50 protein-coding genes, 1 tRNA gene and 1 riboswitch (1 of these 52 only partly in view) are annotated in these 52,088 nt (G+C 63.2%); of the genes, 21 read left to right on the top strand and 30 right to left on the bottom strand.

Annotated features, from left to right (window positions below; genetic code table 11):
* On the top strand, positions 1–1,032 hold the 3' portion of the coding sequence (locus A3OO_RS0112200; RefSeq protein ID WP_018408130.1) for a peptidoglycan DD-metalloendopeptidase family protein. 984 nt of this gene lie to the left of the window's left edge; the window shows 1,032 of its 2,016 coding nt (coding positions 985–2,016); its start codon lies beyond the left edge, outside the window; the stop codon is at positions 1,030–1,032.
* Positions 1,033–1,083: 51 nt separating this feature from the next.
* Here the strand turns inward: A3OO_RS0112200 and A3OO_RS0112195 are convergent, their stop codons facing one another.
* From A3OO_RS0112195 to A3OO_RS0112150, 9 genes are all read right to left on the bottom strand, one after another.
* A complete protein-coding gene (locus A3OO_RS0112195; RefSeq protein WP_018408129.1) occupies positions 1,084–1,350 on the bottom strand; it encodes a phosphopantetheine-binding protein in 267 nt (88 codons plus the stop codon).
* Between the two features lie 123 nt (positions 1,351–1,473).
* Positions 1,474–2,397 carry a tRNA glutamyl-Q(34) synthetase GluQRS gene (gene gluQRS, locus A3OO_RS0112190; protein WP_018408128.1) on the bottom strand — a complete coding sequence of 308 codons (924 nt, stop codon included), beginning with the start codon at positions 2,395–2,397 and terminating at the stop codon, positions 1,474–1,476.
* 79 nt (positions 2,398–2,476) lie between these two features.
* Entirely contained in the window at positions 2,477–3,106 is a 630-nt protein-coding gene (gene cmk, locus A3OO_RS0112185; protein WP_018408127.1) for a (d)CMP kinase, read from the bottom strand.
* Positions 3,103–4,449, bottom strand: a complete 1,347-nt coding sequence (gene aroA / locus A3OO_RS0112180) for a 3-phosphoshikimate 1-carboxyvinyltransferase (protein WP_018408126.1) — start codon at positions 4,447–4,449, stop codon at positions 3,103–3,105. Before aroA ends, cmk begins: the two co-directional genes overlap by 4 nt.
* 278 nt (positions 4,450–4,727) lie before the next feature.
* Positions 4,728–5,327, bottom strand: coding sequence for a hypothetical protein (locus tag A3OO_RS0112175; protein WP_018408125.1), 600 nt, complete (start codon positions 5,325–5,327; stop codon positions 4,728–4,730).
* A gap of 85 nt (positions 5,328–5,412) precedes the next feature.
* Positions 5,413–5,487: transfer RNA gene (locus tag A3OO_RS0112170), tRNA-Gly, on the bottom strand.
* A 786-nt stretch (positions 5,488–6,273) separates the two neighbouring features.
* Positions 6,274–7,272: a c-type cytochrome gene (locus A3OO_RS0112160; protein WP_018408123.1), complete on the bottom strand. Its 999-nt coding sequence runs from the start codon at positions 7,270–7,272 to the stop codon at positions 6,274–6,276.
* A 38-nt stretch (positions 7,273–7,310) separates the two neighbouring features.
* Entirely contained in the window at positions 7,311–8,312 is a 1,002-nt protein-coding gene (locus tag A3OO_RS0112155) for a DUF1214 domain-containing protein (RefSeq protein WP_018408122.1), read from the bottom strand.
* 34 nt (positions 8,313–8,346) lie between these two features.
* Positions 8,347–9,477, bottom strand: a complete 1,131-nt coding sequence (locus A3OO_RS0112150; RefSeq protein ID WP_018408121.1) for a 2'-deoxycytidine 5'-triphosphate deaminase — start codon at positions 9,475–9,477, stop codon at positions 8,347–8,349.
* A 269-nt stretch (positions 9,478–9,746) separates the two neighbouring features.
* On the opposite strand from A3OO_RS0112150, the gene A3OO_RS0112145 reads away from it, so the two are divergent.
* Positions 9,747–11,264 (top strand): vanadium-dependent haloperoxidase, encoded by a 1,518-nt coding sequence (locus A3OO_RS0112145; RefSeq protein ID WP_018408120.1) that lies wholly within the window; start codon positions 9,747–9,749, stop codon positions 11,262–11,264.
* A gap of 103 nt (positions 11,265–11,367) precedes the next feature.
* Positions 11,368–11,446, top strand: a riboswitch (SAM riboswitch).
* Between the two features lie 77 nt (positions 11,447–11,523).
* Entirely contained in the window at positions 11,524–12,729 is a 1,206-nt protein-coding gene (locus tag A3OO_RS0112140) for an O-succinylhomoserine sulfhydrylase (protein ID WP_018408119.1), read from the top strand.
* 9 nt (positions 12,730–12,738) lie between these two features.
* Here the strand turns inward: A3OO_RS0112140 and A3OO_RS24580 are convergent, their stop codons facing one another.
* The 6 genes from A3OO_RS24580 to A3OO_RS0112110 form a co-directional block, all read right to left on the bottom strand.
* Positions 12,739–12,870: a hypothetical protein gene (locus A3OO_RS24580; RefSeq protein ID WP_280642595.1), complete on the bottom strand. Its 132-nt coding sequence runs from the start codon at positions 12,868–12,870 to the stop codon at positions 12,739–12,741.
* A 114-nt stretch (positions 12,871–12,984) separates the two neighbouring features.
* The gene (locus A3OO_RS0112130; protein WP_018408117.1) at positions 12,985–13,392 is read right to left on the bottom strand and encodes a hypothetical protein; all 408 of its coding nucleotides are present in this window, start codon (positions 13,390–13,392) and stop codon (positions 12,985–12,987) included.
* A gap of 4 nt (positions 13,393–13,396) precedes the next feature.
* Positions 13,397–13,627, bottom strand: a complete 231-nt coding sequence (locus A3OO_RS0112125) for a hypothetical protein (protein ID WP_051080411.1) — start codon at positions 13,625–13,627, stop codon at positions 13,397–13,399.
* Between the two features lie 115 nt (positions 13,628–13,742).
* Positions 13,743–14,183: a DUF2946 family protein gene (locus A3OO_RS0112120; protein ID WP_018408115.1), complete on the bottom strand. Its 441-nt coding sequence runs from the start codon at positions 14,181–14,183 to the stop codon at positions 13,743–13,745.
* Between the two features lie 79 nt (positions 14,184–14,262).
* Positions 14,263–16,848: a TonB-dependent receptor gene (locus A3OO_RS0112115; protein WP_198008801.1), complete on the bottom strand. Its 2,586-nt coding sequence runs from the start codon at positions 16,846–16,848 to the stop codon at positions 14,263–14,265.
* Positions 16,849–16,996: 148 nt separating this feature from the next.
* Complete coding sequence (locus A3OO_RS0112110; RefSeq protein ID WP_156824810.1) at positions 16,997–17,362, bottom strand: hypothetical protein; 366 nt, start codon at positions 17,360–17,362, stop codon at positions 16,997–16,999.
* Between the two features lie 190 nt (positions 17,363–17,552).
* Between A3OO_RS0112110 and apaG the strand changes: the two genes are divergently transcribed.
* Together apaG and argE are read left to right on the top strand one after the other, a co-directional pair.
* Positions 17,553–17,945 (top strand): Co2+/Mg2+ efflux protein ApaG, encoded by a 393-nt coding sequence (apaG, locus tag A3OO_RS0112105; RefSeq protein ID WP_018408112.1) that lies wholly within the window; start codon positions 17,553–17,555, stop codon positions 17,943–17,945.
* A 9-nt stretch (positions 17,946–17,954) separates the two neighbouring features.
* Complete coding sequence (gene argE, locus A3OO_RS0112100) at positions 17,955–19,112, top strand: acetylornithine deacetylase (RefSeq protein WP_018408111.1); 1,158 nt, start codon at positions 17,955–17,957, stop codon at positions 19,110–19,112.
* 10 nt (positions 19,113–19,122) lie between these two features.
* Here the strand turns inward: argE and A3OO_RS22655 are convergent, their stop codons facing one another.
* Entirely contained in the window at positions 19,123–19,644 is a 522-nt protein-coding gene (locus tag A3OO_RS22655; RefSeq protein ID WP_198008799.1) for a hypothetical protein, read from the bottom strand.
* A gap of 228 nt (positions 19,645–19,872) precedes the next feature.
* Positions 19,873–20,103 carry a hypothetical protein gene (locus A3OO_RS0112085; protein ID WP_018408108.1) on the bottom strand — a complete coding sequence of 77 codons (231 nt, stop codon included), beginning with the start codon at positions 20,101–20,103 and terminating at the stop codon, positions 19,873–19,875.
* A 231-nt stretch (positions 20,104–20,334) separates the two neighbouring features.
* Between A3OO_RS0112085 and yajC the strand changes: the two genes are divergently transcribed.
* From yajC to A3OO_RS0112050, 7 genes are read left to right on the top strand one after another with little or no spacing between them, the layout of a single operon-like run.
* On the top strand, positions 20,335–20,961 hold the full coding sequence (gene yajC, locus A3OO_RS0112080; protein ID WP_026222929.1) for a preprotein translocase subunit YajC: 627 nt from the start codon (positions 20,335–20,337) through the stop codon (positions 20,959–20,961).
* Between the two features lie 36 nt (positions 20,962–20,997).
* Positions 20,998–22,590 (top strand): protein translocase subunit SecD, encoded by a 1,593-nt coding sequence (gene secD, locus A3OO_RS0112075; protein ID WP_018408105.1) that lies wholly within the window; start codon positions 20,998–21,000, stop codon positions 22,588–22,590.
* Positions 22,591–22,603: 13 nt separating this feature from the next.
* Positions 22,604–23,662 carry a protein translocase subunit SecF gene (secF, locus tag A3OO_RS0112070; RefSeq protein ID WP_018408104.1) on the top strand — a complete coding sequence of 353 codons (1,059 nt, stop codon included), beginning with the start codon at positions 22,604–22,606 and terminating at the stop codon, positions 23,660–23,662.
* Positions 23,659–24,036: an Mth938-like domain-containing protein gene (locus A3OO_RS0112065; protein WP_018408103.1), complete on the top strand. Its 378-nt coding sequence runs from the start codon at positions 23,659–23,661 to the stop codon at positions 24,034–24,036. The genes secF and A3OO_RS0112065 overlap by 4 nt, the downstream gene beginning before the upstream one ends.
* Positions 24,037–24,040: 4 nt before the next feature.
* Complete coding sequence (locus A3OO_RS0112060; protein ID WP_018408102.1) at positions 24,041–24,880, top strand: phytoene/squalene synthase family protein; 840 nt, start codon at positions 24,041–24,043, stop codon at positions 24,878–24,880.
* Positions 24,881–24,916: 36 nt separating this feature from the next.
* The gene (locus A3OO_RS0112055; protein ID WP_018408101.1) at positions 24,917–26,251 is read left to right on the top strand and encodes an ActS/PrrB/RegB family redox-sensitive histidine kinase; all 1,335 of its coding nucleotides are present in this window, start codon (positions 24,917–24,919) and stop codon (positions 26,249–26,251) included.
* Between the two features lie 59 nt (positions 26,252–26,310).
* Positions 26,311–26,904, top strand: coding sequence for an ActR/PrrA/RegA family redox response regulator transcription factor (locus tag A3OO_RS0112050; RefSeq protein ID WP_018408100.1), 594 nt, complete (start codon positions 26,311–26,313; stop codon positions 26,902–26,904).
* Positions 26,905–26,909: 5 nt separating this feature from the next.
* On the opposite strand, the gene A3OO_RS0112045 is transcribed toward A3OO_RS0112050, so the two are convergent.
* Positions 26,910–27,383 (bottom strand): MmcB family DNA repair protein, encoded by a 474-nt coding sequence (locus tag A3OO_RS0112045; protein WP_018408099.1) that lies wholly within the window; start codon positions 27,381–27,383, stop codon positions 26,910–26,912.
* 105 nt (positions 27,384–27,488) lie between these two features.
* Between A3OO_RS0112045 and A3OO_RS0112040 the strand changes: the two genes are divergently transcribed.
* Positions 27,489–28,574, top strand: a complete 1,086-nt coding sequence (locus tag A3OO_RS0112040) for a polyamine ABC transporter substrate-binding protein (RefSeq protein WP_026222927.1) — start codon at positions 27,489–27,491, stop codon at positions 28,572–28,574.
* Positions 28,575–28,637: 63 nt separating this feature from the next.
* Here A3OO_RS0112040 and dnaA read toward each other — a convergent pair whose 3' ends face one another.
* The 6 genes from dnaA to coaBC form a co-directional block, all read right to left on the bottom strand.
* Positions 28,638–30,140 carry a chromosomal replication initiator protein DnaA gene (gene dnaA / locus A3OO_RS0112035; protein ID WP_026222926.1) on the bottom strand — a complete coding sequence of 501 codons (1,503 nt, stop codon included), beginning with the start codon at positions 30,138–30,140 and terminating at the stop codon, positions 28,638–28,640.
* 938 nt (positions 30,141–31,078) lie between these two features.
* Positions 31,079–31,351: a 30S ribosomal protein S20 gene (gene rpsT / locus A3OO_RS0112025; protein ID WP_026222925.1), complete on the bottom strand. Its 273-nt coding sequence runs from the start codon at positions 31,349–31,351 to the stop codon at positions 31,079–31,081.
* Between the two features lie 117 nt (positions 31,352–31,468).
* Positions 31,469–32,242 carry an enoyl-CoA hydratase gene (locus A3OO_RS0112020; RefSeq protein WP_026222924.1) on the bottom strand — a complete coding sequence of 258 codons (774 nt, stop codon included), beginning with the start codon at positions 32,240–32,242 and terminating at the stop codon, positions 31,469–31,471.
* A 43-nt stretch (positions 32,243–32,285) separates the two neighbouring features.
* A complete protein-coding gene (locus A3OO_RS0112015) occupies positions 32,286–32,732 on the bottom strand; it encodes an RrF2 family transcriptional regulator (RefSeq protein ID WP_018408093.1) in 447 nt (148 codons plus the stop codon).
* Complete coding sequence (dut, locus tag A3OO_RS0112010) at positions 32,732–33,193, bottom strand: dUTP diphosphatase (protein WP_018408092.1); 462 nt, start codon at positions 33,191–33,193, stop codon at positions 32,732–32,734. Before dut ends, A3OO_RS0112015 begins: the two co-directional genes overlap by 1 nt.
* Positions 33,190–34,455: a bifunctional phosphopantothenoylcysteine decarboxylase/phosphopantothenate--cysteine ligase CoaBC gene (gene coaBC / locus A3OO_RS0112005; protein ID WP_026222923.1), complete on the bottom strand. Its 1,266-nt coding sequence runs from the start codon at positions 34,453–34,455 to the stop codon at positions 33,190–33,192. The genes dut and coaBC overlap by 4 nt, the downstream gene beginning before the upstream one ends.
* A 370-nt stretch (positions 34,456–34,825) precedes the next feature.
* Here coaBC and A3OO_RS21605 point away from each other — a divergent pair, with 370 nt between their 5' ends.
* On the top strand, positions 34,826–35,380 hold the full coding sequence (locus tag A3OO_RS21605; RefSeq protein ID WP_018408090.1) for a DUF3124 domain-containing protein: 555 nt from the start codon (positions 34,826–34,828) through the stop codon (positions 35,378–35,380).
* Between the two features lie 43 nt (positions 35,381–35,423).
* The gene (gene recF, locus A3OO_RS0111995; protein WP_018408089.1) at positions 35,424–36,563 is read left to right on the top strand and encodes a DNA replication/repair protein RecF; all 1,140 of its coding nucleotides are present in this window, start codon (positions 35,424–35,426) and stop codon (positions 36,561–36,563) included.
* A gap of 430 nt (positions 36,564–36,993) precedes the next feature.
* Here the strand turns inward: recF and A3OO_RS0111985 are convergent, their stop codons facing one another.
* Positions 36,994–38,163 carry a zinc-dependent alcohol dehydrogenase gene (locus A3OO_RS0111985; protein WP_018408087.1) on the bottom strand — a complete coding sequence of 390 codons (1,170 nt, stop codon included), beginning with the start codon at positions 38,161–38,163 and terminating at the stop codon, positions 36,994–36,996.
* A 255-nt stretch (positions 38,164–38,418) separates the two neighbouring features.
* Here A3OO_RS0111985 and gyrB point away from each other — a divergent pair, with 255 nt between their 5' ends.
* The 4 genes from gyrB to A3OO_RS0111965 all read left to right on the top strand — a co-directional run bounded on the left by gyrB (position 38,419) and on the right by A3OO_RS0111965 (position 43,094).
* Positions 38,419–40,866: a DNA topoisomerase (ATP-hydrolyzing) subunit B gene (gyrB, locus tag A3OO_RS0111980; protein ID WP_018408086.1), complete on the top strand. Its 2,448-nt coding sequence runs from the start codon at positions 38,419–38,421 to the stop codon at positions 40,864–40,866.
* A 305-nt stretch (positions 40,867–41,171) separates the two neighbouring features.
* The gene (locus tag A3OO_RS0111975; RefSeq protein WP_018408085.1) at positions 41,172–42,428 is read left to right on the top strand and encodes a serine hydroxymethyltransferase; all 1,257 of its coding nucleotides are present in this window, start codon (positions 41,172–41,174) and stop codon (positions 42,426–42,428) included.
* 5 nt (positions 42,429–42,433) lie between these two features.
* Positions 42,434–42,754, top strand: a complete 321-nt coding sequence (locus tag A3OO_RS0111970; protein ID WP_245257152.1) for a (2Fe-2S) ferredoxin domain-containing protein — start codon at positions 42,434–42,436, stop codon at positions 42,752–42,754.
* Between the two features lie 79 nt (positions 42,755–42,833).
* Positions 42,834–43,094 (top strand): hypothetical protein, encoded by a 261-nt coding sequence (locus tag A3OO_RS0111965; RefSeq protein ID WP_018408083.1) that lies wholly within the window; start codon positions 42,834–42,836, stop codon positions 43,092–43,094.
* Positions 43,095–43,131: 37 nt separating this feature from the next.
* On the opposite strand, the gene A3OO_RS0111960 is transcribed toward A3OO_RS0111965, so the two are convergent.
* On the bottom strand, positions 43,132–46,413 hold the full coding sequence (locus A3OO_RS0111960) for an efflux RND transporter permease subunit (protein ID WP_018408082.1): 3,282 nt from the start codon (positions 46,411–46,413) through the stop codon (positions 43,132–43,134).
* A gap of 20 nt (positions 46,414–46,433) precedes the next feature.
* Entirely contained in the window at positions 46,434–47,630 is a 1,197-nt protein-coding gene (locus A3OO_RS0111955) for an efflux RND transporter periplasmic adaptor subunit (RefSeq protein ID WP_040573854.1), read from the bottom strand.
* A gap of 179 nt (positions 47,631–47,809) precedes the next feature.
* On the opposite strand from A3OO_RS0111955, the gene A3OO_RS0111950 reads away from it, so the two are divergent.
* Complete coding sequence (locus A3OO_RS0111950; RefSeq protein WP_018408080.1) at positions 47,810–48,145, top strand: GYD domain-containing protein; 336 nt, start codon at positions 47,810–47,812, stop codon at positions 48,143–48,145.
* A gap of 28 nt (positions 48,146–48,173) precedes the next feature.
* Here A3OO_RS0111950 and glsA read toward each other — a convergent pair whose 3' ends face one another.
* Entirely contained in the window at positions 48,174–49,985 is a 1,812-nt protein-coding gene (gene glsA, locus A3OO_RS0111945) for a glutaminase A (RefSeq protein WP_018408079.1), read from the bottom strand.
* A gap of 357 nt (positions 49,986–50,342) precedes the next feature.
* Between glsA and bufA2 the strand changes: the two genes are divergently transcribed.
* Positions 50,343–50,609: a BufA2 family periplasmic bufferin-type metallophore gene (bufA2, locus tag A3OO_RS24790; RefSeq protein WP_026222921.1), complete on the top strand. Its 267-nt coding sequence runs from the start codon at positions 50,343–50,345 to the stop codon at positions 50,607–50,609.
* 79 nt (positions 50,610–50,688) lie between these two features.
* Here the strand turns inward: bufA2 and A3OO_RS0111935 are convergent, their stop codons facing one another.
* Both A3OO_RS0111935 and A3OO_RS0111930 read right to left on the bottom strand, forming a co-directional pair.
* Positions 50,689–51,372: an NrsF family protein gene (locus A3OO_RS0111935; RefSeq protein ID WP_018408077.1), complete on the bottom strand. Its 684-nt coding sequence runs from the start codon at positions 51,370–51,372 to the stop codon at positions 50,689–50,691.
* 3 nt (positions 51,373–51,375) lie between these two features.
* Positions 51,376–51,951: a sigma-70 family RNA polymerase sigma factor gene (locus tag A3OO_RS0111930; protein ID WP_026222920.1), complete on the bottom strand. Its 576-nt coding sequence runs from the start codon at positions 51,949–51,951 to the stop codon at positions 51,376–51,378.
* Between the last annotated feature and the right edge of the window lie 137 nt (positions 51,952–52,088).

The following is a 52,088-nucleotide window of genomic DNA, read 5'->3' as shown; positions in this document are numbered from 1 at the left end:
CGCGAAGGCCAGCGCGTCAAGCTGCTCTTCGCCGACTTCGACGGCTCGGGCAAGAACATGCAGCTCGCGCGCATGTCGGTTTACAACGATGAAACCATCGAATCGGTCGTCGCCGCGACGGACCGGGGCGCATTTATGCAGACGCCGACGGCGCCCACGTCTCTCGCTAACAATGGCCGGTCGAAGTCGCACAATGAGGGCGAGGAAGATGAAGGCGCCATGCGCCTTTACGATTCCCTTTACGAAACCGCTCTCAAGCAGCAGATCCCGCGGCCGATCATCAATGAACTCGTGCGGGTTTTCGCAAATGACGCCGATCTGCAGCGCGGCGTCTCGGGCGGCGATACGTTCGACATCTTCTACGACGAAGCGGAGGACGGCGCGAGCGCGGGTCGCGACGCGCTGCTCTATGCGTCGCTGACGACTCGTAACGAAACATATCGCTACTATCGCTTCTTCACGCCCGACGACGGGCTGCTCGACTACTACGACGAGAACGGCCGATCGAGCCGCAAATTCCTTGTGCGCAAGCCGATCGCCATCGGCGAGACGCGCTCAGGCTTCGGCATGCGGCGCCATCCGATTCTCGGCTATTACAAGATGCATACGGGCGTCGATTGGGCGGCGCCGATCGGCACGCCGATTCTCGCCGCCGGCAATGGCACGATCATCAAGGCGCAGTGGGATTCGGGCTATGGTCGGCGCGTCGAGATCCAGCACGCCAACGGCTACATCACCACCTACAACCACATGTCAGGCTTTGCGCGCAGCGTGAAGGAAGGCATGCGGGTCAAGCAGGGCCAGGTGATCGGCTTCCTGGGCTCGACCGGATTGTCGACGGGACCGCACCTTCACTATGAGGTGATGGTCAATGGCCATTTCGTCGATCCGATGCGCGTCAAGCTGGCGCGCACACGCGAGATCGAGGGCCGGCTTCTCGCAGAATTCAGGAAAGAGCGCGATCGCATTGATTCGCTGATGGCGAAGGCGCCGAACAACAGCGCCAAAGTGGCGACTCGTCAGGCCCGGTAAGCGACGATCTTTTGTTGTCGCTACGACGCAGCGGGCCCGAATCGACGTCTCTTAGGCCGCCTGGAGCCATTCGTAGGCGGGAGCGAACTGGGCGGCGCGAATGACGCGGACAATATTCTCCATCGTCGCCATCGTCTGGCGATTGAGCGAGTCGCGGGGGAATTCGATGCGAAAGTCGCGCTCGATCGCGAGCAGCAGGCGGATCGCCGTATAGGGCGTCATGCCCAATTCATAGAGATTGGCGCGCGGCGTCAGATGGCGCGCCGGAACGCAGATCTGGGCTTCCTGGTCGATCAGGCTTTGGATGGTCTCGAACATTTCGCTCTCCCTTGCCGCTTCGCAATTCGATGATCCAATGCTATCGGGAGCCCGAGAAAATGTTCGTGCGCCGACACACATGGAGAACCGCAGGGGAATCGCCCGCAAAGTAGGCTCTACGCTCTACAACCCTATTCGCCGGCGCACGTCGGCCGGCGTCCAGCCCTCCGCCCGCAGCGCGCGCAGCGCCGTCGAGGCGACGCTCTTTCCAAGCTTCTCGCCCTTCTCGTCCAGAACGAGCCCGTGGTGCCGATAATTCGGCGCCGGCAGGTCGAGAAGGCGCTGCAGCAGTCGATGCAGGCTCGTCGCCTCAAACAGATCCTTGCCACGCACCACGTCGGTCACGCCCTGCAGCGCGTCGTCGACGACGACGGCGATATGATAGCTCGCTGGCGTATCCTTGCGCGCGAGGACGACGTCGCCCCACGCCGCTGGATCGGCGGCGATCATGGTGCCCTGCGGGTCGTCGTCTATGCCTCCGCGCAAGGAAGGCGAATCCGCGCCGAATTCCCGCCACGCGAGCCCCTGCCCTGAAGGTCCCTGCCCCGCGAGCGTCGACGCCCTGCGCATGTCGAGCCGCAGCGCGACGCCGCCTTTTGCGAGAACCTCGCGCGCCGTACGGCGCGGTTTAACGCGACATGTCCCCGGATAGAGCGGCGAGCCGTCCGGGTCGCGCGGCCAGCCCGGCTTGCCAGCCGCAATCCGCGCGATGTCGGAACGCTTGCAATCGCAGGCGTAAATGAGCCCCATCGCATCCAGGCGCTCGAGCGCGCGGGCGTAGTCTTCGAAATGCTCGGACTGGCGGCGGACCGGCCGCTCCCAATCGAGCCCGAGCCAGGCGAGATCTTCATAGATCGCCGCCTCGAATTCAGCGCGGGCGCGGCCTGTATCGATGTCCTCGATGCGCAACAGCAAGCGCCCGCCGCATTGGCGCGCCAGATCGAAATTCAGAAGCGCCGAATAGGCGTGGCCAAGATGCAAATAGCCGTTCGGCGACGGCGCAAAGCGGAAGACGCGCTGGCTATCCGCTGTCACTCCCGACGTCATTGCGAGGAGCGCAGCGACGAAGCAATCCAGCCGCCCACCAATGCCTGGATTGCTTCGCTTCGCTGGCAATGACGAAACTTCAACGTCGCGCCTTTTCCACGATTCCCCGCGCGGCTGCGAACGCCTCATCGATGTCGAAGTCGGTCGTGTCGAGCGTCACCGCGTCGGCCGCCGCCTTCAACGGCGCGGCGCTGCGGGCGCTGTCTCGCGCGTCGCGCTTCCTGACGTCTTCGAGAATGGCGGCGTAGTCCGCGTCTTCGCCGGCGCGCGCAAGCTCCAGAGCGCGGCGGGTGGCGCGAGTCTCCGGCGCGGCGGTGACGAAAATCTTCACCTTCGCGTCGGGGCAGATCACCGTGCCGATATCGCGGCCATCGAGCACGGCGCCTTCCGGCCGCGCCGCGAAGCCGCGCTGCATGTCGACGAGCGCCGCGCGCACCGCCGGCATGGCGGCGACGACGGACGCCGCCTCGCCCATGTCGCGGGCGCGCAGCCGCTTTTCGTCGAAGTCGGTAAGCGACAGGCTGCGCGCCGCGGCGACCGCCGATTCGACGTCGTCGAGCCGCAGCCCCTCCTCCAGTAGCGCGCAGGCCGTGGCGCGGTAGAGCAAGCCCGTATCGAGATGCGGCAAGCCGTAATGCGCCGCAAGACGTCGCGCCAGCGTGCCCTTCCCCGACGCCGCAGGGCCGTCGATCGCGATGACGAAGCTCACGAGAAGCGCGCTCCGAGTCGCTCCATGAGCGGGCGAAACGCCGGAAAGCTCGTCGCGATCATCGTCTCGTCGTCGACCGTGACTTTCTTCTCGGCCGCGAGCCCCATGACCAGAAAGCTCATGGCGATGCGATGATCGAGATGCGTCTCGACCATGCCGCCGCCGGCGACCCTGCCGCCACGCACGATCAAGTCGTCCTCGACGATCTCGCAGTCGACGCCATTGGCTTTGAGGCCGGCGGCGACCGCCTCCAGACGATCCGATTCCTTGACCCGCAGTTCGGAGAGCCCGCGCATCCGCGTTTCGCCGTTGGCAAAAGACGCCGCGACGGCGAGGATCGGATATTCGTCGATCATCGATGGCGCCCGTTCCGCCGGCACATCGACGCCCTTAAGATGCGAGAAGCGCGCGCGCATGTCGGCGACCTCTTCGCCGCCCTCCTCGCGCCTGTTCTCCAACCCGATATCGGCGCCCATTTCCTGCAGCGTCGTCAACAGACCGCTGCGCAGCGGATTGGTCATCACCCCTTCGATGACAATATCGGAGCCCTCGACGATCAGCGCGGCGACGAGCGGAAAAGCGGCGGATGACGGATCGGCGGGAACCCGCACCTCGCGCGCGATCATTTCCGGGCGCCCTTCGATCGTTATCTTGCGGCCGTGCGGGCCGTAAGGCTCGCTCACGACCTTCGCGCCGAAATGCGCGAGCATTTTTTCGGTGTGATCGCGCGACGCCTCGGCCTCGATCACCGTCGTTTGGCCGGGGGAATTTAGCCCGCAGAGCAGCACCGCGGATTTGATCTGCGCCGAAGCGACGGGCGTCTTGTATTCGACCGGCAAGGGCTCGCTCGATCCTTGCAGCACCAGCGGCAGGCGGCCGCCTTCCGCCTGCTCCAGAACCTGAGCGCCCTGCAGCGCCAGGGGATCGAGAATGCGCTTCATCGGGCGTTTCCGCAGCGAGGCGTCGCCGTCGAAGCGCGCGAGGATCGGATGGCCGGCGACGACGCCCATCATCAGCCGCGAGCCGGTGCCGGCGTTGCCGAAATCGAGGGTCTCGGTGGGCTGCAGCAGAGAGCCGAGCCCGGCGCCCCAGACGCTCCAGCCCCCATCGGGGTGACGGACGATCTTCGCGCCAAGCTGGCGGCAGGCCTGCGCCGTGCGCAGCACGTCCTCGCCTTCGAGAAGCCCTTCGATCTTCGTCTCGCCGATGGCGAGCAGGCCGAAGATCAGCGCGCGATGCGACACCGATTTGTCGCCCGGCGGGCGCACGCGGCCCGACAGCGGCCCGGATTTATGGGCGCTGAGCGGCGCGGCGGGAGCGTGGGCATGGGCGGCGTGCGGCATAGTCGCTTTCGGTCGAGCGCGATTCAATCGCCATCCGCTTCGCACTTTTGGCGACGATGCTCAACCACCGGGGCTAGCAGCTGCTCGCTGAGTCTTTTCGCTTCTGGACCCAGATTGGTGCGATTTATTGGAACCGTATCTGCGAGCAAACCTGGGTTAAATGGGTGTCGCTGACTGCCACATGGCATCGTAAGCAGCAACTTTAAGCGCTGAGGTCTTCGCATCACTGCGAACAATCGATGCCGGTGAACGCGATGCGAAAGCGTTTAGGGATTGTGTCAAACCCAGGTAGTCTGTCCATCGACCGCGATAAGGCGATCGTGAAGTGAACGGGCAGAAGCGAGACGCGCTTGCACCGGACGTTCCCTCCCATATTGAGAAATCCACCTTTTCACCGCTGGCCTGAAACTGGGCTTATGATCTCTCTCGTCTGCCAGTAATCGTAGCTCTATGCCAACTAATACCGCGAAGTCGGTCAACGCCTTCTCATCCATATACGGATCAACTATGAGAATGTCGCTTGTTGCTCTGTTTAGGACCGAGCCAACCGCCGCCATTGCATCGAAGGCGTTTCCTGCAGGTATAAAAGCGCCCCGCGCGGCAGCCGGAGCGCGAAGTTCGGCAACTGCTAGAATCCGAAAAAGTATCGCTTGAATTTTTTGTGCTGCACCGCGGCGGTCCAACCCGGAGGCAAGGAAATCCACCTGCATCTTAAGATTAATGGCCTCCGACCCCCGGTCAAACTCATTGACTAGAGCGTAGGCCCGTCCAAGCCATCTGTGTGTTTCCGGTTGTATGTCCCCATTGGCAGCAAGGTCTGGAATCGTTGCAACTAAATGTCCAAGTTGGAAATAGACGGATTCAGGCTCAAGCGGCATTGAAGGTTAATACACGGAATGCGCACCACACTCCAGTGAGCGCTACGGACAAATAGGGCACACAAAATATTACATTGCTGGAAATTGGAGCGGGCGATGGGAATCGAACCCACGACATTCAGCTTGGGAAGCTGACGTTCTACCTCTGAACTACGCCCGCGCGCTCCTTGTGTAACGCGGCTGGCGGCGCGTTACAACGGACCAGCGTGTGAGGCGAGCGGAGGCCTGCCTCATCTTGAGGAGCGCCGATAGGCGTATCGAAGGAAGAGAACGCCCTTCCTTGACGGAACAAATTTGTCAGCGCTAGTATGACTAACTAGATAATTGATCATATTCAGCAGCAGTAGGCGGAGCCTTTTATTCAAGGAGCCTCGAATGTGGAGTAGGGAGACTTGGCTGTTCGTCATCCTCAGTTGGATTGCCCTAGTCATTGGCGGAATCATCGTGGCGGTAATCGAAAGTCGGCATCGAAATCGGAAATAGGCTCCGTGATCCGACAGCAGCTTTCAAACCCTTATTGCTGAGAGCAGGCAGTGCGCGGCGGAGGTGGAGCCCCTTGTCCAAGTAAGGTCGAGCGCTCCGGCGAGGATCCCGGCAACGTCGAGGGCGTTCTGGTGTCGATGAGTTTTGAGTGCCCCAGTCACGACGCGGTCTACGACGCGAACAAACTTATCGCCACCCACAGCTCTCGTGCGTGGCAGGTTGTCACGATAAGCCGCGGCGACGCACATGGCCAAGCCATGATCCAAGCCATGATCAATGCTGAAAGCCCGCCGGTGCGCCTTGCCGAATTCCGTTGATGCTGCCTGGGCCACACGCAACAGCGCGCTTACTCCCAGAATTTTGCGAGATTGATGGCTCCATGAAGTCGGCGCCTTTTGCGGAGGACCCCATCGGTCCTCCGACGCGCAGATGCCACGCGTTACCCGAACTCGTGTGTTCGCGGCTACTTCACATTCGGGTTCTTCACCTCGCCCATCTGCTTCTCGATCTCCTTCAATTTCGCGCGGATCGGGCCGTAAGGCCCGTATTTGTGCTGCGCCTCGGAGAAGCCGTCGGCATAGGGGCCGTAGGGCGCGTCGATCGGCTTTTGCAGAAGGTCGGGAAAGTCCTTTTCGACCCCGGGGCGATTCGGCCTCGGTTTCGAGATCATCAACGCCGCGACGTCCCAGGCCTCCTCCGGGGAAAGCCGCGGATGCAGATAATCGACGCCGTCCGGCATGTTGGAATGGATGAAGTTCGCCGCGGTGATCAGCCACGCCATGCCGGCGCCGTCGTTGAAACTGTCCGAGCCCCAGAGCGGCGGAAAGGCGTAGCCGGCGCCCAGCCCCGGCAGGCTGTTCTGCACGCCGGCGCCGTCGACGTTGTGGCAGCCGATGCAGCGCGCCTGATAGATGTCGCGCCCGCGCGCGGGATCCGCGGCGCGATCGAGTTCCGGCATCGTCCCCGCGCCGAGACCGGAGAGCTTCTCGCCCTTGCGCACGCCGGACGAGAGAAACTGAATATAGGCGACGATGGCGCGCATCGGCGCGGATGAAACGGGCAAAGGGCGCCCGTTCATGCTGCGCGTCATGCAGGAGTTGATGCGCTCCTGCAGCGTGATCTGCGCGCCAACGCGCGCGCTATAAGCGGGGAAATCCTCGGAGAGGCCAAAAATCGGCAGACCGAATTTCTTCACGCCGGCGTCGAGATGGCAGTTGCCGCAGGCGAGATTGTTCCCAGCGTAACGCTGCGCGGGGTCGGGCATGTCCGGACCGATATGGGAATAGGTCGCGGTGATGAGATCGCGCCCGTGGCGGATCAGCCGGCTATGCGCGTCGTAAGGCAGCGCGTCGACTTGCGGAACGGACCAAAATTTCGCGCTCGATGCGCCAAGCTCTTCAGCGGCGACGGACGTCGCGAGCAAGAGCGCGAAGAGCGCGGCTAAAAGAAATGCCTTACGCATGAATTCGCTCCGCTTTGACGTCCAAGTTCAGAAACCCGCTATTTGCTGACCGCCGCCTCGGGAAACTTCCACTTGCCGCTCAGCGCTTCCGCGCGCGGCCTGTAGAGGCGGACGGTGTAATTCCACCCCGGCATGATGCGCAGATAATTCGGCGCGTTGGGATCGCCGCCGAAATGAATCGTGACTTTCCCATCCTTGTCCTTGCGTGCGGTGATATCGTTCACCGAGATCGCATTTTCCGGCGCCTCGTAAAATCCTTTGGCGTTGTAGACGGTGACCGACCAGAAGCCCTCGACCGGCACGTCTCCGACGGTCAGCGTATACGGCGTCTTGCCATCATTCTCTTTCGGGGTGACGTTCAAATAGAGCGCATCCTGCTCGCGATTGCCGCCCCAGCCGGCCGCCGTCATGATGAGATGGCGCACCGGATCGACCTCCTTCTCGTCGCCGAAGCCGCGGCGGCTGTCGCCGACGAAGGGCGTGAGCGCCAGCAGCGCGTCATGCAGCTTCTCGCGTTGGGCCTGATCCCAATCCGGCAGTTGGAGTTTGCCGGGGTTGGCCTGGATGACCTTGATCTCGTCCTGCGCCTTGTGGCCGGCGACCATGTCGGCCGGATCATTGGGATCCATGAAGGTGCGAACGATGACGACGGCGTATCGCGTGCCGATCTTGTCGCGGGTGAGTTTGTAGCGGCCCGGCTTGTAGGCGACGAGCTTGATGTAATGATCCTCGTTGATGACGACGAGCGATTGATAGCGCTTGCCCACGTCAGGCAGAACGATCGTCACCGGCGAGGTCAGGTCGAATACGCCGCTGCTATAGGGCGTGTCGCGATTGAGGCGAATGACGGCTTGCTTGTCGACCGGCATCGGTCCGCGTTCGCTGCAGAGCTTCGCGAAGCAGCCGGCGTCCGCCCTCGACTGCATGTAATAGTCGGTTTCCGCCCGCTTGAAATTATCGACCGTAACGCGCTCCGCGGCGAGCGCGGGCGCGCATGCCAGTACGAGCGCGGCGAAGAGCGACGCCATCGAAATCTGCATCTCAGACACCTGCCTAAATTTCGCGGCTCTACGGTCAGTCCGCCATGAAATGTTTCGAGAGCTTGAGCCCCTGCCCCTGGTAGTTCGATACCCCGCTTTGGCCGTAAAGCGCCTTTGGGGTTTCGGCCATGCGTTCATAGACGAGGCGGCCGATGAACTGGCCGTCTTCGAGGATGAAGGGCACTTCGCGCGAGCGCACTTCGAGGACGGCGCGGGCGCCCGGTTGGCCGTCGGGCCCGGCGCCGAAGCCGGGATCAAAGAAGCCCGCGTAATGCACCCGGAACTCGCCGATCGCCGCGTCCATCGGCGCCATTTCGGCGGCAAGATCGGGCGGAATGGCGAGGCGTTCTTGCGAGGCGAGGATATAGAAATCGCCAGGATCGAGGATGAGCCGGCCGTCGCGCGACGGCAAACGGTCCCAATAGTCGTCGATGCGGTAGGAGCCGATCCGATCGACGTCGATGACGTCGGTGTGCTTCTGCGCGCGATAGCCGATGATTCCCCCGAACGCATCCGCGTCGAGCGCGACGCGCAGCACGACGCCATCCCGCAAATTGAGCGGCCCGTCGACGAGCGGCGATGTGCGATGCAGTTCGGCGAGCGCCGCGTCGCCGAGCGTCCCGCCCTGCGATTCGCTCTGCGCATGCACGCGAAAACGCAGTTGGTTCAATCGCGTGCCGGTGCGAACGCGCACCGAAAAGCTGCGCGGCGACACTTCGGCATAGAGCGGACCGTGATATCCGGGGGCGACCTCATCGAAGCGGTCGCCGCGATCCGTGATCAGCCGCGTGAAAATATCGAGTCGCCCGGTCGAGCTTTTCGGATTAGCGGCGCCGAGGACAGCGGCTCCTAGCGCCAAGCTTTCCAAAAGCGGCACGACATAGAAGCAACCGCGCTCCAGCACGGCGCCGTCGCCTTCAAGCGACATCTCGTCATATTTGAGCGCGGAGAGAAGCTCGTCGACGCTGCGCCGCTTTCCCGGCAGAAAACTGGCGCGCACCCGATAGGCCTTCGGGCCAAGCCGCAGATCGAGACTGGCCGGCTGAATCTGCCCATGCGCCAAGGGCGCGGCGAGGCGGATCTGACCGGCGTCGGCCATCGCCTGAATCTGCCGGCTGGAAAGCACGCCGCCGCACTTCGCGGCCAGGGCGTTCACCGGCTCCATGCGTGCAAGCGCTGCCCGCCCGGTGCAATTATATCCCTCATTCGCATGACGCGGCCGAACTCCTATTCGCTTAGGCTGCTCACACTTCTAAAGCAGGGCGAGAAATTTTTGCAGCGCCTATGTGCTTTCGAAAGGAGATTCCCGCAGCAAGGGATTGAAACGTGTGCCTCTGGAGCAACGTTGGCCTGCGACCCCCGCGCGTTCCTAACATTTAATGCTGCCTGCATCGTTATCGCGTTAAGCGATATGAATATTTTTTGGAGGTTATTATGCACGATTACGTAATGATGTGGAACTCCATCGCATTGGAGCTCAATCGCCGGGACCACACCGGCAAGATGAACGCCAAAAACAATAAGGGGCCCACGCTGAGTTCGCGGGCCCTCGCCATCTTCCATCTTGCAATGCACGATGCGTTTTTCGGACGACAAAACGTGCAGTCCGTATTCAGTGGGATCGATGGGCTGAAGACGCCGACCAAGACCTATCTACCGGCCGCGCTCATTGCATCCCTCACTCCCCCCGCTGGTGGCGCCTCGACGGAGGGAGCGGCCGTCTCGGGCGCCGCCTCAACCGCGCTGTTGGATCTCTATCCGGATTTCAAAAGCATCGTTTATGAGGCGCTGAACGGTTTCGACTTCAATCCGGCGATGAGCGGAAATCCGGCTTTCGAATTCGGCGTCAAGGTCGCGAAAGCGATCCTCGCTGACCGCGAGAACGATGGCGCTCGCGACCTCGGCGCCGTTCCAGAGATGGAGCGGTTCTGGCGCCATCGTGAGGATCCCTCTGATCCCGGACAAGGCTTGCTTGGCGCGGTCTACGGAACGACGAAGCTGTTTTCGGCCTCGGACATCCCCACCATCGCCGACCATCCAGTCCCCCGCTCCACAGCCTATGACGCGGCGCATGATCTCGTGCGCGATAAAGGCGTGAAAGTCGGCGGCTCGCGCACGCCATACGAAACGCTGCTTGGCTATTATTGGGCCTATGACGGGGCGTCGCAGATCGGGACGCCGCCGCGGCAATACAACCAGGTTGTCCGCCAGATCATTGCGCAAAACGTCAATGGTCCCGCGCGGCCGGCCGCCTCCGCGCGCTTGCTGACGCTTGTCAATGTAGCGATGGCGGACGCGGGCATCGCCGCCTGGTATCACAAATATGTCTATCAGCTGTGGCGGCCCATTCTCGGCATTCGCGAATATGACAACAGCTTCTGGCAGGGTAAGAACTATGAAGCGAATTCCTTCGGGCTGCATAAGAGATGCGACCCCTGGTGGACGCCGCTTGGTTCGCCACGCACAAATGAGCCAGGGCGTCGTAGCTTCACGCCCCCCTTCCCGGCTTATCCTTCGGGACATGCGACCTTCGGCGCCGCCGCCTTCGAGATCACGCGCCGCTTCTTTGGCGTCGCGTCCAACGCTCCCGACAATCTCGCCTTCAATCTCGTTTCCGACGAACTCGACGGACGCGCTGTCGCCGAGGACGGCTCCTTCCGCGAGCTGCATCGGCGGCACTATCCATCGTTGCTGCAGGCGATGTTCGACAATGCCGTCAGCCGGCTATTTCTCGGCGTTCATTGGCGCTTCGACGGCCTTGGCGATAATGTCGGAGATGCGGCGGGCATCCTGACAGACGCAAGCCATGTCGGCGGGGTGCCTCTCGGACGCAAGCTTGCAAACGACATTTATGATGGTGGCCTGGCAAAGAGCGCCGCGCCGCGTAAGCCGGGAATCACGCCCAAAAAGCTGCCTGGCGTGAACCTGCCTCCCGGCACGCCAAACGCCTGAGGCGGAGCCTATATCGAAGGCCTGCTGAGTCAGCCTGCCCGGGCTGACCGGCGGGCCTTTCCGTGATCGACCTCCGATTGACAGCCACCCCTCTTTCCCGCTTATTCAACGACGTGGTTATTTGAGCCGGCCGGCTTGCCGCCACGAAAAACAACGCGCTAAAAGGCCGGGTCTCCCTAAGGAAGCCCCGCTTTTTGCGTAGCAGCGCCGTTCGGCGCGCATCAAGTGAATGGCGCGCCTTAGCGCCTAGGGAGAATCAATGTCCGCCGACGCCCCGCCCCGCAGGCCGCTCAAACCCGCGACGCAACTCGTGCATGGCGGGACGCAGCGCTCTTCCTTCGGAGAATTGTCAGAGGCGCTCTACCTCACGCAGAGCTTCGCCTATCCGACGATGGAGGCGGCCGAGGCGCGCTTCAAAGGCGACGAGCCGGGCTTCATCTATTCGCGCTTTTCGAACCCCACCGTGGCGATGTTCGAGCAGCGCATGTGCCTTCTGGAGGGTACGGAAGCGGCCCGCGCCACGGCGAGCGGCATGGCGGCGGTGACCGCGAGCCTGCTCGCCCAGCTCAAAGCGGGCGACCACGTGGTTTCGGCGCGCGCGCTTTTCGGCTCCTGCCTCTATGTCGTCGAGGACCTGCTGCCGCGACTGGGAATTGCGTCGACGCTCGTCGACGGCGCCGACATCGAACAATGGAAAGCCGCCGTCCGTCCTGAGACGAAGCTCTTCTTCCTGGAAAGCCCGACCAATCCCGGGCTGGAGGTCTATGACCTCAAGGCGATCGCCGATATTGCGCATGAGGCCGGCGCGAAGCTCGTGGTCGACAATGTCTTCGCGACGCCGCTCTTGCAAAAGCCCTTCGATTTCGGCGCCGACGTCGTCGTCTATTCCGCGACCAAGCACATCGATGGGCAAGGCCGATGTCTTGGCGGGGTGATTTTGGCCTCGCAGGCGCTGATCGAAGAGAGCGTCCACAATTTCCTGCGGCAGACCGGACCGGCGATGTCGCCGTTCAACGCCTGGGTGATGCTGAAGGGCCTCGAGACCTTGCCGCTGCGCGTCGCGCAGCAGACCGCGAGCGCGGCCAAAATCGCCGACTTCCTGGCCGACGAGAAGGCCGTCAGCCGCGTGCTTTATCCGTTCCGCGCCGATCACCCGCAGGCAGATCTGGCGCGACGTCAGATGTCGGGCGGCGGCACGCTGGTGAGCTTTAGTATGGCGGGCGGCAAGGCTGCGGCGTTCCGACTCGCCAATGCGCTGGAAGTGGTCAAGATTTCGAACAATCTCGGCGACGCTAAGAGCCTCATCACCCACCCTGCGACGACGACCCATCAGCGGTTGACGCCGGAAGCGCGCGCGTCTCTCGGCATCGGCGACGGGCTGCTGCGCCTGTCGGTCGGGCTTGAGGACGCCGACGATCTCGTCGACGATCTCGCCCGCGGGCTGTGGGCCGCCGCGCGCGCCTGAGCTTTACGGCTATGCGCCGGGCCGCCTCTTGCGGCGGGCGGTGATTTTCGCCTCCTGTATCGCGCATTCGGCGATGAAATAGGACGCGGCGAGTATGGCGCAAAGCGTCTCAAGCACGACGCCCATCATCAGTTCGTTCATCAGCATGCCCTTTGGAAAGCAATCGCGGCGGAATGGTGAAAGTCGAAGCGGCGGCCCGCGGCGGCGGCGGGAGAAGAGAGTTTACGCCGACGCAGGCCGTTTCGCGACGCAGCGCTAGGCCTCCGGCGGCGCGCGCGGGCGGTGAGCTGGGCTGGGACGGGGCGTCGGCGCGACGCAGTCCGCCACCGTCCGCGCGAGCATGAAGCTCGGGACGGGCGTCGCGCCGATCGGGCCGGGCCGCGCCGGAAGAGGCGCAAGACCGCTGCAAAACGCCTGACAGAGGATACAGGCGGAGCGATCGTCTTTGGGGCCCAGCCGCCCCGCAAGCGCGCCGGGTTGGGAGGCCCCCGGCGCGAAACAGATAAAGAGTTGAGCGAAGAGACGCCCCCCGACGCCCGACTCGGCGACGCCGCGCGCGAGCGGCGCGACGGCAAAGAGCGACGCCGCCGAGAACAGCAGAGTCGCACCAAGCCGCGCACGCGCGTGACGCAGCGAAGCGAGCCTGAGCGCCGACGGGGACATCGGTTCAGATCGCGTCGGTCAAGGGCCGCGAGAATCTCGCGCGGCGTTCGAGGTCGATGAGGCGAATGACGCGCTGGTCATTACCGCGCCACAGAGGCGTCGCCGGCACGATGGCGGCGAGCGCCGCCATGCCCGGCGCATGACCCGGCTGCGCGCGCTCTCGTTCATTCAAAGATTCGAGGGTCGCGCCGGCGACGAGGCTTTCCCTCGCGCTCGGCTTACGTTTACGAAACATGGGCTTAACTCCCGTCCCGCCGCTTGACGCGGCATTGTCCTTAAGCTGCGCCAATGCCGTGCGCGGACCCGGAATCCGGGCGAGAGCGCAAAGCGGCGCGGCAGCGTGCGAAGGATCAGGAGTTGGCGGGAGGCGCTCGCGCCTGTCGGGAATAATCCTGCAGGCGGGTCGGCAGGGCGCAGTCCGCCACCGTCCAATTAAGCGCTGTCCATTGGACGGGCGCCTTGCCGAGATGAATGACGCGCGCGGCTAGCGGCGCAACGCCATCGCAATGGTTTTGACAAAACAGACAGACGTCCCGATGGCCCTTTGCGTGGCCCGGAGCCTGCGATCGGTCGCTCGAGGCGACGTCGGTAAAGCAAAATTCGCTGACGGCGTCGCCGGCGCCCAGCCGTGACGCGACCTGCGCCGCCGCAGGCGCGAAGGCCTGAACGGTCAGCGCGAGCGCGAACAGCAGAACTGTCAGCCAGTTACGACGCATAAAGCCTTGAACCCTGGAATCGGCGCGCATGCGGATCACATGCGCGCGCTGATGTAAGCAAAAAGCGAAGGCCACGACAAGTTAATCTTGGGGCGACCGCCTCGCCGCGGCAAAGCGTCTCAGCAGACGATCGCACTCTTGGAACGCCCTGGTGTCACCTGACCGCCGCCGTGCCTCCGGAACCACCCCGGTCGATCGTTACGCCCGATCCGTCCGGGCCGCCGAAGTCATAGTTGAGCGCGATAAAGAAGGTGCGCTGGGGATAGGGGTTCGGATTCACATAGGCTTTCCAACGGCCGATGTTGTTCACGCCCACGGACAGCCACCAATTCGGCTCGACCCGGTATCTCGCCTTCATATCGAAAACGAGGATTTCACTGTCCACATTGCCGTAATTATTGTGGTTGAAGTCGGTGTTCGCAAAGGTGACGAACGCCGGGGACGAGTAGCGCGCGCCAAGGGCGAACGACATGTCGGGATTGGGGCTGTAGCTCGCGACGCCGCGGAAACGAATTCTGGGGACGCGGGGGAACTGGTTGCCGGCAAAGAGAATGCTGTCGAGATTGCGGCTCGAGAGATTGCTCTGAATTTTTGCGTCGGTGAAGGTCAGGCCGCCCTCGAAGTCCAGTCCCGGAACGAGAATGTCCTTCATATGCGCCGCCGCCTCGATGCCGCGAAAGCGAACCTTATCGAGATTGGCGTTTTGCGAGATCTGCGTGCCGAAAATGGAGAGCGTGGTCTGGCTGGCGATGGCGTTCCAGCGATCGTCAAGAAACAGGCTGATGCGCGGGTTGAAGAGCCCGATCGCGCCGCCGAACGCGTCGATCTTCCGATACTCGCCGGTCAGATCGTAACAGGTGCATATTTCAGGCTGCAAATTTGGATTGTTGATGAGCACCGAACTTGGGCTCGACAGGGATTGGAACAATTCGTTGACTGTCGGAAAGCGATAGGCGCGCGCGATCGAGCCGCGCAAAGAGAGTTCCGGCGTGAAAAAATATTCGAGCGCCGCCTTCGGCGAGAAAGCGCCCTTATAGGAATCCGGGAAATAGGTGATGTTCGCGGCTCTAAGCGGCAGGCCGACGATTGCCTGGCCCGTCGGGTTCGACGCGTTGCCAAACCCGCCGGTCGCGTTCATCCCGCCAAAGGCGCGCCACCACTCGCCGCGTGCGCCGGCGGTGAATTTCCAATCCGGGAGCGGCCTCCAGACTTCCTGAACGTACGCGCCTTTCGTTTCGGTTTTACCGTAGTTAATCGCCTGAAGTCCCAGATAATAATTGTTGGGCCAAGAGACCGTGCTGGTCTGCGTCGTGGCCAGCGAATAAAGGTCGCCGTGTGCGCCGAAGGATAGTTCGTGCTTGCCGAGGATGTCGTAAGGCGGCCGCCAGATAAAGCGCGCATCGCCGGTGCGCCAGAACGTTCCGCCATTATTGGTGTTCAGCCCGCGCGGATCTACATTATAGGCAGTTCCGGCATTATTGACGCGGGGTCCGTAGGATTGCGCATTGTTGGTGAAATCGCGAAGGAAATTGAACGACGTCGCCGACAAATCGAAATCGAAGACGCCGCCCGTGTCCTGTCTGAGTTCTAACGCCTGCATCAGGTGGCTTGCGGCGCCGTGCCCGGGATTGACGCCGCCGGGCGTGACAGAATACGGGCCAAGCTGCACGCGGCCGCTTTGGGTGTTGTAAATCGGCAAGCCGTTCCTGTCGCTAATGAAGCTTTCCACGGTGGTGTTGTTGTTCAGCGTCCAGAAGCCAACCTGATATTTGGCGCGCAGAAGCGGCAAGATGTCATAAGAAACTTTGACCTTCGCCAAATCCGTTTGGACGTAATCGGCGCCTGCGGCTGCTGTAATGATGCGTGGACGACCCTGTTGGTCGAAGTCCTGAAAGCCCCCAGAGAACGCCGAACCTGTGCCCGGCGTCAAAAAGACGCCGGGGAATGTTTGCGCCTGTCCTTGATTGTCCAGGTGTTCATAGCCGACCCAGTAACGGAAGTCGTTGATGCGATCGCCGACTAGGATATTTGTCACGCCGCCGAGATTGAGTTCTTTCCTGCCATAGAGGCTGAACGGCTGCACCGCCACGGTGCCCATCGCGTGGACCTCAAATTCATCCGGCATCCGCGTCGTCATCGTCAGCACGCCGCCGATCGAATTGCCCGGATAAAGCGCCGAGAACGGCCCGTACATCACATCGACGCGCGAAATTTCCGCGGGCGAGACCATGCCCCAGCGCGGCGCGAAGTTGAAGCTGTTGCCGAGCAGATTCGAGAGCAGCACATTGTCGGCATAGACAAGCACCAACGCGCTCTGAATGGTGCCCGTGGTGCGTGTCGAGACAATTGCGTTGCGATCGCCAATATAGCGCTCGCGTATGAGAATTGACGGCATGTATCGGAACGCGTCGGAAGAGGTCATAATATTTGTGGTTTTTTGAATCTCTTTGCGCGTCCTGCTCTCGACGACCGCCGGAATGTTTGCCGGCAAGGTGCGGCTGAAAGGCGCTGGCGTTGGCTCCGCGTAACGATCCGCCAAAGCGGGCCCCGGCACAGGCGCCGCGGTGGTGACGCGTCCCTGCCCGCCGACGGGTCTGCCGACAGGACCCGGCCGCACGGGGCCGCGGGCCCCGCCGACGCTGATGGTGGGAAGCGCCTGCTGCGCATCGGCGGCGGAAGCGGCGACGAGGCTGATGACGGCGAGAGAGGCTCCTCCAAGGAGGCGAGAGCGACGGATCATGACGGTGTTCCTTGGGCGCCGACGACAGTCGGCATAACGCGAGAGCGGCCGCAGCGTTGAACGCAAGCGCATGCGGACCAGTGACGTGGAGGCTGTTTCGAGCAGCGGCGAGAACCCGGACGGCGCGGTCTTGCGCGCGCCAGCGGTCTCAGGCGCGTGAGAAGGGCGGCGCCCGTGCGCTATGCGCGCGCGACGATCGCTCAAAGAGCGATCGCACCACGTATGTGGGCGCCTCGATGAGCGCATATTCGCCCAGCGCGACGACATAGTCGGAAGTCAGCGAAACCCAGGCCGGCGGCGGTTCGCCGCACAAGAGGCACGATTGACAGTTGTGCCGATGGCCAAGCCGATCGTGAGGCGCCGACTGTTCGCCTGCGCGCACCTGCTGGCAATGAGCAGCAATCGTCTCTTCGGGAGAGATCGAAGCGGCGCGCGCCAGTCCGGCTCCGCCGGCGACGGTCTGGACGACCATGGCCAGGATAAGCAGCAGCGTGCGAAGCGTCGTGAGCCGCATTTTGATTCCGGTCAAAACTGACAACCCACTATTTACAATTCACTGCATCGCGGATAGTCGCGGCGCGACGAAATGAGTGCGAAAAGCCGTTGGTGTGGCCATTGGGCCACAGTCTGTGATCGTTCGCGCGCCGATCATTGCCCAATCAAAAACGTTTCACTTTGCTGGCGCCCGTTCTAATCTTGCCTCCATGTACATCTCCATCACCAGAGACATTCAGGTCACAGCGCTTCCCGACTTTCTGCCGGATCGCTCAGACCCCGACCAGGATCGCTACTTCTGGTCCTATACGATCGAGATCGCCAATCTCGGCCGCGTTCGGGTTCAGCTTTTGTCGCGTCACTGGGTCGTCATCGACGCCAACGGGCGCCGCGAGGAAGTGCGCGGACCGGGCGTGGTCGGCGAACAGCCTGTGCTGGAGCCTGGGGAGACGTTTCGTTACGCCTCAGGCTGTCCGCTTGGCACGCCGTCAGGGATGATGCAGGGCAGCTATCGGATGATCACCGACGCCGGCGAAACCTTCGACGTCGAGGTGCCCGCGTTCTCGCTCGACAGTCCGCTGTCGCGTCCGACGCTGAATTAGGCCGGCGAGATGGACCGGCTGGAAGACGCGATCGACATGCTCTCCCGATTGGTCGCTTTCGACACGGTGAGCTCCAAATCCAATCTGCCGCTGATCGATTTCGTCGAAGCTTACCTGCGCGAACAGGACGTGCGCTTCGTGCGCGCGCCGAACGCCTCCGGCGACAAGGCCGCCCTCTTCGTCACGATCGGCCCCGATGCTGACGGCGGCGTGCTGCTGTCCGGCCACACAGATGTCGTGCCGGTCGCCGGGCAAGTCTGGAGCGCTGACCCGTTCACGCTGCGGCGCGACGCGACGCGACTCTATGGGCGCGGCGCGGTGGACATGAAGGGGTTCGACGCCGCTTGCCTCGCGATGATCCCGGAATTCAAGGCGGCGCAGCTGTCTCGCCCGATCCACATCCTCTTGAGTTATGACGAGGAGACCACCTGTCTCGGTCCTCTCGACGTCATCGCGCGCTTCGGGGCGGACCTGCCGCTCCCCTCAGCCGTGATTGTCGGCGAACCGACGTCGATGGAGGTCGCCGACGCGCATAAGAGCGTCGCCACTTATGTGACGCGCGTGCGGGGCTTCGAGATCCATTCGGCGAATCTGCATCGCGGCGTCAGCGCCGTGCATGTCGCCTGCAAACTCGTGTGCGAGCTGGAGCGCCTCGGCGAGGAGTTGCGCGCGGTCGGCGATCCGAGCGGGCGCTTCGATCCGCCCTTCTCGACCATTCACGTCGGAGTCATTCAGGGCGGGACAGCGCGCAACATCGTCGCCAAGGACTGTGAGTTCCAATGGGAGTTTCGAGCGTTGCCCGGCGCGCCGCCGAATTTCGCTTACGACCGGCTGGAGAACTATTGCGAGGAGCTGAGGCGGACGATTTTCGTTGGCTTTCCCGACGCCGGCGTCGAGACCACGATTGAGAATCAGGTGCCGGGGCTCGCGCCGCAGCCGGGCTCCGAGGCGGAGACGCTGGCGCTGCGGCTCGCCAGGCGCAATGGGACGATCGCCGTCCCTTATGCCACCGAAGCCGGTCAGTTTCAGCGCGCGGGCGTGGCCGCCGTCGTCTGCGGCCCTGGCCGCATCGACCAGGCGCACCAGCCCGACGAATTTATCGACATCGCCGAGCTGGCCGCCTGTCTTGAGTTTCTGCGCGGCCTAGCGCAGCAACTTCGCGCGTAAGGATCCTGCGTTAGCCGCAGACCCACATCCAAGTCTGGCGGTAGGGATGCCAGCGCCAGCAATTGCCCACTCCGTAGTCCCACCAGCGTCCACGCCACCAACGTCCGCCGCCATGGCGACCGCCCCATCCGCCGCCGCCCCAGCCGCCATGATGACCGCCGCCGCCCCAGCCGCCGTGGGGACCATGGCCGCCGCCGCCCCATCCACCGCCGCCTTGGCCACCGCCGCCCCATTTGCCGCCGCCGCCCTTGCCGCCGCCGCCCCAGCCGCCGCCGCCTTGGCCACCGCCGCCGCCACCGCCCTGGCCGCCGCCGCCACCGCCCTGGCCGCCGCCGCCCATATCGCCTCCTTGGCCGCCTCCACCTTGGCCGCCGCCCCAGCCGCCTCCACCTTTACCGCCGCCGCCACCCCCACCTTGGCCGCCGCCGCCTTGGCCGCCACCCCAGCCGCCGCCAGCAGCGCTGGCCGCGATAGGCATCGCCAGCGCGCCGATGAGCGCCGCGACCACAGAAATGTTCTTGAAAGCTGACATTGCTCCACCTTCCATTGAATGGCTCAGAGCGATCCGCGGATCGGCGAAAAGCTTGGGCTGAGGCATGACCCCACAGGTCTATGTGGCGTCGCTTCTACAATTTGCGAGCGGCCTCGCGAACGCGCATCGCTTGGCGACAGCCGTTCTCGCGGCCCTCAAGGGTCGCGCAGCGAAAGGCCTCTTCGGCCGCCGCCGAAGAGAGGTTAGATCGCCTGCTGTGTTCGAAGATCAGCACGCCCAATGCCACTGGCCGTACCACCAGCGCCAGCAGCCGCCGCCGTGACCGCCCCAGCCGCCATGCCAACCGGCGCCGTGCCAGCCGCCGTGCCAGCCGCCGCCATGCCAGCCATGCCAGCCATGGCCAACATGGCCGCCGTGCCAGTGGCCGCCTGCGGCGGCGGGGGAAGAGGCAAAAAGCGCTCCCGCCAAAAGCGCGGCGTAGGAAAGTTTCTTCAACATGATTTTCTCCTAACAACAAAGACGCCTAAGGCGCCTTGCACGGACTATGCTGTCCAGCGGCGAAGGACGGTGCGTGGCCGCACATTCGATTGCTCGCGCTTATGCGTGCGCATCGCGTGAAGTCGGCCGCGCGCCATTGCTTTCGTGAAGTGAGCGGCTATAGTCCGCGCCCATTCCGGCGCTTGGAAAATAATCCGCGCCGGGCCCCGAGCCCTTAAAGAGATTTTCGCGATGAAGCTGATCCCGGACGCTTTGGCCCAAGCCCAGACGCCCTCACCGCCTGCCGCCGAGTCTCCTGTGAGCCCGCCGGCCCAGCCGACCGCGCCTTCTACGCCGGCGTCGCCAACCCCGCCACATCCGCCAACCGCCACCCAGACGGGTCAAGCCGTCGAGACGCCGCCCGAAGCGCACCAGCCTCCGACCATGCCGGAGATGCTTGGACAGCTTATTCCCATCTTCGTGGTCATGGGCATCGTCTACATCTTGGTGATCCGCCCGCGCTCCCGACGCGAGAAGGAGCAGCTTGCGCAGCTGCGCAACGTCAGACGCGGCGACACGCTCGTCACCACGAGCGGATTCGTCGCCAAGGTGACGAAATCGATCGACGACGCTGAAATCGAGGTCGAGATCGCGCCCAACGTGCGGGTGCGCATGCTGCGCACCGCCGTCGCCGAAGTGCGCGCCAAGGGCGAACCCGTAAGGGATGAGACGCCTCCGCCGGCGGCCAAGACCGGCGGCGCCAAAAGCGGCGGAAAGTCGGCGAAGTCTGCCGAAACCAAGTCGAGCGACGTTAAGACCGGCAACGGCAAGGCGGGCGACAGCAAGCCCGGAGACGCCGGATCCGGCTCGCAGAGCTGACGCGGCTCCTTTCGATCACTAGCCGATAGCAGGACAATGCTGCGATTCTCGACCTGGAAATTTCTCGCCATTGTGGCGATGACTGTCGCTGCGGTGCTTGTCGTCGCGCCGAGCATGTTGTCGCCGTCCCATTATGAAGAGCTTAAGTCGCGCCTGCCCTCCTGGCTTACGCCTCCGACCATCGTGCTCGGCCTTGATCTGCAGGGCGGCTCGCATGTGACGCTCGAAGTCGATCAGGCGGATCTCATCAGCACGCAGGTGAAAAATCTGCGCGACGACGTGCGCCGAATCCTGCGCGAAGAGAAGGTCGCCATCTCCGGCGGCATCGGAACGACCACGCGCGGCGTACAGGTGCGCGTCGCCGACCCTGCGGATCGAGAGAAAGTCCTTCCAAAATTGCGGCTGCTGCGCAACAGCTTCAGCGGAGCTCTCTTGGGCGGGCCTTCGCCGCTCGACGTCGAGGCGTCGCCGGACGGCCTCATCCGCGTGACCGTCACCGACGCGGGCATCACCGACAAGTCGCGCAAGGCCGTCGAGCAATCGATCGAAGTCATTCGGCGGCGCGTCGACGCCCTCGGCACGCGTGAGCCGAGCATTCAGCGTCAGGGCGACGACCGCGTGCTGGTGCAGGTGCCGGGCCTTCAGGACCCCGAGACTCTCAAGGAGATCCTGGGCAAAACCGCGAAGCTCGAATTCCGCCTCGTCGCCGATCCCGGCCAGAATCCGTCGGAAATCGAGGAACTCGATCAGGTCGATCAGGAAGGCAAGCTCGGCGTCGAAAAGCAGGTGATGGTCAAGGGCGAGGATCTCACGGACGCGCAGCCCGGATTCGACCAGCAAAGAAGCGGCGAGCCCGTCGTCAATTTCCGCTTCAACATCCGCGGGGCGCAGGCTTTCGGCGAAGTGACGTCCAAGAACGTGGGGCGCCTCTTCGCGATAATCCTCGACAACAAGATCATTTCCGCGCCGCGGATCTTGACGCCAATCACGGGCGGCTCCGGCCAGATTTCCGGACGCTTCACCGTCGAACAGGCGAACAACCTTGCGATCCTGCTGCGCGCCGGCGCGCTGCCGGCGAAGCTCAACATCGTCGAAGAGCGCACCGTCGGTCCGGGCCTCGGCCAGGACTCAATCGACGCCGGCAAACGCGCCGCCTATGTCGGCGCCGGCCTCGTCGTCGTCTACATGCTCGTCACCTACGGCATCTTTGGCGTCTTCGCCAATCTCGCGCTTTTCGTGCACATCGCCTTCATTTTCGCCGGACTCGTGCTGCTCGGCTCGACGCTGACGCTGCCAGGCATCGCCGGAATCGTGTTGACGATCGGCATGGCTGTCGACTCGAACGTGCTGATCTACGAGCGCATACGCGAGGAAAATCACGCCGGGCGCTCCATCCTCGCCTCGCTCGATGCGGGCTTCACCCGCGCCTTCGCGACCATCGTCGACTCCAACGTCACCATGTTCGTTGCGGCGGCGATCCTTTATTTTCTTGGCTCGGGACCGGTGCGCGGCTTCGCCGTGTCGCTTGCGCTCGGCATTCTGACGACCATCGTCACCGCGGTGACCATGACGCGCATGATGATCGCCGTCTGGTATCATTACGCGCGGCCGACAAAACTGCCGATCTGAAGGGTCGACATTTATGAAACTTCTGCGCCTCGCTCCGGAGAACACCAAGTTTCCGTTCATGCGGTTCCGCCGCGTGAGCTATCCATTCTCGGCTTTGCTGTCGCTGATCGCGGTCGCCCTCTTTGTCTTCAAGGGCATGAATTTCGGCATCGACTTCGCCGGCGGCACGGTGATCGAACTGCGGGCCAAATCCGGCGCCGCGGAAGTCGGCACGCTGCGCACGCTCGGCGAAGGCCTCCAGCTGGGCGACATCGAGGTGCAGGCGTTCGGCAATCCGGCGGACGCCACATTGCGCTTCGGTCTGCAGCCCGGCGGCGACGTCGCCCAGCAGGCGGCGGTGGAGCGCGTTCGCGGCGCCGTCGGCGGATACTATGATTTGCGCCGCGTCGAGGTCGTCGGCCCGCGCGTCTCAAACGAATTGGTGCAGTCCGGCACGCTCGGCGTCGTGCTGTCGATCATCGCGGTGCTGACCTATCTTTGGTTCCGCTTCGAATGGCAATTCGCGATCGGCGCGGTGATCGCCACGATGCACGATCTGCTGCTCACCGTCGGCTTTTTCTCGATCACGCAGCTCGAATTCAACACCACATCGATCGCGGCGATTTTGACGATCGTCGGCTACTCGTTGAACGAAACCGTGGTGGTGCTCGACCGAATTCGCGAGAACATGCGCAAATACAAGAAATTGCCGACAGCGCAAATGGTCGACATGTCGATCAACGCCGTTCTGCCGCGCACGATCATGACCGCGACGACGGTGATGCTCGCCCTGTTCGCGCTCGTCGCCTTCGGCGGCCAAGTGATCCGATCGTTCTCGGTCGCGATGATTTGGGGCATTTTCGTCGCGACCTACTCGTCAATCTTCATCTGCTCGCCGATGCTGATCTATCTCGGGCTGCGCAATGAAGACGCCGACAAGGCGGCGCAGAAGCACGAGACGGAGCGCAAGGCCGACGCAGCAGTCGCCGCGCGCGAGGACGTTGCTGAGGCGCCGGTCTCTACGCCGACGAAGTCGACGCCCGCGCCCGCTCGCAAGACGTCCGGCAAACGCGCCAAGACGAGGCCGGCTTGACGAGCAGCGATGGCGGCTATGTTCCCGGCCGTCACAAAATCGATGACTATGGCGGCGGGGGGTTCCGCTTCGCCGACATGTCCCACCGCGGCTCGATTCTCGCGCTGCCCTCGGGCGTGCGCGCCGTGCCTCTGACCAGCGCTGCGGAGATCGACGATTCGATGATCGACAGCGCGCTTTCCGAAAGCGGCGGGCTCGACGTGTTTGTCGTCGGCACTGGCAAGGATTTGCTGCCGCTTGCCGGCGGCTTGCGCGCGAAGCTGCGCGCGGCGGGCGTTGGTTGCGAAACCATGGCGACGGGAGCCGCCGTGCGGACCTACAATGTGCTCGTCGACGAGAATCGCCGTGTCGGCGCGTTGCTGATCGCCGTGTGACATCATGACCGCCGCCTCGCAGGAGCATTATGTGCAGTGCGAGGAACTTCTGCGCGCGCGTGACCGCGACCTCTGGCTTGCCTGCCTCTTTGCGCCCCAGGCCGCGCGCCCGCACATTCATGCGCTCTACGCCTTCGCCCAGGAAACGGCGGACGTCAGCGGCAAGGTCACGCAACCGCTGCTCGGCGAGATGCGGCTACAGTGGTGGGTCGACGCGCTGGAGGCCGACGCCGCGCAAGGCGAAGGCGTGCGCGCCAATCCCGTGGCCGATGCGCTGATCGACACGATCGAGCGATTCTCCCTGCCCCGCAGCGAATTCGTCGCGCTGACGGAAGCGCATATTTTCGATCTCTACGACGATGCGATGCCGACTTGGACGGCGCTCGAGGACTATTGCCGCGCTACGGCGTCGGCGCCGATTCGCTGGGCGGCGCGAATTCTCGGCGCAGATCTTCAAGCGCCGTCGGCCGGCGCTTTCGATGAGGCGGGCGTCGCGCTCGGCCTCACGCGCATCTTGCGCGCTCTTGATGAGGGTCCCCAACAGCAGAAATTCCTGCCGGACGAGGCCTTCGCGCATGACGGCGGGCCGTCAGGTCGGCGCGAGGAGCTGGGTCCGATCGTGAAGAAATTGCACGGACTGGCGCAGTCCCACTATGAGCGGGCGCGCCGGCTGGCCGTGGATCTCGGACCCGCCCGCGCCGCGCTGCTCCCCTGCGCCACCGCTCCACTTTATCTGGAGCGGCTGGCCCGAAGCGATTACGATCCGTGTCGCCCGCTTGGCGATCCCTCGCCGCTGCGGCGACAGTGGCGCATCTGGCGCGCGTCGCGCGGCGTGGGATTGTGAAGCACGCCGGAAGCAGCGCTCCATGGAATTACTGAAATGACAACTGTCGATTATGACTACGACGCCCGGCGCCTGCGCATGGAGACGCTTCTCATGCTCCGCTGGGTGGCCATCACCGGTCAGGCGGCGGCATGTATCGGCGTTTATTTCATTCTCGGATTCGATTTTCCCGTCGGCCTCTGCTTCGTCTTCATCACGGCGTCGGCGACGCTCAACATCGGCATGCGCTTTGGCACGCCGCGCAGTTTCCGCCTCGGCGACGTCGAGGCCGCCGTGCTCCTTGGTTACGACATCATCCAGCTGGGATTTCTGCTCTATCTCACCGGCGGACTGACGAACAGCTTCGCGATGTTGTTTTTGACGCCGGTGATCATCTCGGCGGTGTCGCTGCCGAGCAACCTGACGCTGCTGCTCGGCATCGTCATGATTGCGGTCGCGACGGTGCTCACGGTCGAATATTATCCCTTGCCCTGGTACGCCGACGAAAAGCTGACGTTCCCCCTCCTCTACCGCACCGGCGTTTGGGCGGCGCTCGCGCTCAGCGCGGCGTTCATCGGCATCTACGCCGCCCGCGTGTCGGACGAGGCGCGGCTCCTTGCCGATGCGCTCGCGGCGACGGAACTGGTGCTCGAGCGCGAGCAGCACCTCTCGCAACTCGACGGCCTCGCCGCCGCCGCTGCGCATGAACTTGGCACCCCGCTCGCGACCATAACGCTGATCATCAAAGAATTGCAGAATGCCCTGCCGGAGAATGCGCCAGCGCTGCGCGACGACCTCGCGCTCCTGGCGCAGGAGACGGCGCGCTGCAGAGAGATCCTGGGCAAGCTGGCCTCGCTTGGCGCGACAGACCAGAGCAGCGTGATGAATCTGCTGTCGATCGACACGCTGATCCAGGAAGTGGTTGAGCCGCAGCGTGAGTTCGGCGTCGAGGTCGAAATTTCCAAAAACGGACCCTCCGACGCGCCGGTGCTGGCGCGTAATCCAGCGATTCTTTACGGATTGGGCAACCTTGTCGAAAACGCGATGGACTTCGCCAAGTCACGCGTGAAGATCGACGCTTGGTGGAGTTCAAGCTACGTGACGATCGCCATTCAGGACGACGGGCCCGGCTACTCTCCAGACATTCTTGATCGTCTAGGGGACCCGTATCTGCGAGGGCGGCCGGTTGAGCGGCGCACTAAAAACGACGCCGAGTCAGGGCTTGGTCTCGGCCTCTTCATCGCCAAAACCCTGTTGGAGCGCTCCGGCGCCACAGTCGAAACAATGAATGTTTCTCCGCCGCGCACTGGCGCAATCGCCAAAGTCACATGGCCGCGGGCCGCGCTGGAGCCCGCCGCGGCCAGGCCAAGGCTTCCCCAACAAGACAAATAGAATCGACGCGACGCCGGCGATAAGCTAGATTTGACAAAAATCAGGGTTGGAAACGCGCAATGTCGACCGAAGAATTGAAGGCCGATCGAGAAGGCGTCTCGGAACCTGAACAAGTTCCAGCGCCGCCACAGGATCGTTCGCTGCTGATTCTGGATGACGACAAGCCGTTTCTTGGCAGACTGACGCGCGCGATGGAGGCGCGGGGCTTCCTGGTGACGCCCTGCGAAACGGTCGCCGAGGGTCTTGCCGCCCTTGAGACGAACCCGCCGGCGTTCGCGATCATCGACATGCGGCTTGACGACGGCAATGGCCTCGACGTCATCTCAAAGCTGAAGACGTCACGTCCCGACGCGCGCGGAATCATTCTGACCGGCTATGGCAACATCGCGACCGCGGTGACCGCGGTTAAGCTCGGCGCCTTCGACTATCTGGCGAAGCCCGCCGACGCCGACGAAATCTATCACGCGCTGATGGCGACGCAGGTCGACAAACCCGACGCTCAAGAAAATCCCATGTCCGCCGACCGCGTGCGCTGGGAGCATATCCAGAGGGTTTTCGAGTCGTGCGACCGCAATGTCTCGGAGACGGCGCGGCGGCTCAACATGCACCGCCGCACGCTGCAACGCATTCTCGCCAAGCGTGCGCCCCGCTGACGGCTTTAGTTCGCCTGTTCGTCGCCGAAGGCCAGCAGGCAATAACGGTCCGCCGCCATCGCCGCGAAACGTAACAGCATCGAACGTCGACGGGCCGGCGCGAGGGGGAAAGCCGGCGCCTCGCGCGTCAGCAGGGCCCCGTGCGCGTCCGCGACGATCAAGCCCGCATCATTTGGAAAAATCGCCGGATCGAGCGATGCGGGGATCGCGAAATAGAACCGATCGCAAAAGCCGCGATACTGCGGCCATTTAAGATCCGCACGAAAGTCGGCGTAGCTCGACTTGACCTCGACGATGCGCAGGACGCCGTCGGAAGCGAGCGCGATGAGATCGGCGCGTCGGCCGTTCGGCAGAGGAGCCTCGCAAACGACCGAAAATCCGCAGGCCCTCAGGTAGCGGCGGGCGCCGCGGGCGACGCATTTGGTCGCGTCGGCGCGGCTTTCGAGCGCCGTCGCGCCTTCTACGAGGATCGCGGTCATAGTGTCTCCGCTGGCGTGTCGCCCGCTCCACCCAGCATGGCGCGTCGCCAAAGCGCGCGCAACCATGATAGGTTCGTCCCATTGATCCGCTACACGGCTAGTCGCATGAAACGGCTTCTTCTCGCATGCCTCCTCACGCTCGTCGCAGCAACATCGCCCGTCCTGGGCGCAGAGCGCGTCGTCAACATTTTTAATTGGAGCGATTACATCGATCCAAGCGTGCTCGAGGACTTCACCCGAGAGACCGGAATCAAGGTCATTTACGACACCTATGACTCGAACGAGATGCTCGAGGCGCGGCTTCTTGCCGGCGACACCGGCTACGACGTGGTCGTGCCGTCAGCGACGTTCCTCCAGCGGCAGATCGCGGCGGGCGTGCTGCAGCCGATCGACAGAAGCAAGCTTGTCAACGCGCGCAATGTCTGGCCCGAGATCGACTCCAGACTTTCGCGTTTCGACCCGGGCAACCGCTACGCCATCAACTACATGTGGTACACGACGGGCGTCGCTTACGATGTCGCGAAGGTCCAGGAGCGGCTTGNCAAGCCGATAACGAGCTGGGATCAGGTCCTGCGGCCGGAAAATCTAAAGAAGCTCGCCGACTGCGGCGTCTACATGCTCGACAGTCCGGAGGACATGTTCGCGATCGCGCTCAACTACCTGAAGCTCGATCCCAATTCTAAAAATCCAAAGGATCTTTCGCGCGCCGCCGGCCTCTTAGGAAGTCTGCGCCGCTATGTGAAGAAATTTCATTCCTCTGAATATATCAATGCGCTGGCGAACGGAGACATTTGCGTCGCCATCGGTTGGTCGGGCGACAGCCTGCAAGCGCGCAATCGCGCCCGCGAAGCCGGCACCGACGTCGATATCGCTTATGCGATACCGACCGAGGGTTCGCTCCTGTCGCTGGACAATCTCGCGATTCCAAAGGATGCGCGCCATCTCGACAAAGCCTATCTCTTTATCGATTATTTGCTTCGACCCGACATCGCCGCGCGCAATTCAATCGCCACCAATTTCGCCAATGGCGTCGCGCCGTCGCGACCGCTGATCGACAAGGCGGTCGCGAATGATCCGTCGGTCTATCCAAACGACCTCACGATGCGACGCCTGTTTACGGTAACGGCGCCCGATCAGACAGTTCAGAAACTGATCACCAGAATGTGGACGACGGTGAAGACCGGCCGATAAGACGGGCTGGCGGCGATTGCGCGCCCGTCGCCGCGTTACGCGTGAACCCAGCCAAGCCGCAGTCTACTGCTCGCTCAAGATGCGCTTCAGAAGTTCGATGACTTCGGCGAGCCCTTTGTCCTTGGCGGCGAGCTCCTCGATTTTCCGCACCGCGTGCAGCACGGTGGTGTGATCGCGGCCGCCGAATCTGCGGCCAATCTCCGGCAGCGAGCGCAGCGTCAGCACTTTCGACAGATACATGGCGATCTGCCGAGGCCGCACCACATTGGCGGTGCGCCGAGACGACAGAATGTCGGAGCGTGAAATATTGTAGTGGCTCGCCACGAGCTTCTGGATATCGTCGATTTTGACGCGTTTTGGATCCTGAGTGCGCACGAGATCGCGAATGGCCGATTCCGCGGTCTCGACGGTCAGCGGCGCCCCGGTCAGCGTGGCGTGGGCGAGAAGCCGATTGACGGCGCCCTCAAGATCACGGCCGTTGGTGGCGATCGTGCGCGCGACGTAGGAGATGACCTCCGGCGGCACGTGGAAACTGGATTGCGACTCCTTCGCCGATGCGATGCGCGCGGCGAGGATCTTTATGCGCAAGGATTCGTCCAGCGGGCCGATGTCCACGCAAAGCCCGCCCTTGAATCGCGACAGCACGCGCTCGTCGAGCGTGTCGAGCTCGGACGGCGGCCGGTCGGCGGCGACGACGACCTGTCGGCCGGCGTCAATCAGCGCGTTCAGCGTGTGACAGAACTCCTGCTGGATTGATTTGCCTTGGAGAAACTGAACGTCGTCGATGATCAGCACGTCGATGCCGCGTAGCTTCTCCTTGAACGCCAGCGACGTATGCGTGGTCAGCGAAGAGACGAAGCCGCTCATAAAGCGCTCGGCCGTCAGATAAATCGTGTGGCGGCGGTTGTCGTTCGACGCATGTGCAAGCGCTTGCAGGAGATGCGTCTTGCCGAGCCCGACCGCCGCATGGGCGTAGAGCGGATTGAACATCGGAAGATCGCCGGCGCGCGCCTCCGCGACGCGGCAGGCGGCCGCGTAGGCGAGCTGGTTCGACGGCCCGACGAGAAAGGTCGAGAAGGACAGCCGACGATCGAGCGGCGAGCCGACGAACGCGTCGGCGTCGTGACGCAAGGCCATCGGGCGATTGGCGCGGCGCGCATTGCCTTCGCTGGCCGCTTCGAGAGTCGGCGCGAATGTCGCGACGGCGCGCGCGACGCAGTGCGGCGTGCTGGACTCGACCTGATCTGCGCCGTCTTCACGCGAGCGCGTCTTGCGCATAGGCGAACGCACGTCGATGAGGACGCGCTCTACTTTCGAGAATTCGCTCGCCACGCGCGCCTTGATGCGCGGCGCATAGTGCGACTGCACCCAGCTTTTCAAAAATTTGGTGGGCACCGTCAGATGCACTGCGCCGCCGTCGATGCGCTCGAGTTCCAATCGCGTGAACCAGGAATTGTAAACCGCGTCGCCGAGGTCGCTCCTCAGTCTGTGTCGGACTCGGTCCCATTTCGAGCGGTCTTCAGCGGTTACTCCGTCGTCTGCCAATTGTTCTCTATGATCGGACATATCAGACCTTTTTTCCGAAACGAGCGCCAGAAAGGGAGCCCTCGGCGAATCTCGCCGCTGGCGCTGATCGAAAGGAACCTAGTTGGATCGAGTAATTGCCGCCGCGAACGGCGCTAAATCAGCACTCTTGTAGGCGGCCCAATCGCGAGCCGCGCGCATCTGCCGACGTTGGCCTCCTGCGTGAAACAGACGCCGCACGGCGCCGTGAACGACCGCACACTGATGCGATCGTTGACGCTGCGCGCTCCCTCGACTGTCTCGGCCAACCGCCTCTTCGCCATGGCAAAAGCCTCCCCTCGTCCGGGATCAGCGAGAATCCCGGATTGATGCGCGTCGCAGGAAACGGAATCTACTCTACGCCCTTGCGAACTATCACTTGAGTTTTCAAGCCGAACGGCTGGAAGGCGGCAATGCGTCTAACTTTGGGCCCATCCGCGCCGGGGAACGCAGGTCGTTCCCCTCATTATTGCGCGCCCATTAAAAACCGACGCCGACCGCCTTTCGTTCGACCCTTAGAAGCTACACGTCAGCGCCATCACGCGCAACGACGCTCGTGATTAAATCCGTCACAATGATTGGAGTTCTCTAGCGGAGCGCCGCGATCTTTTGTCATCTTTGGCCATAAGCCGATGATTCGCCGCCTATAAAATTCCACAGGCGACAGGCGCGTTGGAGTCGCTCGCCGCACGCCAACGCCGCGCGAAACAAACGAGAAAATCGTGTCAAGTGCCTAGCTTTTTCCCGTTCGTGACAGCTTCATTGCAAGAGATTGAATCGGGAGAATTTTGAATGATCACGCATTATTGCTGCGAAAAAAAATCATGACCGTGTCATCTGGCCTTATTGCGACGAATTGCCGTCGCCGTCTGCGCAATAAAAAAGCCCGGCTCTCGCCGGGCTCTTAGAATGTTGCGTTCACGCTATGCGCAGCGAAACCTCTACGCCTGTGCGGCCAGCGCCTTCACTCGCGCGGTCAGTCGCGAAACCTTTCGCGAGGCCGTGTTCTTGTGAATGACGCCGCGCTGCGCAGCGCGCATCACGATCGGCACGGCATTTTGCAGCGCGTCCGCCGCCACAGAGGCGTCGCCCGAGGCGATCGCCTCCTCGACCTTTCGCACAAAAGTGCGCATGCGGCTGCGACGCGCACGATTGACCGAAGTGCGGCGGGCGATCTGGCGAACGGCTTTCTTGGCCGAACTCGTATTGGCCATGCTTTGCGTGTCCTCGAAAGTGACGGCGATGCGCCGCCTAAAAACCAAGCGGCCGCGAAATCGCGGCCAAGTGGCGTGGTTTATAAGCGCGGCGGCCGCTGTTCGTCAATGGCGGCCCTATCGATTAACGAAGGCCGGCTTCCGCTTCTCCACGAAGGCGTTCATGCCTTCCTTTTGATCGCCCGTGGCGAAAAGTGAATAGAAAAGCCCTCGCTCGTGCCGAATTCCTTCCGCGAGCGTCGATTCAAAAGCGCGGTTGACCGCCGCCTTGGCCATGAGCACAGCAGGAAGCGACATAGACGCGATCGTCGCCGCCGTCTTGGTCGCCTCGGCGAGAAGATCGGCGGCCGGAACAATCCGCGCGACGAGGCCGGCGCGCTCGGCCTCCTCGGCGCCCATCATCCGACCCGTCAGTATGAGATCCATCGCCTTGGCCTTGCCGACGGCGCGGGTCAGCCTCTGCGTGCCGCCGGCGCCGGGAATCACGCCAAGCTTGATTTCCGGCTGGCCGAAGATCGCCGTGTCCGCCGCGAGAATGAAGTCGCACATCATCGCGATTTCGCAGCCGCCGCCCAGTGCGAACCCAGAGACGGCGGCGATGATGGGCTTGCGGGCCCGCGCCACGACGTCCCACCGGCCGATGAAATCGTCGAGGAAGGCGTCGACGAAGCCCTTGTCGCGCATCTCCTTGATGTCCGCGCCAGCGGCGAAGGCCTTCTCGGAGCCGGTGAGGACGACGCAGCCGACGCCGTCGTCTGATTCAAACTCTGCGAGCGCGTCGTCGAGCTCGGCGATGAGCTGTGCGTTCAATGCGTTGAGCGCTTCAGGCCGGTTGAGACGGATCAGTCCGACTCGGCCCTGCGTCTCGACTGCAATCGTGTCATAGGTCATGCGCGCCTCCTCGCCATCCGGCAACTTTGCCGGCTCGCGCGCTTCATATCTCAAAAGCGCCGCTCGCGTCCGGCCTTTCTCCAAAACCGAGCGCGACCGCGCGGGCGTGCAGATCGTCGAGCGTCACGTCGTCTAATTGCCGGAGCGCGCTCTCTTCCGCTTCAGCGATGATCGGCTCCAGCACCGCCGAGAGCAGCGGCGGCGCCACGTCCGGCGCCTCTTCCTCTTCCGCCCGCAAGGCGACGCGAACGATCTCGCCGACTGAAAGACGACGCCTCTCGCGCGCCAGAGCATAGCCTCCTGCTGGCCCTCTTACGCTTTTGAGAATCCCCGCTCTCACCAAGGCCTGCAGGACCGTCTCCAATCGTCGCGGAGGGAGATCGTGACGCGCCGCGAGCTGCTTTGACGACACCGGCCGGCCCCGTGCATGAAGCGCCACGTCGAGCGTCGCCATGAGCGCGAAGCGAGCGGTGCGCGGCAGAAGCTTCATCACGCGCCTTCTCCGCTCACGCCCGTCGACCCGAAGCCGCCGGCGCCGCGCGTCGTTGCGTCGAGATCATCGACCTCCTCAAGCATCACATGCGTCACCGGCGCGATCACGAGCTGCGCGATGCGCATGCCGCGAACGATCTCGAAAGGCTGCCCCCCGAGATTGATCAGCAGCGTCTTGATCTCGCCGCGATAGTCGCTGTCGATGGTGCCCGGCGCGTTGAGCACGGTGACTCCGTGCTCTGCGGCGAGACCGGATCGCGGGCGAACCTGTCCCTCATAGCCTTGAGGCAACGCGATCGAGAGCCCTGTAGGGATGAGATCGCGGGCGCCAGGCTCCAGCACCAGCTTTTGCCCCGGCGCCAGCGCGGCGTGGAGATCAAGCCCCGCTGCGCCTTCGCTGGCGTAAGCCGGGGATGGCAGCCCTTCGGCGTTCGGTAGTCGGCGGATCGCGACTTTCATGACATTTCGCCGCCGATCAACTGCGCAAGGCGCGCCACGAGCCGCTCCGCGACGTCTTCCTTGCGAAGACGCGGCCAGTCTTCGACGCCCGCTCGCGAGACGAGATGGGCCTGGTTCATGGCCCCGCCAAATACGCCGGTTCCCTCGCTGACGTCGTTGGCGACAATGAGATCACATCCTTTTCGGGCGAGCTTTTCCTGCGCGTGGCGGATAAGGTCGCGCGTTTCCGCCGCAAAGCCGACGACCAAGCGCGGGCGGTTCGGTCCGCGTGAGACGCTCGCAAGAATGTCGGGATTTTCGACAAGCGACAGACTCGGCGCGCCGCGCTCGCCCTTCTTGATTTTGTCGACCGCCGGCTCCGCGCGCCAATCGGCGACCGCCGCTGCGGCGACGAATATATCCGCAGGAAGCGCGGCCTCTACGGCGGCCAGCATGTCTCGCGCGCTCTCTATATGTATGGTCTCGCAGCCGGGGGGATCCGGGAGGGCGACCGGCCCCGAGATCACCGTCACGCGCGCCCCTGCGCGCGCCGCCGCCGCCGCAATGGCGTGCCCTTGCCGTCCTGACGAGCGATTGGCGATATAGCGAACCGGATCGATCGGTTCATGGGTGGGGCCGGAGGTCACGACGACATGCAGCCCTTCGAGCGCGCCGCCGCGCATCGATAGGCCTTCGGGGGCGGGCAGCCTTGTGTCCTGCTTCAGCGCGGCCTCGATCGCTTGGACGATCTCCAGCGGCTCGCTCATGCGCCCGGGTCCATATTCGCCGCAGGCCATGTCGCCGACGTTTGGCCCCACAAACCAGGCGCCGTCGCCATGCAGCGTCGAGACGTTGCGCTGGGTGGCAGGGTGAAGCCACATGCGCACATTCATCGCCGGCGCATAAAGGACGCGCGTGTCGGTTGCGAGCAGTAGAGTGGTCGCAAGATCGTCGCAGAGGCCGCGCGCGGCGCGCGCGAGAATATGCGCCGTCGCGGGCGCGACGACGAGAAGGTCGGCGTCCCGCGACAGCTGGATATGGCCCATCTCTTGCTCGTCGGTTGCGGAGAAGAGATCGTCGTAGACTTTTTCATTCGCGAGGCTGACGAAGGCGAGCGGCGTCACGAACTCCTTGGCCGCCGCCGTCATGACGACGCGCACCCGCGCGCCGCGCGCGCGCAGGCGCCGCACGAGATCCAGCGATTTATACGCGGCGATCCCCCCGCCGACGATCAGCAAGACGCGCTTAGCCTCAAGGCTCCGCGCACAACCCACGCCCGCCACTGAATAAACTCCGATCGCCGCAGGCGGAGAATACAGATTTTATGCGTAAGGCCAAACGACTTCGCTCATCCGATCGGGAGAGCTTTTCCGCGCGCGGGACGCTTGCGCCAACATTCTCCGCTCTGCGATAAGGTCGCGCGCGACGCTTTCCGGCAAGGCCTGGCCGACAAGCACGGACTCCCCCGGTTAAACCGCACTTCGCTGGCCTCAAGATTACCGAAACACGCTAGGCTTCCGCGATGCGACGCCGCGTCGCGCATGTCCAACCGTCGGCCGCCACGGCAATTGACATTCGATTAGACCTTTCGCAGCACGATGCTAGTGTGCGCCGGCGCCGCATATGTCGAGTCGAAAGGAAAAGGTGTGCGCAATGCCGCTTAGCCTTGTCCCGCGTGTTCTTGCCCTGCGTGTTCTTGCGCTCGCTCTGGTCGTGAGCGCCTTCGTCACGGAGTGCGCGGCTCGGTCGCCGCTGCCGTCGGCTCAGCCCGTCATCGTCAGCCCCGACGCCACGACACCTGCCCCGGCGGAGAAACTCGCCCTTCGCGGGCGCACGCTGATTCCGCTGCATTCGACGCTCATCGGGCAAGGCGGCGTAACGCGACTGAACTTCTCCGGCGCACTGTCAATCCACAACGCCTCGGCGACGAATGTTCTCGCGATCGAAAAGATCGAATACCGCAACGGCTCGGGTCAGTTGATCGAAAGCTACCTGAATGAACCCATCTATCTGAAGCCGTACGCCTCATTGCAGGTCCTGATTGCGCAAGACGACGTTCGCGGCGGCACGGGCGCCAGTTTCACGGTCGATTGGTCAACCGCCGAAGGGTCGGACGAACCATTGATCGAAGCCGTCATGACCTCCTACACCGGACCTCACAGCTACGCCATCCTCTCGCCGGGACGCCGCGTTTCCCGCGCGCAATGATCGCTCACGCGAAGGCGCCTCGTCGCTTTGACGCGACGGCGTCATGATGACCCTTTCGACCAAGAGCGCGCCGCGCGTGCGCCGCCTGACGCTCAGCGACTTCCGCTCCTATGCGGCGCTCGATTGCCGGTTCGAGTCGACGATGATTGCGCTCTTCGGTGAGAATGGCGCGGGCAAGACCAATCTGCTCGAAGCGCTGTCGCTGTTCTCGCCCGGCCGCGGCCTGCGCCGCGCGGAACTCGCCGAATGCGCGAGGCGGGGCGGCGCCGGCGGTTTCGCCGTCTCGATCGAAGTCGAAGCCGATGGCGTGACGACGCAGCTCGGGCATGGTCTGACGCCGTCAGGCGAGCGGCTTTTTCGCGTTGATCGCATGCCTGTGAGTTCTGCGCGGGCCTTCGCCGATCATGTGCGGGTGCTCTGGCTCACGCCGGCGATGGATGGACTTTTTTCCGGCGCGGCCGGCGAACGACGGCGCTTTCTGGATCGGCTGGCGCTCGGCGTCGACGCCGAGCACGGCGCGCGCGCCAACAGGCTGGAGCGGGCGCTGCGTAACCGAAACCGGCTTCTCGAAGAAGGCGTCGCCGACCGGCGCTGGCTCGACGCCGCTGAGCAGGAGATCGCCGCGCTCGGAGTCGCCGTGGCCGCCGCGCGGCGCGAGACCGTTTCGCGACTCGTCGCGCTGATCGCTGCAGGACGCGACGACGCCTCGCCCTTCCCTTGGGCGGACGTGACGATCGAGGGCGAGCTGGAGCGGCGGCTGGCGCTCGAGCCAGCGCTCGCAGTGGAGGAATGGTACCGCGGCGAACTCGCCGCGTCGCGCCGCCGCGACGCCGCCGCTGGACGAACGTTAATCGGTCCACAGGCGAGTGATCTCGCCGTGCGCCACGGTCCAAAAAATGAGGCGGCTCGGGCCTGTTCGACCGGCGAGCAGAAAGCCCTGCTGACGGGGCTGACTCTGGCCCATGCGAAGCTGATCAACGCCATGACCGGACATGCGCCGATTCTTCTTCTCGACGAGATCGCCGCGCATTTCGACGTGAAGCGCCGGGAGGCTCTCTACGCGGAACTACAGGCGCTTGGCGGCCAGGTCTGGATGACTGGCGCCGACCCCGCCCTATTTGCGCCCTTGCGCATGTCGGCCGAGCCTCTGCTTGTCACGCCCGGATGCGCCACCCATGTTTGAGGGCGCGCCGCGTAGGCGCTCGGCATGCCGCAACCTGAGATCTATAGATGATAAAAACACTCGTATTACGCGAAAATGAACGAATGAAGAGGGGATTTCGCGAGATTTCGCGTCGCAATTGAAAAAAATTGGAGTAAGCCTCATGGCGTGTAGAACGTGACAGCGGCGGTCTCCTGTTTCCGCAACGGACAACCATTATCGGGCAGAATGACGACCGTACTGGCGATATTCGGATTGGCCCTCTGTGTGGTCTGGCTGGCTGTAGGCGCTCTTGTCGGATTCACGGCCTGGTTTATAGGCGCCACATTTCTGATCATCGCCCTGCTCTTCGCCTTACGCGTTGACGTGGTGACGCGCGGCATTCTCCGCCGCCGCGCGAAGGTCCAAGACCGCGATCCTCCGAACGTATCCGGGGACTAGCGCTTACGTATCAAGGAGTGAGCACGACTTTCACGCAGCCGTCCTTCCGGTCGCGAAAAGTCTTGTAGAGCTCAGGCCCGTCCTCGAGCGATCCGCGGTGCGTGACGACGAAGGACGGATCGATTTCCCCGGACTCGATACGTTCAAGCAACCTCGGCAAATAGCGCTGAACGGGAGTCTGCGCCATGCGGAAGGTGAGGCCGCGATTCATCGCCGATCCCAGCGGCACTTTGTCGAGAAATCCCGCGTAAACGCCGACGATCGACACCGTTCCGAAATTGCGGCAGCAATGAATCGCCTGGCGCAGCACATGCGGCTGATCGGTCCCAAGAAACGTCGCGACCTTGGCGCGGTCGATCATCGAGTCGATGCTAGCGGTCGGGTCGGGTTCGGTTCCGACCGCGTCAATGCAGGCGTCGGCGCCTCGGCCCTTCGTCAGGCTCTGGATCGCCTCGTAAACATCAACCTTGCTATAGTCGATCGTCTCCGCCCCGGCCGCTTTGGCGAGGCTGAGCCGCTCAGGCACCTTGTCGATCGCGATGACGCGTTCGGCGCCAAGCAGGAACGCGCTGCGGATGGCAAATTGGCCGACCGGGCCGCACCCCCAGATCGCGATGACGTCGCCGGGCTTAATGTCGCAGAATTCGGCTGCCATATAGCCCGTCGGGAAAATGTCGGACAAAAACAGCAGCTGATCGTCGCGAAGCTGAGAGGGGACCTTGATGGGCCCGACGTCCGCGTGCGGCACGCGCAGATATTCCGCCTGGCCGCCAGCGTACCCGCCCAGGAGATGCGAATAGCCGAACAGACCGGCCGGAGAGTGCCCCCAGAGCTTTTCAGCCTTGGAGTGGTCACGGTTGGTGCGCTCGCAGGCTGAGAAATAGCCGCGCTGGCAGAAGAAACATTCCCCGCAGGAAATGGTGAAGGGCACCACGACTCGGTCGCCGACCTTCAGCTTCTTCGTTTCCGAGCCGACTTCGACGACCTCGCCCATGGTTTCGTGCCCGAGCACGTCTCCAGTATGCATTTCAGGAACGACGCCATCGAAAATGTGCACATCGGAGCCGCAGATCGCGCAGGCGGTGACCTTGATGATAGCGTCGCGCGGGTCTTCGATTTTGGGGTCGGGAACGCTCTCGCAGCGAATGTCGCTTTTGCCGTGGAAGGTAAGCGCTTTCATGGAAAGTGACTTTCTCTTGGCGGCCCGCGAACTTAGCCAGCCCGAAACGCGAGCGCGTCGCCCCGCCTGTGAACTAGCGGCCGCAGCAAATGGTTCCAGCCCGCACTAAGGGTCAGCGAGCGCCCGGGATAGTTGGCGCGTTCCCTGGCAAAAGCGCCCAATCGTCAACTATTTCCGTGCATTGACGTCGCCATTCGCGGTAAGATCGCCTGTTCGAATCATAAGCCCTCAACAGCACGGAAACTCCCAAAAAATATGAGCGATAGCGACAATCTGAACGGCGACCCGGCGGAATATGGCGCAGGGTCCATCAGGGTGCTGCGTGGCCTCGACGCCGTGCGCAAGCGTCCCGGCATGTATATCGGCGACACGGACGATGGCACCGGCCTCCACCACATGGTTTACGAGGTGGTCGACAACGCTATCGACGAGGCGCTCGCCGGCCATGCCACCCATGTCGACGTGACGCTCAACGCAGACGGCTCTTGCACGGTCTTCGATAATGGCCGCGGCATCCCGACCGACATCCATCATGAGGAAGGCGTTTCAGCGGCCGAAGTGATCATGACGCAGCTGCACGCTGGCGGAAAGTTCGACCAGAACTCCTACAAGGTTTCTGGCGGTCTGCACGGCGTCGGCGTCTCCGTGGTCAACGCCCTCTCCGTGTGGCTGAAGCTGCGCGTCTGGCGCGACGGCAAAGAACACGCAATAGAGTTCGCCAACGGCGACGCGGTTGCGCCGCTCATCGTCGTGGGGGACGCGCCGGTCGTCGACGGCGCGCCCAAGCGCGGCACCGAAGTGACGTTTCTGCCGTCCTCCGCGACCTTCACGATGACCGAGTTCGACCTTGCGACGATCGAGCATCGGCTTCGCGAACTCGCCTTTCTCAATTCCGGCGTGCGCATCGTTTTGACCGACGCGCGACACGCCGAGGTCAAGCGCGACGAGCTTTATTACGAGGGCGGGCTCGAAGCTTTCGTGCGCTATCTCGACCGCGCGAAGACGCCGCTTGTCTCGGCGCCGATCCTCATTCACGGCCAGCGCGACCAGATCAACGTCGAAGTCGCGCTGTGGTGGAACGACAGCTATCACGAAAATGTGCTGGCCTTCACCAACAACATTCCGCAGCGCGACGGCGGCGCGCATCTCGCTGGATTTCGCGGCGGGCTGACGCGCCAGATCACCGGCTACGCCGAATCCTCCGGCGTCGCCAAGCGCGAGAAAGTCGATCTCACCGGCGATGACTGCCGCGAGGGACTGACCTGCGTTCTGTCGGTGAAAGTGCCGGACCCGAAATTCTCCTCGCAGACGAAGGACAAGCTCGTCTCCTCGGAAGTGCGCCCGGCCGTCGAGAATATCGTCAACGAATTGCTCGGCCAGTGGCTGGAGGAGCATCCAGCCGAAGCCAAGATCGTCGTTTCCAAAGTGTGCGAAGCGGCCGCCGCGCGCGAAGCGGCGCGCAAGGCGCGCGAGCTGACGCGCCGCAAGGGCGCGCTCGACGTCGCCAATCTCCCAGGCAAGCTTGCCGACTGCCAGGAGCGCGATCCGGCCAAGGCCGAACTGTTCATCGTCGAGGGCGACTCCGCCGGCGGCACGGCCAAGCAGGGCCGTAATCGCGAATTTCAGGCGGTGCTGCCGCTGCGCGGCAAGATCCTCAATGTCGAGCGCGCGCGTTTCGACAAGATGCTGTCGTCCGAACAGATCGGCACGCTGATCACTGCGCTTGGCACGGGCATCGGCCGCGACGAGTTCAACGTCGACAAGCTGCGCTATCACAAGGTCATCATCATGACGGACGCCGACGTCGACGGCGCCCATATCCGCACGCTGATCCTGACCTTCTTCTATCGGCAAATGCCGGAGCTGATCGAGCGCGGGCATATCTTCATCGCTCAGGCGCCGCTCTACAAAGTGATGCGCGGCAAGTCGACGCAATATCTGAAAGACGAACGCGCGCTTGAAGATTATCTGATCGAAAGCCTGCTCGACGGGGCCGTGCTGCGCACCGGTTCGGAAGATCGCGCCGGCGCCGACCTGCGTCAAACGCTCGAAGACACGCGCGCGTTTCGCAATGTGATGCTGAGCCTGCATTCGCGCTATGACCGCGCCGTCATCGAACAGGCGGCGATGGCCGGCGATCTGACGCCGCTGACGGATGCAGCGGAGGCGAAGCGCTACGCCGACGACATTTCGCGGCGCCTCGATGCGATTTCGGAGGAGACCGAGCGCGGCTGGACGGGCGAGGTGCGCGACGCCGGCCAAAGTCTCGAATATGTCTTCAAGCGCACGCTGCGCGGCGTGACTCATGCCGTGACGCTCGACGCGTCGCTCTTGAATTCAAGCGAGGCGCGCAAGCTCCATGAGCGCGCCGAGAGCCTGCGCGAAATCTTCGCCGCGCCGGCGACCCTGATCAGGCGCGGCGACGAAGCTCCGCTCTCCGGTCCGCTCGCGCTTTACGACGCGATGAACTCGATCGGCCGCAAAGGCCTGATGATCCAGCGCTATAAGGGTCTCGGCGAGATGAACGCCGAACAGCTCTGGGAGACGACTCTCGACCGCGACGCGCGTTCGCTCCTGCAGGTGAAGGTGAAGGAAGCCGTGGAGGCGGACGACATTTTCGTCAAGCTGATGGGCGATGTCGTGGAGCCGAGGCGCGAATTCATTCAGGAGAATGCGCTGAACGTCGCCAATTTGGATGTGTGAGCCAAAGGCCCTCATCCTGAGGAGCGCGCAATGCGCGCGTCTCGAAGGACGAGGGCCGCCTCCAGAAACCAACGAGTGTCAGCGCAGCCCTCGTGCTTCGAGACGGCGCCTTGCAGGCGCCTCCTCAGCATGAGGACTGCTTAGGCAAACGCGGCGCGAGCAAATAATGCGCTCTCTGTCCCAGTTCGCCTGCGACGAATCCGTCATTGTACGAAAGAGTTCGCGTTTAACACTACGCGCAACGACGACGACATTCGCGTTTAATTTGATCGAGAGTGGTATCGGCGCCACGGAACTGAGCAATCATGACGGCGCATAGCCCACACTTAGATCTCGGCCTCTCCGCCGATCCTGAACTCGCCTCGGCCATCGCCGGCGAGTTGCGGCGGCAGCGGGACGGCATCGAGCTCATCGCCTCCGAAAACATCGTTTCGCGGCTCGTGCTGGAGGCGCAGGGCTCGATTCTCACCAATAAGACCGTCGAGGGCCTGCCCTTTGCGCGCTACTATGGCGGCGCGCAATTCGCCGACGCGATCGAAGCGCTCGCGATCGAACGTGCGAAGAAACTTTTCAACTGTCGCTTCGCCAATGTGCAGCCGCACTCGGGCTCCAACGCCAACGCCGGCGTGTTTCTCGGCCTCCTGAAACTCGGCGATGCGATCCTCTCGATGAATGTCGCCGCCGGCGGCCACATCAGCCATGGCCATCCGGCGACGCTGACCGGGCGCGATTATAAAATCGTCTCCTATGGCGTCAGCCGCGAGTCCGAACGCATCGACCTCGATGAAATGCGCGACCTCGCGCGCCGCGAACGACCGCGCATGGTCATCGCCGGCGGCTCTTCCTATGCGCGCGCAATCGACTTCGCTGAAATGCGCGCGATCGCCGACGAGGTCGGCGCCTATCTCCTCGTCGACATGGCGCATTTCGCCGGTCTTGTCGCGACCGGCCTCTATCCCGATCCCCTGCCCCATGCGCATGTCGTGACGACCACGACATACAAATCGCTGCGCGGCGCGCGCGGCGGCATGGCGCTGTGGAACGACGAAAGCCTGAGCGGCCGGATCAACGCCGGCATATTCCCCGGCGTGCAAGGCTCGGTGCTGCTGCATGGCGTCGCCGGCAAGGCGGCGTGCCTTGGCGAAGCCTTGCGGCCGGAATTTACGGCCTACAACCGCGCGGTGATCGACAATGCGCGGGCGCTGGCGCGCGCGCTCGCAGACGCCGGCCTGCGCATCGTCACCGGCGACACCGATATGGGACTGATGCTCGTCGATCTTGCCGCGCGTGGTTTGACTGGCGATGTCGCCGCCAAGGCGCTGGAGCGCGCCGGCCTCGCCGTCAACAAGAATATGATCCCCTTCGATCCGCGTCCGCCTGAATCGCCGTCGGGCCTGCGCCTTTCGAGCAACGCCGGCACGACGCGCGGCTTCGGCGTCGCCGAATTCGAAGCGATCGCGGGATGGATCGACCGGGTGCTGAAAAACCCGAGCGATGACGCGCTGATCGAAACTGTCCGCAAAGACGTCGCGGCGCTTTGCGCGCAACACCCAATCTATTGAGCGCCGTGAACGCTCCCCCCGTTCGTCTCCTCGTCTGCGTCGGCCCGCGCTGCGACGCCGAAGGGAAAGGCCGCAGGCTGCTCGCGTCGGTCGAGACGTCTTTTGCCCAGGCCTTGTCTCAGGAACTGGCTTCCGGCCGTCTCATCATTACGACGCGCGACTGTCTGCGGCTCTGCACGCGTGATCCGGTCGTGCGTTTCGAACCGTCAGGCGACGCCCTGTCCAATCCCTCGCTCGACGACCTCTTGCGTCTCACCCGCGCCGCCCTTGCCGAGCAAATCCCAGCGCCATCGCGAAGTTACGATGAACAAGAAAAGCTTAGTTGAACCCGCTTTGCTTTTCTCAAGAACGGTTCTACGCTAAGTTCTGCGCATTACTGGAACGCATCGGTGTGAAAGGATCAACATGCGTAAGCTCATTCCGTTTTCGTTTCTCTTCCCGTTTCTCTTGGCGTTCGCCGCCGCGACCTCTGCCTCCGCTCAGGGCACGTCACAGGAACGCTCCGACTGCATGGGCGACGCCCTGAGATTCTGCAGCTCCGACATTCCTTTCGTCGAAGAGATCGAATCCTGCCTAAGCGACAACGTGGCGCGACTGAGCCCCGCCTGCCGCCGTGAGTTCGGCCCCACGCAGAGCACGAAGCTGCGCGAAGAACATTTCCGTTAAGTCTGCGCCAGGCGTGGCCTTTTGCGCCCGCGCTTGATCATTGAAGTCTGCGCCGAAGGTCGTCGAGCCACCTCTTGGCTCGGCCCAGATCAATCTTTTTTGCTTCGTGCAAGCCGATCTCTTGCGCGAAACTCCCGTCCGAACTTGCAGCCGCCGGCGTGGACTCGCGGGCGCTCCCCGACTGGAAATACCGCGCGAAAATGCGCACGACCACATAGAAGGTCGGCGTGAACGCGAGGCCGAACAGCGTCACGCCGAGCATGCCGAAGAACACGGCGGTGCCGATCGACTGGCGCATCTCGGCGCCCGCGCCCTCGGCGATGGCGAGCGGCAGCACGCCGAGAATGAACGCCAGCGAGGTCATCAGAATGGGCCTAAGACGCGTGCGGGCCGCGGTGACGGCGGCGTCGAATTTGGATTGGCCGGCGTCTTCCGCCTGCTTGGCGAATTCGACGATGAGGATGGCGTTCTTCGCCGCGAGGCCGATCAGCACGACGAGCCCGATCTCGACCAATATGTTGCGATCGAGCCCCCTTGAGACGACCCCGAGCATCGCCGCGAGAATGCACATCGGCACGATGAGGATCACCGAAACCGGCAGGAGCAGGCTCTCATAAAGCGCAGCGAGCAGCAGAAAGACGAAAACCACCGCAAGGCCAAACGCAATGGCGGCGGTGTTTCCGGCAAGCTTCTCCTGCAGGGCGATTTCAGTCCATTCGAAGCCGAATCCTTGCGGCAGCTTCTCCGCCGCGAGCTTCTCGACCGCCGCGATGCCCTGGCCGGAGGAGACGCCGCGCGCGAGATTGAGCTGCACCTCGGCGGCCGGATAGAGATTGTAGCGCGGCACGCGGAACGCCCCCGTCGTGTCGCGGAAGGTGGCGACGGCGCCGATCGGCGCCATCGCGCCCGAGGCGCTGCGAGTCTTCAGATTGGCGATATCGCGCAGCGTCAGGCGAAAGGGATCATCCGCCTGCGCCATGACGCGGTAGGTGCGTCCAAGGACATTGAAGTCGTTGACGAAGGTCGAGCCAAGATAGACCGAGAGCGTCTCGAAAACGCGCGAGATCGGCACGCCGATGAGCTCGGCCTTCGTGCGATCGACGTCGGCGAAGATCTGCGGCGTGCGCGTGTTGAACAGCGTGAACGCCTGAGTGAATTCTCCCGACTGCCCAGCCGCGCCGGCAAGCGTCCACGTCGCGTTTTCAAGCGCGGGAAGTCCGCGCCCGGCGCGATCCTGCACATAGCCCTTGAGGCCGCCGCCGGTGCCGATTCCGGGCACCGAAGCCGGCGCCAGCACGAAGACGAAGGCGTCGTTCAGCTTGGACAGCTGGCCGTAAAGGTCGGCTTGAATCTGCGCCGAGGACAGCCCCTTCTTTGCACGTTCCTCGAAGGCCTCCAGCGTGACGAAGATCACGCCCGTGTTCGGAGCATTGGTGAATGTCGCGCCATCAAAGCCGGTGAAAACGACAGCGTCCTTGACGCCCGCGCGCTTCAAAATAATGTCGGTCGCCGCACGCATGACCTTGTCCGTGCGATCGAGCGTCGCCCCCGGCGGCAATTGGAAAGCGGCGATCACATAGCCGCGATCGAGTTGCGGTATGAGACCGGTCGGCGTTCGGCGCAGCAGATCGAAGGCGAAAAAGATGAGGATCGCATAGACGGCGAGCATGACGACGCCAAGCCGCACGAGACGGCCCGTCGCCGCGCCATATGCCGTCGACACCCTGTCGAACGCGGCGTTAAAGGCGTCGAAGAAGCGCCGCAGCGGCGCATGCGCCCAGCTCAGCCGATGCGTCTTCTCCTCCTCCTCCACATCATGCGGCTTCAACAACATCGACGCCAGCGCCGGCGACAGGGTCAGCGAAACGAACGCTGAGATCAGCGTGGCGCTCGCGATGGTGATGGCGAACTGCTTATAGAAGGCGCCCTGCAAGCCGCTGATGAAGGCCGTGGGGATGAACACGCCGCAGAGCACGAGCGCAATCGCGATCAGCGCCCCGCCGACTTCATCCATCGTCTTGTGCGCAGCTTCCTTGGGCGAGAGCCCTTGCGCGAGATAGCGCTCGACATTCTCCACGACGACGATCGCGTCGTCGACGACGATGCCGATGGCGAGCACCAGACCGAAGAGCGAGAGCGTGTTGAAGCTGAGGCCGGCGGCTTTCATCACGGCGAAGCTGCCGATCAGCGACACCGGGATCGCCGCCACCGGAATGATCGCCGCGCGCCACGTCTGCAGGAACAGGATGACGACGAGAACGACGAGAACGATCGCCTCGAGCAGCGTATGGACGACTTCGTCCACCGACTGCTGGATGAATTCGGTGGGGTTGTAGACAACCGTGTAATCGACGCCGGCGGGGAAATTCTTCTTGAGCCGCTCCATCTCCTGCTTGACGGCTTCGGCCGTCTGCAAGGCGTTCGAGCCGGGACGCTGAAAGATGCCCAGAGCCGTCGCAACGTCGTGGTTGAGATAGGCGTTGAGCGTATAGTCCTGCGCGCCGAATTCGATGCGCGCGATGTCGCGCAGATAAATCTGGCCGTCGGCGTCGGCGCGGATGACGATGTCGCCGAATTGCTCCGGCGTGCTAAGCCGTCCGAGGGTCTGCACCGAAAGCTGGAAAGCGCCCGCCGAGGCCGCTGGCGGCTGATTGACCGCGCCCGCGGCGACTTGCAGATTGGCGCCGCGCAGCGCGGCGATGACGTCGCCCGCCGTCAGATCGCGCGCCTCGACTTTCGCCGGATCGAGCCAGACGCGCATCGAATAGTCTCTCGCGCCAAAGAGGCGCGCGTCGCCGACCCCGTCGATTCGGGCGATGGCGTCCTTCACGTAGAGCGTCGCGTAGTTCGAAATATATTGCTGGTCGCGCGAGCCGTCCGGCGACAGCAGATGGACGACCATCATCAGATCCGGCGAGGCCTTCTTCACCACGACGCCGAAACGCGTCACCTCCTCCGGCAAGCGCGGGTTGGCGATGGCGACGCGGTTCTGAACGAGCACCTGTGCGAGATCGATGTTGACGCCCGGCTTGAATACGACGTCGATCGACACGCGTCCGTCGCCTGTCGATTGCGACGTGATGTAGAGCATGTCGTCGACGCCATTGACCTCCTGCTCGATGGGCGAGGCCACGGTCTCGGCGATTACGTCCGCCGACGCGCCGGGATAGGTTGCGCTGATATTCACTGTCGGCGGCGCGATTTCCGGATATTCGGAGACGGGAAGCGAGCCTTGCGCAATCGCTCCCGCAAGCGTCAGAAGCACGGAAAGCACCGCCGCAAAGATCGGCCGCTCGATGAAGAAGTGCGAAATGCGCATAGCGTTCCTGATCTCGACGTCTATCGGTCGCTGACCGCGACAGGCGCTTCCTTGATCTCGCCTTCCTTGGGCTGAACGGTCGCGCCGGATCGAACCATGGGATTTGCGAGCCCGCCGATCACGATCCGATCCTTCGCGTCGAGCCCGGATTGGATCACGCGCAAACCGTTGTGAATGGGGCCAAGACTCACCGATTTGGCGACGACCTTATTGTCGTCGGACACGATAAGCACGGTCTTGCTCGTCTGATCGGAGACGACGGAAGCGTCGGGAATGAGCAGCGCGGAGACGTCGCCGCCGAACAGGCGCAGGCGCCCGAAGGTGCCGGGCGTCAGAAAATAGTCCTTGTTGTCGAAGACGGCTCGGCCTCGGATCGTGCCGGACCGCCGATTCAGCTGATTATCCATGAAGTCCATGACGCCGCTGCGAGTCCACTCGGTCTCGTCAGCAAGCCGCACCGAAACGCGATTTTTGAACTCGCGCGAGGTCTCTTTCGGACGCTCCGCTGAGCGCGCATAGCGAATGTAGTCGGCCTCCGAGGCGTCGAAGATGAAGTGAATCGGATCGAGCGTCACGATCGTCGTGAGCAACGTCGCATCCGCCTGTCCGCCCTGAACGAGATTGCCCGAATCGACGCGACGGTCCGACACGCGCCCGGCGATCGGCGCGCGGACCTGCGTCCATTCCAGATTGAGTTCCGCGTTGCGAAGCGCGGCTTCGGCGCTCAAAACCTGCGCCCTGGCGATATCATTGCTCGCTTTGCGCTGATCGACGTCGCGCGCGGTAATCGTGCGACCCTGCGTCATCTCCTGAGCGCGGGCATAATCGCGGGTCGACGCCACGGCTTGCGCCTGCGCTCGAGTGAGTTCCGCACGCGCGCTGTCGACCGCGATCTGATACGGCCGCTGATCGATGACGAAGAGGACGTCGCCGGCTTTGACGAACTGCCCATCGGTGAAATTGATCTTCTCCAAAGCGCCGGAGACGCGGGCGCGCACCTCGACCTGCTTTAAGGCCTCGAAGCGACCCGTATATTCGTCCCAGCGCGGAATCGTCCTGGCGAGCGGGTGGGAGACCACCACTTCGGGGGCAGGACCCTCTGCGCGCGCGCCCACTGATTGGGCCAGAAACACCAATGCCGCGAGCGTTTTAAACAATGCGCTTGCGACTCTCCCGTGACCATCGCCGCCGCGCGCCGCCACAAAAGCCAACAGCATCTCACCTCCGGTTTTAACGTTCGCGTTAAACCGGCCATTCTTGACCGGCGCATAACGCAGACGACGTAAGGGCAGCGCTACCAGAAGGCAAATCGTGCTCCGCAGCGCCTCGCCCGCCCGCATTGCCAAGCTTTGCTAAAACGCGCAAACTACCGCCTCCGGACGGAGGAGCTAATAACATGCCCTTGTTCCTGGCGCAGTTTGCCTATTCTCCTGCCGCTTGGGCGACCCTCATCAAGGCGCCGCAGGATCGCGCCGCGGCTTCAGAAGCGCTTCTCAGGCACTTCGGCGGCCGCCTCATCGGATTATATTACACGCCCGGCGCAGAATATGACGGATTTGCACTCTTCGAAGCGCCCGATGAAACCACGGCTGCGGCTATTGAGATCGCGGACGTCGCCGCAGGGCATCTGAGCCGCAATCGGCTCACCAGAGTATTCTCGGCTGACGAGACGAGCGCGATGCTCCTGCAGGCGGCCACGGCCCCAAACATGACGCCTAAGAGCGCGGCGTAGTATTGCGGCGTCAGACGCTTTCCGCACGTCAATAGGCGCTGAGCAGGTCGACTTTGGCGTTGGCAAGCACCAGACGCCGCGCCAATAGCGCTGCAAGATTTCGCATGATCAGCTCTCCGCTTGCTGGATGGCTCTTGCGGAACGAAGCATAAGCGCTCAGCGGCAATTCAAGGCACTGCACCGCCGTGTCGGCCCACACGTCTGCGCTGCGCTCGCGTTCGATGAGCGCCATCTCGCCGAACACCATGCCTGGCGAAATCGACGCCAATCGCGCGCCGCTGCGCAATTTCACGCTGACCATGCCGCTTTGCAGAAAGAACAGCGAGGCTGCGGGATCTCCGGCGGCGATGATCCGCTCGCCGGTTTTGAAAGCACGCGCGAGCCCGATCGCCGCGATGTGGTCTATTTCAACCGAACACAGCCCAGCGAGCAGCGCCTGCTCGCTGAGATGGGTCCTCTTGGCCAAGCCTTCAAAGCCGCCATAGCGATAGATCACCTGATCTTCGGCCCATTCGATTGCGTCGTCGAGCAGCGAAAAATGACGCAGTTTTGGCAAAACGTTGCGCTCTGCGTGTATCGCCTGCCAGAGCTGCGACGTTTTTTCAAAGCCTGCGACGATGAGGGTGACGCCGCGAGCGGCGAGGCCAGCGAGCGTCTCCGCCAGGAGTCGCGCAGCGGCGGTCGTCGCGCTCGGAACGCGTCGAAAGTCCAAAATCAGCAGCTCGCCTGGCGGCCCTTCGCCATCCAGCCTGCGCGAGACGTAGTCCATTGCGGCGAATGAGAGCGCGCCGACGAGTTCGATCACCCGAATGTCGCTTGCGCGCTCTTGAAGAATCGCCAGCTCGAAATTCTGTCGGTTGCGGCGCGAGGAAACACCGGCTGCGTTGTAGTCGCTAATGATGCAGGTGCGCACATCGTCGCTGCGATTGAGCACATGCAATCCAAAATGCGCCGATAGCGCCTCGCAGACTTTTAGACCGCGGACGCTGTTGCCATGACTGTCGAGCCGGGGCGAAAAGGTGCCGAGCCCCAGTTGCGCCGGAAGGGCGGCGATGATTCCGCCGCCGACCCCGCTCTTTGCGGGAATTCCCACCCGATAGATCCACTCGCCGGCATAGTCGTACATGCCGGAGCTCGTCATCACCGAGAGCGTGCGCGCCACGACGTAAGAGGAAATGATTTGCTCGCCGGTGAGCGGGTTGCGGCCGCAGTTGGCCAACGTCGCCGCCATCACCGCCAAATCGCGCGCGGTGACGAGCACGGCGCATTGACGAAAATAGACGTCCAGAACGGCGTCGACGTCGTCGCCAAGCACGGAATAATTGCGAAGCAGCCAGGCGATAGCGCGATTCCTGTCGCCGGTCGCACGTTCCGAGGCGAACACCGCTTCGTCGACGTCGAGTTCGCGTCCGGCGAAGCGGCCCAGCGTCCGATGGATGAGGTCAAAAGCGCCGTCGCCTTCTTGCTGATGGATCAAACCGGAACAGGCGATCGCTCCAGCATTGACCATGGGATTGAACGGCTTGTTGTCACCCGTCAGTCGAATCGAATTGAAAGCGTCGCCACTAGGCTCGACGCCGATCACCGACTCGACGCGCTCGTGGCCAAGCGTTTCGAGTGCGAGCGCGAATACAAAGGCCTTCGATATCGACTGGATCGTAAAAGGCGTGGAACTGTCGCCGACCTCATAGACATGGCCGTCGATCGTTGCGAGGCTGACGCCGAAATGCGCTGGGTTCGCCCTCGTCAATTCCGGAATGTAATTGGCGACCGCGCCGGAATCGTCGACGGCGAACTGATCATGGCAGCGGCGCAAAAAGCCGCGGAGCGGTGGATACACGGCGTCTCCAAATTTTTCTCGCCTGCGGAACTGATCCCAGAGTCAGACTAATCGTCACAGCAAAGTAGATGCCTGTCACTAAACTTCTCCCCGCCCAGCTGATCACGCGTGATCTCCCATCGATCAACTCCGCGATACTGCAGAAGTTTTTCACGATCGACTTTTCAAAGACGAAGGGCGGAGCGGGCGCGTCGCTCTTGCCCGCGCGGCCGCAAAAGAGGCCAAAGTCAGGAGCGACTCCCGCTCCTCGAAGGCGCCGCGCTGTAACCTTATTCGTAGCCGCGACGAATAGCGTCCGCAGGTTCCCCGTGAACCTGGAACGCTCGTCCTGCGAGCTGATTTTTCAAGGAGATGGAAATGAACGTCAAAAGTGTTTCGGGCGCCTCAATGGCCGCTGCGGCGATCGCCCTCGTTCTGAGCGGCGCGGCGCCGGCGCCCGCGCTTGCCAAAAAAATGAGCAAGTCTGTCCATTGCGCCGGAATCAATTCATGCAAGGGAACCAGCGCCTGCAAGACTGCGAACAACGCCTGCAAGGGCATGAACTCATGCAAGGGTCAGGGGCGGGTGCCTGAAAAATCAGCAGCGGCTTGCGAGGCGAAGGGCGGCAAGATCGCCGAGATGTAAGCCGTGCGGCGCGGACGGATGCGCCTTCTTCGTCCGTTCCGCGCCGGCGGTCGATTTTCTTAGCCGAGATGAGCCGTCGTCAGCGGCGATGCGCTTGAAAAGAGGCGATCAACTCGTCGCGCATGGTCCAGTGCAGCAGCGCCCGGCCGAACAGCGAGGCGATTCCCGTTAGCAGGACGACGGAACCGAACTGCCAGATGCAGACCGACACTGCCGCGTCCTGTCTGAAGGACAGACGTAGCGCCGCCGCCGCCAAGGCCGTCGATGCGAGCGCGGCAAGTCCAATCGTCACGAATGGCGCAATGGGCGCGCCGCGCTTGACCATCGACAGGATCAAAACCGCCGCCGGGATGCTGATGGCGAGAATGGTGGGCAGGCAATAAATGTCTGAATGCGAGAGGAGACCGGACACGCCGAAGGCGTCAACGTCCCTCCAGCATCCAACGGCGAGCGCGCCTGCCCAGAGCAAGAAGAACAATCCGGCGGCGAGCCGCTCCCAGATCGGGCGCGCCGGACAGCCGGCGCTGAAGGCCCCAGCTGCTGCGACGACGCTCGTCAGGAACGCCGCAGCCAATTCCGTCGCAAACTGCGGGTCGGCGATCTTGGCGACAAAGTCGGGCCTCACCCCCATGACCGCCACCACGATCGCGACATAACAAAGCGAAACCGCGAACCAAACGAGCGCGCGCCAGGCAGGATGCGGGAGCGGGCGTATCGGCGCGCAATTGTCGGTCAGGGCTTTGATCAGGTCTTGGTTCAACATTCGCTAGCCAATCCGCTCCAGGGCCTGTCGCATCGCTTTGATGGCTCTATGGATTCCGACTTTCAGCGAACCAACGCTCTTCCCCGTGACCTGAGACGCTTCGTCCAGCGAAAGACCTTGGATCTTGATCAGTTCAATCGCCTGGCGCTGGCCAGCCGGCAGGATCGCCATGGCTCGGCGAAGCGCCTCGCGATCGTCCCTCGTCTCTTGTTCGGATTTCGCGCCGTCGCCGTCAAAGGTTTCAGGCAAGATATCGACCGTCGTTTCGTTGGCGCCTCGTGCGTATCGACTTCGCGCGGCGTCGGCGACGCGCCGCGCCGCGATGGTCATCAGCCAGGGCGTAAACGGACGCTCGCGATCATAGGTCTGGCGCACCGTGTGAATGGACACGAGGATTTCCTGAACCACGTCTTCCGTGTCATGCGCATTCGGCCACCTTCGCACGACGAACCGGCGCAAAACGGGAAAGAGATCAGACAAGAGCTCGCCATACGCGGCATGATCGCCGTCCTGCGCCGACGCCATGAGCGCGCGCCAGCGGCTTTCCCGGTCGTTCGACGTATCGCTCAATTCGCTCATGTCCACTGCGAATTTGCGTCGCTCGCTCCGCCGCTTCCGATTGGACTCCGCGCAGCGCGCATCAGCGGATACGGCAGTTCTAATCCATCAAGCGTCCGCGCGCCATCTCACCCGACTCGACTTTTTCGCGGTTTTCG

This window comes from Methylocystis rosea SV97, from assembly GCF_000372845.1.
Classification (GTDB): domain Bacteria; phylum Pseudomonadota; class Alphaproteobacteria; order Rhizobiales; family Beijerinckiaceae; genus Methylocystis; species Methylocystis rosea.
The sequence above is the reverse complement of the archived record's forward strand: the minus strand, read 5'-3'. Positions and strand labels throughout refer to the sequence as shown.

Excerpts from the sequence above, each read along its gene's own strand:
- A3OO_RS0112060 (WP_018408102.1), top strand. The coding sequence starts at position 24,041 with ATGACCGCCGCCTCGCAGGAGCATTATGTGCAGTGCGAGGAACTTCTG.
- A3OO_RS0112045 (WP_018408099.1), bottom strand. The coding sequence starts at position 27,383 with ATGACCGCGATCCTCGTAGAAGGCGCGACGGCGCTCGAAAGCCGCGCC.
- A3OO_RS0111985 (WP_018408087.1), bottom strand. The coding sequence starts at position 38,163 with ATGAAAGCGCTTACCTTCCACGGCAAAAGCGACATTCGCTGCGAGAGC.
- recF (WP_018408089.1), top strand. The coding sequence starts at position 35,424 with ATGATGACCCTTTCGACCAAGAGCGCGCCGCGCGTGCGCCGCCTGACG.
- A3OO_RS0112145 (WP_018408120.1), top strand. The coding sequence starts at position 9,747 with ATGCACGATTACGTAATGATGTGGAACTCCATCGCATTGGAGCTCAAT.
- A3OO_RS0112125 (WP_051080411.1), bottom strand. The coding sequence starts at position 13,627 with ATGTTTCGTAAACGTAAGCCGAGCGCGAGGGAAAGCCTCGTCGCCGGC.
- yajC (WP_026222929.1), top strand. The coding sequence starts at position 20,335 with ATGAAGCTGATCCCGGACGCTTTGGCCCAAGCCCAGACGCCCTCACCG.
- A3OO_RS0111965 (WP_018408083.1), top strand. The coding sequence starts at position 42,834 with ATGCGTAAGCTCATTCCGTTTTCGTTTCTCTTCCCGTTTCTCTTGGCG.
- A3OO_RS0111935 (WP_018408077.1), bottom strand. The coding sequence starts at position 51,372 with ATGTTGAACCAAGACCTGATCAAAGCCCTGACCGACAATTGCGCGCCG.
- gluQRS (WP_018408128.1), bottom strand. The coding sequence starts at position 2,397 with ATGACGTCGGGAGTGACAGCGGATAGCCAGCGCGTCTTCCGCTTTGCG.
- argE (WP_018408111.1), top strand. The coding sequence starts at position 17,955 with ATGGACCGGCTGGAAGACGCGATCGACATGCTCTCCCGATTGGTCGCT.
- A3OO_RS0111930 (WP_026222920.1), bottom strand. The coding sequence starts at position 51,951 with ATGAGCGAATTGAGCGATACGTCGAACGACCGGGAAAGCCGCTGGCGC.
- A3OO_RS0111960 (WP_018408082.1), bottom strand. The coding sequence starts at position 46,413 with ATGCGCATTTCGCACTTCTTCATCGAGCGGCCGATCTTTGCGGCGGTG.
- A3OO_RS0112150 (WP_018408121.1), bottom strand. The coding sequence starts at position 9,477 with ATGGAGCCGGTGAACGCCCTGGCCGCGAAGTGCGGCGGCGTGCTTTCC.
- A3OO_RS0112115 (WP_198008801.1), bottom strand. The coding sequence starts at position 16,848 with ATGATCCGTCGCTCTCGCCTCCTTGGAGGAGCCTCTCTCGCCGTCATC.
- A3OO_RS21605 (WP_018408090.1), top strand. The coding sequence starts at position 34,826 with ATGCCGCTTAGCCTTGTCCCGCGTGTTCTTGCCCTGCGTGTTCTTGCG.
- A3OO_RS0111975 (WP_018408085.1), top strand. The coding sequence starts at position 41,172 with ATGACGGCGCATAGCCCACACTTAGATCTCGGCCTCTCCGCCGATCCT.
- A3OO_RS0112195 (WP_018408129.1), bottom strand. The coding sequence starts at position 1,350 with ATGTTCGAGACCATCCAAAGCCTGATCGACCAGGAAGCCCAGATCTGC.
- bufA2 (WP_026222921.1), top strand. The coding sequence starts at position 50,343 with ATGAACGTCAAAAGTGTTTCGGGCGCCTCAATGGCCGCTGCGGCGATC.
- aroA (WP_018408126.1), bottom strand. The coding sequence starts at position 4,449 with ATGCCGCACGCCGCCCATGCCCACGCTCCCGCCGCGCCGCTCAGCGCC.
- rpsT (WP_026222925.1), bottom strand. The coding sequence starts at position 31,351 with ATGGCCAATACGAGTTCGGCCAAGAAAGCCGTTCGCCAGATCGCCCGC.
- A3OO_RS0112175 (WP_018408125.1), bottom strand. The coding sequence starts at position 5,327 with ATGCCGCTTGAGCCTGAATCCGTCTATTTCCAACTTGGACATTTAGTT.
- A3OO_RS22655 (WP_198008799.1), bottom strand. The coding sequence starts at position 19,644 with ATGTCAGCTTTCAAGAACATTTCTGTGGTCGCGGCGCTCATCGGCGCG.
- A3OO_RS0112055 (WP_018408101.1), top strand. The coding sequence starts at position 24,917 with ATGACAACTGTCGATTATGACTACGACGCCCGGCGCCTGCGCATGGAG.
- dnaA (WP_026222926.1), bottom strand. The coding sequence starts at position 30,140 with ATGTCCGATCATAGAGAACAATTGGCAGACGACGGAGTAACCGCTGAA.
- A3OO_RS0112085 (WP_018408108.1), bottom strand. The coding sequence starts at position 20,103 with ATGTTGAAGAAACTTTCCTACGCCGCGCTTTTGGCGGGAGCGCTTTTT.
- secD (WP_018408105.1), top strand. The coding sequence starts at position 20,998 with ATGCTGCGATTCTCGACCTGGAAATTTCTCGCCATTGTGGCGATGACT.
- A3OO_RS0111955 (WP_040573854.1), bottom strand. The coding sequence starts at position 47,630 with ATGCTGTTGGCTTTTGTGGCGGCGCGCGGCGGCGATGGTCACGGGAGA.
- A3OO_RS0112015 (WP_018408093.1), bottom strand. The coding sequence starts at position 32,732 with ATGAAGCTTCTGCCGCGCACCGCTCGCTTCGCGCTCATGGCGACGCTC.
- secF (WP_018408104.1), top strand. The coding sequence starts at position 22,604 with ATGAAACTTCTGCGCCTCGCTCCGGAGAACACCAAGTTTCCGTTCATG.
- A3OO_RS0112110 (WP_156824810.1), bottom strand. The coding sequence starts at position 17,362 with ATGCGGCTCACGACGCTTCGCACGCTGCTGCTTATCCTGGCCATGGTC.
- A3OO_RS0112160 (WP_018408123.1), bottom strand. The coding sequence starts at position 7,272 with ATGCGTAAGGCATTTCTTTTAGCCGCGCTCTTCGCGCTCTTGCTCGCG.
- A3OO_RS0111950 (WP_018408080.1), top strand. The coding sequence starts at position 47,810 with ATGCCCTTGTTCCTGGCGCAGTTTGCCTATTCTCCTGCCGCTTGGGCG.
- A3OO_RS0112130 (WP_018408117.1), bottom strand. The coding sequence starts at position 13,392 with ATGTCCCCGTCGGCGCTCAGGCTCGCTTCGCTGCGTCACGCGCGTGCG.
- A3OO_RS0112050 (WP_018408100.1), top strand. The coding sequence starts at position 26,311 with ATGTCGACCGAAGAATTGAAGGCCGATCGAGAAGGCGTCTCGGAACCT.
- A3OO_RS0112140 (WP_018408119.1), top strand. The coding sequence starts at position 11,524 with ATGTCCGCCGACGCCCCGCCCCGCAGGCCGCTCAAACCCGCGACGCAA.
- A3OO_RS0112020 (WP_026222924.1), bottom strand. The coding sequence starts at position 32,242 with ATGACCTATGACACGATTGCAGTCGAGACGCAGGGCCGAGTCGGACTG.
- A3OO_RS24580 (WP_280642595.1), bottom strand. The coding sequence starts at position 12,870 with ATGAACGAACTGATGATGGGCGTCGTGCTTGAGACGCTTTGCGCCATA.
- A3OO_RS0112155 (WP_018408122.1), bottom strand. The coding sequence starts at position 8,312 with ATGCAGATTTCGATGGCGTCGCTCTTCGCCGCGCTCGTACTGGCATGC.
- gyrB (WP_018408086.1), top strand. The coding sequence starts at position 38,419 with ATGAGCGATAGCGACAATCTGAACGGCGACCCGGCGGAATATGGCGCA.
- dut (WP_018408092.1), bottom strand. The coding sequence starts at position 33,193 with ATGAAAGTCGCGATCCGCCGACTACCGAACGCCGAAGGGCTGCCATCC.
- apaG (WP_018408112.1), top strand. The coding sequence starts at position 17,553 with ATGTACATCTCCATCACCAGAGACATTCAGGTCACAGCGCTTCCCGAC.